Source organism: Mycolicibacterium rutilum (assembly GCF_900108565.1).
GTDB classification, from domain to species: domain Bacteria; phylum Actinomycetota; class Actinomycetes; order Mycobacteriales; family Mycobacteriaceae; genus Mycobacterium; species Mycobacterium rutilum.
The window spans coordinates 401,435-454,631 of the sequence record NZ_LT629971.1; the positions used below are offsets into that span (position 1 = coordinate 401,435).

Genomic DNA, 53,197 nt, shown 5'->3' on the forward strand with positions numbered 1-53,197 from the left:
CCTGAAGGATGCGCCTGCTCAGTACGCGCGATCCTTCATTCTGACCGAACAAGACGAAGGTGATCTCACCTACTTCTTCCTCTATCACCTCGATGTGATCCGTCGAGCACTCGTCGCCCTCGACAAGTATTTGCACCGGAAGACGCTGGAACTGCAACGTGCGCGGTCGCTGCTCATCGGGGGCCCTTATGGGTTCAACCACCGTCAGGTTGCTCTGGTGCAGTCCGCGACCAGAGACCCGTCGAACTACTACACGGCCGAGTCGCACATGAATTATCACGCGGTTTCCAAGCAGACCGCCCGTAACGATCTGTACGACTTGGAGAGGCGGGGTCTGCTCGAGCGAACAAAGATCGGGAAGCAATTCGCCTGGATCCCCCGCCGCGACATGCTGGAAGCTCCTGAGGATGTCGCTTCTGGTTCGTGAGCCAAGTGCCGGGCGCAAGTGCGACATCGGTGACAATTGGGGTCCACCAACATCGTGTCGCACAGCCGATGTCTTGCGACATCGCAGCGTGGCAGGTGCAGGATTCGAACCTGCGTAGGCGTAAGCCGACGGATTTACAGTCCGCTCCCATTGGCCGCTCGGGCAACCTGCCTGGGTGCTGCCCCACCCGGTGACCCGGTGTGGTGCGACTAGCAGGGTACAACGAGGATGGGCTCAATACGAAAACGCACCCCGACCACCGAGGAGGAACGGATCCAATGGCGGATTCATCGTTCGACGTCGTCAGCAAGGTCGACCGCCAGGAAGTCGACAATGCGCTCAACCAGGCCGCCAAGGAGCTGAGCACCCGGTTCGACTTCCGCGGCACAGACACGTCCATCGAATGGCAGGGCGAGGAGACCGTCGTCATCACCTCCTCGACCGAGGAACGCGTCAAGGCCGCCGTCGACGTGTTCAAGGAGAAACTGGTTCGCCGTGACATCTCGATGAAGGCGTTCGACGCCGGCGACCCGCAGGCGTCGGGCAAGACCTACAAGGTCAGCGGCCAGATCAAGCAGGGCATCAGCAGCGAGCAGGCCAAGAAGATCACCAAGATCATCCGCGACGAGGGCCCCAAGGGCGTCAAGGCGCAGATCCAGGGCGACGAGATCCGGGTGTCGTCGAAGAAGCGCGACGACCTGCAGGCCGTCATCGCGCTGCTCAAAGGCGCCGACCTCGACGTCGCGCTGCAGTTCGTCAACTACCGCTGAGCGGGCACTCGAGTCGTTCCCATTCGTTCAAGACCGGCTCGGGAGCGGCTTGCGACGATCGGCGCATGATCAGCATCGAACCGTGCGACAAGCCCCAGAACCTGCTCGTCACCCCGCTTCACCTCGGGCCCGGCTCACAGGTCAGGACTGTTCGCGGCTTCGCCTGGCGCCCTGAAGCGCTCGCCGCCTACAGCACGGCCACGGCGGACGACGGAACCGACGGCCGCCTGATGGTGGTCATCGAGGACGAGGGCCGCGGCGACCACTGGGAACGCCACCGGGCCGACGAGGTGATCGTCTGCCTGACCGGGCAGGTGTCGGTGTTGCGCAGCCCCAACGGGAGCGACGACAACGCCGACGAAGTGCTCCTCGGCCCGGGCGACGCCGTCGTGAACCCCGCCGGCACCTGGCACGCCGTGGACATGCACGGCAGGGCCCGGGTGCTGACAATCACCCCCGGCCCTGGAAGCGAGCACCGGCCGAGGGCCTAGCCGTGCGACCGGCCGTCGACCAACACGTCGCCGGTGAACCAGGAGGTCGGCGTCCGCCCGGTGAAGCTGCGCCAGTCCCGCACCAGATGTGCCTGGTCGGCGTACCCGGCGGCCGTGGACAACTCCGCCCACGCCGGGGTGCCCCCGGCCGACACCAGCCGGACGGCGTGTTCGAAGCGCAGGATCCGCGCCAGGGTCTTCGGTGTCAGCCCGAACTCCTCGCGGAAGCGTGCGGAGAGGTGGCGGCGACTCCACCCCAGTTCGTTCGCGAGGTCGCTCACGCGCGCCTGCCCGTGCGCGGCGACGAGCCGGTTCCAGGTCTCGGCGACCTCCGGACGGACGTCGAGCGCCCGCGTGCGGGTGCGCACCGTGCCGGCGACGGCGCGCGCGAGGACGTCGTCGAGGATCTCGAATCGGCGCGGCCACGTCGTGGCCTCGCCGATCCGGGTCTCGAGTTCCGGCCACAGGTTCCCCAAGACGTCCGGCAACGGCACCACCGTGTCGACGAGCGCGCCCGCCGGGACTCCGTACACCACCCGCGCTCCGAGCGGCGTCAAGGACAGCTTGATACCGCGCTGACGACCGCCGTGCCGGATCGAAATCGCCCGTGTCATCAGACCGCTCGCCATCGACGGGTAACTGCCGCTCGGACCGTTCATCTCCGTCGGCACCTCGATCTCGAGCGGTTCGCCGAACGTCATCACCGCGGTCAACGTGTGCGCGGGCGTGCCGACATGCACACCAGGTTCGAAACCCCACAGGTCGAACCCCGTGTAGCCCGTGACGAACGGACGCAGCGGCGCCGCCGGCCGGCCGCCGAACTCGACCCTCACCCGCCCCAGCCTACGAGGAAAGGACCCATCCGATGAGCCTCCGCCTGTCCTGCATCGGCGACAGCATCACCCGCGCGCAGCTGAGCGTCGACTACGTCGCCCCGCTCATACGGCAGCACCCCGGGGCGCTCGCGGTCGAACGCTTCGGCGTCAACGGAGACTTCGCCTACAACCTGCTGCACCGGCTCGACCCGGTCGTCGCGACTCCCGCCGACGCGATCGCCGTGCTGATCGGCACCAACGACGCCCGCGCGAGCGTGCCCGGCTATCCCATCTCTAGATCCGTTGCGCGGAAAGGGCTTCCGCGTCCGCCGAGCAGGGACTGGTTCGCGGAGTGCCTCGCAGCGATCGTCGAGCGGTTGCACCGCGAGACCGACGCCCGGATCGCGTTGCTCTCGCTGCCCGCACTCGGCCAGATCCTGGACGCCGCCCCGATGCGCGCCGCGGCCGAATACAGCGGGACGATCGCCGACGTCGCCAAGGCGTCCGGTGTCACCTACCTTCCGCTGTACGAGCGGCAGGTCGCTGCGCTGCGATCCCGCCAGGTCGCTCCCGTGCCGTACCGCGAGCTGACGGCCGTCGGCTACCTCGCGACGCTGGCCCGCCAGCGTCTCGGGCGCGACCTCGACGCGATTTCCCGCCGACGCCGGCTGGAACTGACGACCGACCACATCCACCAGAACAGCCGCGGTGCAGCGTTGATCGCCGACGAGATCGACGACTGGCTCCGCGGCTCGACACTGCGCCCTCAAACCCGCCTCCGTCAGCGGCCGTCGGACCTAATCTGATCGCCATGGCACCTGCGCAACGCGAACCCAAAGTCGTCGTCCTCGGTGGAGGGTCCTGGGGCACCACCGTGGCGTCCATCTGCGCGCGGCGCGGGCCGACGCTGCAGTGGGTGCGCTCGGAGGAGACCGCCAAGGACATCAACGAGAACCACCGCAACTCGAAGTACCTCGGCGATGAGGTCGCGCTGCCCGACACCCTGAAGGCGACGACGGACTTCTCCGAGGCGGCCACGTGCGCCGACGTCATCGTCATGGGTGTGCCGTCGCACGGCTTCCGCGCGGTGCTGACCGAGCTGGCCCGCGAGCTGCGGCCGTGGGTGCCGGTGGTGTCGCTGGTGAAGGGTCTCGAGCAGGGCACCAACTACCGGATGAGCCAGATCGTCGACGAGGTGCTGCCCGGGCATCCGGCCGGCATCCTGGCCGGGCCGAACATCGCCCGCGAGGTCGCCGAGGGCTACGCCGCCGCGGCCGTCCTCGCGATGCCCGATCAGCACCTCGCGGCCAACCTCGCACAGTTGTTCCGCACCAAGCGATTTCGCACCTACACCACCGACGACGTGGTCGGTGTCGAGATGGCCGGCGCGTTGAAGAACGTCTACGCGATCGCCGTCGGGATGGGCTACTCGCTGGGCATCGGCGAGAACACCCGCGCGATGGTGATGGCCCGCGCGGTGCGCGAGATGTCCAAACTCGGCGAGGCCACCGGCGGGCACCGCGACACCTTCGCCGGCCTGGCCGGGATGGGCGACCTCATCGTCACCTGCACCTCACAGCGCAGCCGCAACCGTCACGTGGGCGAGCAGCTGGGCGCCGGTAAGCCGCTCGACGAGATCATTGCGTCGATGAACCAGGTCGCGGAGGGTGTCAAGGCCGCCAGCGTCATCATGGAGTTCGCCGACCAGTACGGCATCTCGATGCCGATCGCCCGCGAGGTCGACGGCGTCGTCAACCTCGGCTCCAGTGTGGAGCAGGCCTACCGCGGGCTGATGGTGGAGAAGCCGGGCCACGAGGTGCACGGCGCCGGGTTCTAGCCTCTAGGGACGCCGAGCGCACGGTTAGTGACGCGACGTCTCGACGTTTACGTACACAACCGTGCGCTGGGCGTAGAGAGATCAGTTGAAGTACGGGTTGGTGCCCTCGGGGCGATCCAGCAGCGGGTCGCGGCCGCCGTTGATGATGTAGCTGCCGGCCGGACTCAACACGAAACCCGACTGGTTGCGGGCGTCCGAGCACGTCGTCACGCCGCCCTCGCTGCCGCAGCTGACCGTCTGGAAGCTGATCCGCGACCCCGCGGGCAGCACGACGGCGTCCCCGACGCTGGCGAACACGTCACCGGCCGTCGACGAGAACGCCGCGGGACCCGGCCCGCCGCTGACGAAGTTCGCACCCTCGGGCGCGGCCGGAAGCGCGCCGCTGCAGCCGTAGCCGCCGTTGCGCTGCAAGACGCACGTCAGCCCTTCGGGGGTCTTGAACGCGTACCAGTTGCCGTCCATCTTCGCGTACTCCGACAGCTTCACCGGCGCGAGCGCGTTGACGTTCGGTGGCGGCGGTGCCGGCGGCGGCGGTGGTGGCTGCGCCCCGGCGATTGCCGGCGCGCCGACGAGGATCCCCGCGGACCCGACGACACCGATCAAGACCCTGTTCAGCACGGTCCACACCCTAGATGGTGCGGAAGCGACTCGCAGCATACTGCTGACATCGACGCTGGTCGGGCGGGCGTTACTCAGTAGTGGCCGGGGCCGCGACCGGCCATCGCCTCCAGGCGCGCGATGCGGTCGCCGATCGGCGGGTGCGTCGAGAACAGCTTGCCGATCTTCTCCCCCGAGCGGAACGGGTTGGCGATCATCAGGTGCGCCTGGTCGGCCAGCTTGGGATCCGGCGGCAGCGGCGCCTGCTCGACGCCCATGCTGATCTTGCGCAGCGCGCTGGCCAGCGCCAGCGGATCGCCGGTCAGCTCGGCGCCGGACTGGTCGGCCTGATACTCCCGCGACCGCGACACCGCCAGCCGGATCACCGTGGCCGCGATCGGGCCCAGCAGCGAAACCAGCAGGATCGCAAACGGATTCGTGCCGCCTTCGCGGTTACCGCCGAACATGCTCGCGAAGAACGCGAGGTTGGCCAGCGCGGTGATCACCGACGCCATCGCGCCGGCGACGCACGAGATGAGGATGTCGCGGTTGTAGACGTGCGACAGTTCGTGGCCGAGCACGGCGCGCAGTTCGCGCTCGTTGAGGATCTGCAGGATGCCCGTCGTGCAGCACACCGCCGCGTTGCGCGGGTTGCGACCGGTCGCGAACGCGTTCGGCGCCGCGGTGTCGCTGATGTACAGGCGCGGCATCGGCTGGCGCGCGGTCGTCGCCAGCTCCCGCACGATGCGGTACATCACCGGCGCCTGCATCTCGTTGACCGGCTGCGCGTGCATCGCCCGCAACGCGAGCTTGTCGCTGTTGAAGTAGACGTAGACGTTCATGCCGACCGCGAACAGCACCGCCAGGAACATGATGTTGCGGCCGAACATCGCGCCGACCGCGACGATGAGCCCGGAGAACAACACCAGCAACAGGAACGTCTTGGCGGTGTTCGCGTGCGGATTCCAACGCATCGGGGCTGCCTCCTACCAGAAGTCTCGCAGGGTCAACGCTTAGCCGGGCTCCGCAAGTTCCGCCGGCGTCAACCGTGTCGGTTGACCGTGTAGTCCACCAGCGTGGCCATCGCCTGGCGGCCCGGCCCGTCGGGCAGCCCAGCCAACTCCTCGCGGGCCAGCGCCGCGTACTGCGCGACGGTCTCCTTGGCCTTGACCATGCCCGTCGACGCGCGCAACAGCCGCAGCGCCTCGGCCACGTCGTCGTCGTTTTCGACCGGCCCGGCTAGCAGCTCGCGCAGCCGGTCGGCGTCGGGCCCGGTGTCGCGCAGCGCGTAGAGCACCGGCAGCGTGTGCACGCCCTCACGCAGGTCGGTGCCCGGCACCTTGCCGGATTCCTCGGGGTCGGAGTCGATGTCGATGATGTCGTCGGAGATCTGGAACGCGGTGCCGACGATGCCGCCCAGCCGCGAGAGTCGCTCGATCTGGTCCTCGTCGGCGCCGGAGAACGTCGCGCCGAAGCGGCCCGACGCCGCGATCAGGCATGCGGTCTTCTCGTAGACGACCTTGAGGTAGTGCTCGACGGAGTCGACGTGGTCGGCGGCGCCGCGGGTCTCGCGCATCTGACCGGTCACCAGCTGAGCGAACGTGTCGGCGATGATGCGCACCGCCTCCGGGCCCAGCCTGCTGACAAGCCGCGACGCGGTCGCGAACAGATAGTCGCCTGCGAGGATCGCGATGTTGTTGCCCCAGCGCGCGTTGGCGCTGTCGGCGCCGCGGCGGACCTGCGCCTCGTCCATCACGTCGTCGTGGTACAGCGTGGCCAGGTGCACCAGCTCGATGACCGCGCCCGCGACCGTGACCTGCCACGCGTCGGGCTCGGGGCCCAGCCGCGCGGACAGCACGGTGAACAGCGGGCGGAACCGCTTGCCGCCGGCCTGGAACAGGTGCTGCACCGCCTCGGCCATCAGCTCGTCGGCTTTGCCCAGCTCAGTGGCCATCAAATCTTCGATGCGGGCCACGCCGTCGCGCACATCCTGCGCGAATCCCGGGTCTCCGAAATCGACTCCGGCCACCACGGTCGCTGGCGTCCTCACACTGCCAACATACTGTGAACCATGAAGACGCGAGCCGACGTGGTCGTCGTGGGAGCCGGGCCGGCAGGTTCGGCCGCCGCCGCGTGGGCCGCCCGCGCCGGGCGCGACGTGCTCGTCATCGACTCCGCGCAGTTCCCCCGCGACAAGGCCTGCGGCGACGGGCTGACCCCGCGCGCCGTGCTGGAGATGCAGCGGCTGGGCCTGGGTCCGTGGCTGGCCGGGCGGGTGCAGCACCGCGGATTGCGGATGTCCGGGTTCGGCGCCGACGTCGAGGTCGCGTGGCCGGGCCCGTCGTTCCCGGCGACGTCGAGCGCGGTCCCACGCACCGAACTCGACGACCGGATCCGCATGGTGGCCGCCGACGACGGCGCCAAGATGATGCTCGGCGTCAAAGCCGTTGACGTACAGCACGACTCGAGCGGACGAGTCTCGGCGGTGGTGCTGGACTCCGGCGTCGAGGTCGGCTGCACCGAACTGATCGTCGCCGACGGCGCCCGCTCGACGCTGGGCCGGGTGCTGGGCCGGCAGTGGCATCAGGAGACGGTCTACGGGGTGGCGGTCCGCGGCTACATCGCCACCCCGCGCGCGAGCGAGCCGTGGATCACGTCGCACCTGGAGCTGCGCTCCCCCGAGGGCAAGGTGCTGCCCGGCTACGGGTGGATCTTCCCGCTGGGCAACGGCGAGGTGAACATCGGCGTCGGGGCGCTGGCCACCGCCAAACGGCCGGCCGACGCCGCGCTGCGGCCGCTGATGTCGTACTACACCGGGCTGCGCCGCGAGGAGTGGGGCTTCGACGGCGAACCACGCGCCGGGCTGTCGGCACTGCTGCCGATGGGCGGCGCGGTCTCCGGGGTGGCCGGTCCGAACTGGATGCTGATCGGCGACGCCGCTGCCTGCGTCAACCCGCTCAACGGCGAAGGCATCGACTACGGGCTCGAGACCGGCCGGCTGGCCGCGGAACTGCTGGGCACCGGCGACCTGACCGATGCGTGGCCCGCGGTGCTGTCGGCGCACTACGCGCGCGGGTTCTCCGTCGCCCGGCGGTTGGCGCTGCTGCTGACGTTCTCGCGGTTCCTGCCCGCGACGGGGCCGGTGGCGATGCGGTCGGCGGTGCTGATGAACATCGCGGTCCGGGTGATGGGCAACTTCGTCACCGACGACGACGAGGATCGGATCGCCCGCGTGTGGCGCGGCGCGGGCCGGCTGTCGCGCCGCATCGATGAGCGCCCGCCGTTTCGCTAGTCGTCCTTCTTCGGCGTACCGGATGCGGTGAGCGCCAACGCGATCAGCACGTCGGCGGTGGTGATGAACAACCCGATCCAGTACGCCCACCGCACGGTCGGGTCCGGCTGGGTGACGAAGTACATGACCAGAAAGATCGGACCCACGATGCCGAAGACGAACATCATGCCCTGAAACATCAGGTAGCGCTTGAACGTCTCCATGGTGGGGGCAGAATAGCGCGGATGGCCGAGGTGTACCGCGCTCCGATGCGGTCGCGGCGCGACGACATCGACCCGCAGGGCGCCATCGACCGCGCGCTGGAACATGGGCTGGTCGGTTTCGGTGACGCGGAGACCGGTGAGCGGTTGGCGCGGCGCATCTCGCGGTTCGCCGCGGCGCCGGACGGGTCGTTCGTGTGGACCCGCGACGCCGACGGACTGTACTGGCTGGGTCGCATCGACGGGCCGTATTTGCGTGACGATGATCCCGCCGCGGTCGCCGTCGACCTGGTGCATGTCCGGCCGTGCCGGTGGCTCGCGTCACCGATGGTCGAATCCGTCACGCCTGCAGCGGTTCTCGCGACGTTCGGCCGCGGTGGGCGCAACTTCCAGCAGACGCACGACCCGGACGTCGGCCCGCAGACCGAGCGGCTATGGGCCGACCGCACAACGCAATTGCCGAGCTGACCTAAATGTAAGCCCTGCTAGACGAGCTGTTTTGTGCCGCCCATCGGGATTAGCCTGGTGCGCAGAGGCGTTCAACTCTGCAGCAGCGGAAGGAACGACGATGCTTGGTCACACGGTACGAGCGATACTCGCGGCGGCGGTCATCACGGTGGCGGCCTCCGGGACGGCGACCGCGGCCGCCGCGCCGAAGGGGCCGTGCGAGAACGTGCCGTATGTCGGGGTGTGCGAGCCGCTGCGCGGGACGCCCCACACGCCGTCGAGGCAGAGCATGGGCGAGGTCGTCCTGCCCGGCACCAACCCGCAGACTGTCGGCTAACTCAGCGACTTCGCGAACCCGCTGACGTCGCGGATGCTCGCCGCGTACACCTCGGGCAGGTGTGCGCCCAGCAGAAGGTCGCCGCCGTGGCAGGTGCCCGCGACCACCCGCCCGACCGCGGGGACACCGGCGCGCAGCAGGCGGCGATAGTAGGTCAGCCCCTCGTCGCGCAGCGGGTCGAGTTCGTTGACCGAGATCACATGCGGCGGAAGCCCTTCGAGGTCCTGGTCGGTGGCGACGGCCGCCCAGCAGGTGGGGTTGTCGGCGTGCGAGCCGTCGGGGTTGTAGATCGACCCGAGCAGCGCGAGCTGGTGACGGCTGATGAAGTACTCGTCGTTCTCCTCGAGCGAGGGAAGGTCGTCGCACTGGTCGAGCCATCGGTTCGAGATGTACGGACACTGTGCGTAGAACCCGGCGATCTCGGACAGCCAGCCCTCGCGTTTGGCCTTGTGCGCGACCGTGAGCGTGAGGTTGCCGCCGCCGGACTCGCCGGACACGATCAGGTGCGACACCCCGAGCTCGTCGCGGTTGGCGGCGACCCAGCGCACCGCGGCGGCACAGTCGTTGAGGCCGGCGGGAAACGGGTGCGGCCCGAGCTTGCCCCCGGAGTTGCGGAATTCCACGCCGATCACGACCAGTCCGGTGGCGGCGAGGCTCTCGCGGATCCGGATGTAGCCGATGTCGGCGGCGCTGCCGATCGCCATCCCGCCGCCGTGCAGGTGGACGACCGCGGGCAGCGGGCCGTCGGCGTCGTCGGGCGTGCTGACGAACAGCGGGATGTCGTTGCCGTCGGGGCCGGGAATCGTCGTCTCGGTCGTGGTGACGCCCTCGACGGCGGGAAGGTCACCCCCGAGCGCGGCGAGGATCGCGCCCATCGCCTTCTCGCTCATGGTGGCGAACGCGATGCGTTCCTCGAGCGGGGCGTCGACGCTCAGTGGGATGGCGGGTAGCCGGCCGTCGAGCCCGAAAGGCGCGAACGCCTTGACCATTCGCGGGTCGGACCGGGGATCGAGGCCCAGTGTGCAATCGGGATCGAGGAGGCGTCCGTGCATGCTGCGACCGTACAACGCGTGGCTGTGTGCGGCGCCGCATTTCGGTCAGCGGCTGGGATACCCGGGACGTCGGGTCAGTGACGCGGTTTGGTGGCGGCGTGCAGTGCGACGATCCCGCCGGTGAGGTTGCGCCAGCGCACCGCCGACCAGCCGGCGTCGGTGATCTGGCGGGCCAGTTGCGCCTGGTCGGGCCAGGCGCGGATGGATTCGGCGAGGTAGATGTAGGCGTCCGGGTTCGACGACACCGCGCTGGCCATCCGCGGCAGCGCCTTCATCAGGTACTCCTTGTACGCAGTGGCGAACAGTCCGTTCGTCGGGGTGGAGAACTCGCAGACCACGAGCCGGCCGCCGGGGCGGGTGACGCGCGCCATCTCGCGCAGCCCCGCGGTGTGGTCGACGACATTGCGGAGGCCGAAGCTGATGGTGACCGCGTCGAACACGCCGTCGTCGAACGGCAGTCGCGTCGCGTCGCCGGCGACCTTGGGCACGGAGCGCTGCGCGCCTGCGGCGAGCATGCCGACCGAGAAGTCGGCGGCCACGCACCAGGCGCCCGAGGTCGCCAGTTCGACGGTCGACACCGCGGTGCCCGCCGCCAGGTCGAGCACCTTGTCGCCGGGGCCGATCCGCAGCGCCGAGCGGGTCGCCCGTCGCCAGAACCGGTCCTGGCCGAGCGAGAGCACGGTGTTGGTCAGGTCGTAGCGCCGCGCCACCGCGTCGAACATGGACGCGACCTCGTGGGGGTCCTTCTCCAGCGATGCGCGGCTCATGCGCCTACCGTAGCTGTGAACCTGCTTAGGGCGGGAATGCGGAGCGGCGGTGGACGACTATAGGAACCATGAGCGAAAAATTTTGGTTCATCACCGGGACATCGCGAGGCTTCGGACGCGAGTGGACGATCGCGGCACTGGAACGCGGCGACAAAGTGGCGGCAACGGCGCGCGACGTGTCGACCCTCGACGACCTGGCCGCCAAGTACGGCTCGGCGCTGCTGCCGATCGCGCTGGACGTGACCGACCGCGACGCGGACTTCGCCGCGGTCAAGCAGGCGCACGACCATTTCGGGCGGCTCGACATCGTCGTCAACAACGCGGGCTACGGACACTTCGGGTTCATCGAGGAGCTCACCGAGCAGGAGGCGCGCGCCCAGATCGAGACGAACGTGTTCGGCGCGCTGTGGGTGACGCAGGCGGCGCTGCCGTATCTGCGGGCGCAGCGCAGCGGGCACATCATCCAGGTGTCGTCGATCGGCGGCATCTCCGCGTTTCAGAACGTCGGCATCTATAACGCGTCGAAGTGGGCGCTCGAAGGGTTCTCGCAGGCGCTGGCGCAGGAGATCGCGCCGTTCGGTGTGCATGTGACGCTGATCGAGCCGGGCGGGTTCGCCACCGACTGGGCGGGACCGTCGTCGCGTCGCTCGACGCCGCTGCCGGACTACCGCGAAGTGCACGAGGCGGCCGACCGCGCCCGCAGCCAGCGAGTGGCCAAGCCGGGTGATCCGCAGGCCTCGGCGCGGGCGATACTCAAGGTCGTCGACGCCGAAAATCCGCCGCTGCGAGTGTTTTTCGGCGAGTTGCCGCTGCAGATCGCCAAGGCGGACTATGAGAGCCGGCTCAAGACGTGGGAGGAATGGCAGCCGGTCGCGGTCGAGGCGCAGGGCTGAAAAGTGTTCGGCCGTCAGGCCGCGTTGTTGTTCGGCGGTGAGGGGCCGCCTGGTTCACCTGCCTTGTCGTCGGTGGGTTCGTCGATGGCGGCCGTGTCGTCGGTTGGCTCGGAGTCTTCGATCGGTTCGACGTCGGTTTGGGTGTCGTCGATTGTGATGTCGTCGAACTGCGCTCGGAATCCTGATTGCGCGTCACCGGCCTCGTTCTGGTGGTCAGTGGGTTCGACCTCGTCGTTGGGTTCGCTGTCGGGCGTGGCGCCGCCGTGTTCGATGGTGTGGGCGGGCTTAGGGCGCGGTTCCGGTTCGTCGGCTTCGGTGTCGTTGATCGCCACCGCGGCATTTGGCTTAGCGCCGCCACTTCCGCTGTCGCGCACCGGCTTTGTGTCGCCGGTTTCGGTGTCGTCGGGTTGGAGGAGCAGTTCGGGGTCGGGTGGCCCGGAGGGGTTGCACCTCCGGGCTCCCTCAGAACCGGGCGTGACAGTCTCCCGTCACCCGGCTCCCATCATCTTGATCTTCAGCGGGGCCGTGACCTGGCTCCAGTGGGCGAACAGCCGAGGATAGTGTGCAACAGCACGGGCCCAGGCTTTACTGGCCTTCCGGTAGCCGCGGTAACGTCGATATTTCTTGCGGATCCAGCGCAGCAGGTAGGCGTTGATGCGCCCAAGGAAGGGGTTTAGCGCTGTGGAGTAAAAGGCTCCGTAGTAGCGCATCCACCCCCGGACGACCGGATTGATCATCCGAGCCAACTCAACGAAGGACAGATCGGTGCGACGGTGCAACTTCCATCGGCGCAGCACCTGCCCCATCTTCTTCAAGGCGTCGGGGCTGACCGCAGGAAGAAACGAGGTGAATACCACTCCGTTTCGATTGCGTGCCCCGCGAGCGCGAAACATGTAACCCAGAAACGTAAACGACGTGTGCTCAGCAGAGCCGCGCCGGTTGGCGTCCTGGCAGTACACGATCCGGGTCTTGTCCGGATGCAGGCGCAGCCCGACAGATTCCAGCCTGGTTGCGATCGCCGCCTGCACCTGGTGAGCTTGCCGCTCACTGGTGCAGTGCACGACCGCGTCATCGGCATACCGCTCGAACGGGACCGACGGAAATTCCCGACGCATCCACATATCGAACGCGTAGTGCAGAAACAGGTTCGCCAACACCGGGGAAACCGCCGACCCTTGCGGGGTGCCACGATCTCGCTGGTGCAGGGTGCCATCGGGCTGCTGCAGTGGTGCGGCAAGCCACCGCTTCACATACAGCAGCACCCATGATTGGTCGGTGTGTGCGGCCACTGCTTTGATGACCAGATCCCAGGGCACACTGTCGAAGAACTTCGCCACGTCCAGATCGATGACCCAGTCGTAGCTCCAACAGCGTTGCCGACAGGCCCCAACCGCGTCGAGGGCCGACCGGTTCGGTCGATAGCCGTAGGAGTCTGGATGAAGGATCGGTTCGACCTGCTCTTCCAGCCGTATGGCCACCACCGTCTGGGCGATCCTGTCCGCGACCGTGGGCACTCCTAGCACCCTGGTCCCGCCGCCATGTGGCTTGGGGATCTCCACCGCCTTCACCGGTGGGGGAAAGTAGGACCCCGAGGCCATCCGATTCCAGATCTTGTAGAGGTTGCTCTTTAGATCAGCCTCGAATGCCTGCAGATCCACACCATCGACTCCCGGTGCACCCTTGTTCGCCTTGACCTTCTCGTAGGCCCTCCAGATTTCCCACTTCGAAACTTCGAACGGTTTCGCTGATGATTTCAGCGTGCTCATACAGCTCCTCCCCGAGACGATTCCCCGGGTTGACCGGACAAACAGCCACAGATGACCCGGCCCCTTCGCTCCACCCCCATTACAGGGGCTTCCTCACTACTACGAGCCGGTCCGCCAGCGCGCCGCGCAACGGTACTCACACCGGGCCATGGCCCGGCTACTCCCTCTCGCTGGGGAATCCGGTTACATCCCAACCGAACTCATTCAGCAGTGTCGTGACGCGCCTTCCCACGTTTCCTGCAAGAGCCGCAGACCAGGCTCATGCCGCCTCAATGCCGGACACCACCTGGCCAGAATCGGGACACCCGCCAAGCCTTGCTCCCGCCGCCCACCACACGGCCGCGGTTTCGATGTCACTCCAAACTATGACGACACATCAACAGCGGTTCGGGGTCACTCATCTTCCTGGTCCCCACCTGACACCTCCTGGGGGTGCCTTTTCCACATCGCTCACCACGACGGTCTTCAGCCAACGCAGCATGTGGTGGTTTGAAGTCTCCGCCCGACCGACGACTCCGAAGGGCCAACCTTCATCTCTTGCAGAACACCGAATCACACAGTCTCGCTACCTACATCGAGCCTCCGATCCTCGTTCGTGGCACACGCGGTGGTAGTAGTTGATGCGGTTTTGGCCGGTGTCGAGGCCGGGTGGGGGGTGCCATTCGACGTTGTGTGTGTGGGTCATGTGGGTGGTCCAGCCGCTGTCGTCGTCGACGCTGCAGTTGTGGGGTCTGCAGGCCAGGCCGAGTTCGTCGATGTTGGTGTTGCCGCCTTGGGCCCAGTCGGTGCTGACGTGGTGGACCTGGGATCCGTAGGCGCCGACGGGGCAGCTGGGTTTGGTGCAGCCGCCGTCGCGGCTGATGAGCATGATCCGCTGGGCTGGAGAAGCCACCCGTTTGGACCGGTACAGATCCAGCGCGGAGCCGGTGGCGCGGTCGAACACGGCCAGGTAGTGGTTGGCGTGGCCGGCCAGGCGGATGACGTCGGGCAGCGGCATGCGGGTGCCGCCGCCGGTGGTGGCGACCCCGGCGCGTGACTCCAACTCTTGCAAGGTGGTGCGGATGATGATCGACACCGGTAGCCCGTTGAGCTGACCGAGCTCGCCGCTCATCAAGGCGATGCGGGTCAGGGCGATCAGGGCGTCGTGTTGGCGTTGCGCCAGGCTGCGGTGGTCGTTGTCGATCTGGGCTTGGGTGGGGGTGCCCGAGGTGCACGGTTCGGGGTCATCGGGATTGCACATCCCGGGGGCGGCGTATTTGGCGAACAGCACCTCGAGCCCAGCCCACGCTTCGGGCGTCAGCCGCGCGCGCAGTTCGACCATCCCGTCGGCGCCTTGTTTGGACTTGGTGACGGCGCGTTTGCGGGCGCGGTCGGTGTCGGTGGGCTCAGGGCCGTCTTGGTCGATGAGGTAGAGCATCAGTTCAGCGGTGTCGGTGAGTTCTTTGGGTCCGGCTTTGACGGCCATGCCGACGAGGTCGACTTCGAATGTCTCGCGGGTGGCGGTGTCGACGAAGCTGGGTAGTTTGGCCACCGATTTGCGGATGATCTCGACATGCTCAGGGTTGATCAACCCGTGCGCCTGGGCCACCGCGGTGGCCGCCAACTGCGGCGCCAACGCCGGCCCCGTCACCGACTGGCGCGGGGCGAGCAGTTCGGCTTCGGTCAGGCGGCGGTGCGCTTCGGGCGGAACAGCCGCCACCGCACACGCAGCACCTCTTTCCAGTTGTGCGCACCCATCTGCTGCGGCGTGGTTTCGGCGCGCAGCCGCGCCAACAACCGATGCCCCACCGCGGGCAGCTGACACGACACCGTTTCGAAGTCATCGAGAGCAGCCACCAGCTCGGGCGCATTCAGCAGGTCCAGATCGCAGGCGGCCAGCGCGTCGACGGCCGCGCGCACCGCGGCCATCGCGTCCTGCACCTGGCTCTCTGCCATATTTCGAACATACATTCGACCACCGACAAAAAAGCGCGACGCCAGTGGAGCGGAAACTACGCACTTTCGGCGCGGCGCGAGCGTGCCCGCACACCCGACGCAAGGACCTCGTCGTAATGGCCGAGCAGTTCGTCGCAGATGGCCGGCCAGGTGCGGGTGAGCACGCTGCGGCGGGCGGCGACGGAGTACCGCTGGCGCTCGGCGATCAGATGGTCGACCGACTCGGGGAGCCGGGCTTCGAACGCATCGACCTCGAGCAGCAGTCCGGTGCGGTAGGGCGCGACGAGATCGCGCGGCCCGCCGGCGTTCGGCGCGATCACCGGCAGGCCCGACGCCATCGCCTCCTGCACCGCCTGGCAGAACGTCTCGTGCTCGCCGGGATGGACGAACACGTCCATGCTGGCGTACGCGGCGGCGAGGTCGTCGCCGTACAGAGCTCCGGTGAAAACCGCTGACGGCAAGACACTTTCGAGCTTCGCGCGATCGACACCGTCGCCGACGACAACGAGCTGCAGGTCGTCACGATGTGCCAACGCCGCCAGCCGCTCGACATGCTTCTCGGGGGCCAGCCGGCCGACGAAGCCCACGACCGGCTTGCCGTCCGGGGACCACCGCCCGCGCAGGTCGTCGTTTCGCGCCGACGGGGCGAAGCCGGTGACGTCGACGCCGCGCGCCCACTTGTACACTCGCGGAATACGGTGCGCTTCAAGGTTTTCGATGGCCGCCGTCGACGGTGCCAGCGTGCGGTCGGCGCGGCTGTGCAGGTGCCGCGTCCACGCCCAGGCGGCGCGGGCGGTGCACCCGACCCCGTAACTCTCGGCGAAACCAGCGACGTCCGTTTGAAATACCGCGACCGTCGGCACACCGAGATGCCGCGCGGCGTGCAAGCCGCCGTAGCCCAGCAGCGCCGGCGACGCCAGATGCACCACGTCCGGATCGAATCCGCGCAGCACGCCCAACATCCGGGGCCTCGGCACGCCGAGCGGCAACGAGGTGACCTTCGGGAACATCCGCGACGGCACCCGGTGCACCCGCACACCGTCGTGCAGGCGGTCGGCGGCAGGTTCCCCTCGCGGAGTGTCCGGGGCGATGACGAGGGCTTCGTGTCCGGTGCGGCGCAGATGCTCGATCACCCGCAGCACCGAGTTGGTGACGCCGTTGACATTCGGGAGGAACGATTCTGCGACGATTGCAACGCGCACGCCCGAAGCGTGGCAGCGCCGGCTGTCGTGAAGGTTGCGGCCAGGAATATGGCACACGAAAACCTCGTGCCACCCGCACGGGTATTCTGCGGACCAGAGAAGGGCGGGTGACATGCGCAAATCCGTCGCCGTGCTGGCGTTGGCGCTGACGGTGCTGCTCGTCGCGGTGGGGTGCACCCGACAGGTCGGCGGTGCCGCGCAGCGCGACCCGGCGCACCCGCCGGTGACGGTCAGCGAGGACGGCTACGGCGTGGTCGCCGGATTCGACGACGCACCGGTCAGTATCGAGATCTTCACCGAACCGCAGTGCACCCACTGCGCCGATCTGCAGGCCGACTTCGGCGACCAACTCGCCTACTACATCGGCGTCGGACAGTTGAGCGTCACGTACCGTCCGCTGATCTTTCTCGACGAGGAGCGCGACGGGCATTCGGCGCGGGTGAGCAACGCGCTGTTCCTGGCCGCCGACGGTGAGACGACGGGCACTCAGTTCCAGCGGTTCGTCGAAGAGCTCTGGGCCAACCAGGATCCCGGCGGTCGTGGACCCAGCGACGACGAGATGGCCGACATGGCCCGCTCCGCCGGTATGCCCGAGTCGGCCGTCCGCCGGATCGCCGTCGGCGGGTCAGCGGTGAACATCGCCGACATGGACGCCATCAACTTCGAGTACCTCTACGAGATCGACAACCTCAACACCGGCACGCCAACGGTTTACAACCTGACGGCCGACAAGCGGCTCGACATCTACGACGACGACTGGCTGCTCAAGCTGGTCCAGTCGTAGCCATTTCCTGCTCACGCGCGACGATCTCACCCCGCACGACGCGGCGCTCGATCGCGGTCACGCCGAACAGCGCGGCGATCGCGACCAGCCAGCCGACCACCGCGGTCGAGCCGGCCGGGATGATCGCCAGCGACGCGTTACGGTGTTGCACGCGAACGAGATCCGGGTTGTTGACGTCGTACTCGACGTAGATGTTCATGCCCGTCTCGAGCTCTGACGGGTAGAGCACGCCCAGCTCCGGCCGGTAGGTCACGCGGTCGGGGGTGACGAACTCGATCGTCGAGCGCCGGGGACCGGCCGACAGCACCTCGGCGGCGGCCACCCCCATGTGCCGCTCGATCTGGCGGTCGTTGCGCCACGCCCCGAGAATCATCAGCACCGACTGCAGCGTCACCAGACATGCCACGACCACGATGCCGACGCGGATCCGCCGGAAGATGCGTTGGCGGCGAGTCTCGTTCGGATCCGCCGACAGGCGCGGCAGGAACCGTCGCACCCACTTCACCGGCTTCGCCCAGCGACCCCTCACAGGGCCGCCTTGATCGATGCGTGCAACGCCCGCAGCGACGACCGGTCGGCCTTCACCTCCAGCACCCGCATCCCGTCATAGGGCTCGTCGAGCGCCTCGACCAGATCATCGACCTCGAGCTGGCGGCTCTCGACGTGGTAGGCGCGGCACAGCGCGCCGACGTCGACGTCGTGCGGGGTGCCGAAGATCCGCGACGACACGTCGGAGAACCTCGGGTCGCCCTGTTCGAGCAGCTCGAAGATGCCGCCGCCGTTGTCGTTGGACACCACGATCGTCAGGTTGCGCGGCGTCGGCTCGGTCGGGCCGATCAGCAGCCCGGAGCTATCGTGCACGAACGTAAGGTCGCCAAGCAGCGCGATCGTGCGCGCCGGTGGGCCTTCCCAATCCACCCCGCCGGCCCGTTCGTGCGCCAGCGCCGCTCCGATCGCCGTCGACACCGTCCCGTCGATGCCGGCCACGCCGCGGTTCGAGCGCACCTTGAGTCCCCGGGTGCCCAGGCCGACCAGCGCCGCGTCACGCACCGGATTGGACGCGCCGAGCACCAGTTGATCGCCCGGCCGCACCGCGTCGGCGACCGCCGCGGCCACGTGCAGGCCCGTCTTGAGCGGATGCGCGGCGAGCTGACCGCGGACCGCGTCGACCGCATGTCGGTGCACCTCCGCGCAGCGCTGCAGCCACGCCGGGTCCGGCGCTCCGGAAGTCACCGCCCTGGTGCCGGTGGCCTGCGAGTTGCCGGACACATCGGGCCAGCGCGGACCCGTCGTCAGCGCATACACCGGCACCGACGGGTCGGCCAGCAGCGCCGACACCGGGCGATGCAGCGTGGGCCGGCCCAGCATGATGACCTGCTTCGGGCGCAACAGCGGCAGCGCGAACGGGTGCAGCGGGTTGGCCGCGGGCGGCGCGGTCGGCTCGGCGACGGTGGGCAGCGCCGCCAGGTTCGGATGCTCGCCGGCGCCGTGGCCAGCGATGACCACGGTGTCGGGGGTCAGGTCGATGTCGAGCGCCTGGTCGAAGGTCACCGGCGGCGTGATCGTCCAGGGCTGGCCGCCGGGGCGTCCGTCCGGCGCGTAGCCGGCGGTGTCCTCGCTGGCGCCGGGAACCAGCGGCTCGCGCAGCGGGATATCGAACTGCACCGGGCCCGCGTTGGCGGAGCGAGATCCGGTGGCCGCCACCAGAACCCGGCACACCGCCGAACGCCACTGCGCGTTGAGCGCGTCGAGGTGCTCGGGCGTTTCCTGCGCCAGCCCGAGGCTGATCGATGCGCGCACCTGGGTGCCGAAGTACCCCAGCTGCTCGAAGGTCTGGTTGGCGCCGGTACCCAGCAGCTCGTAGGGCCGGTTGGCGCTGAGCACCACCAGCGGCACACGGGCGTAGTTGGCCTCGACGACCGCGGGCCCGAGGTTGGCCACCGCGGTGCCCGACGTCATCGCGATGCACACCGGTGCGCGTTCGGCGACCGCCAGTCCGATGGCCAGATAGCCCGCGGTGCGTTCGTCGATACGGACGTGGAGCCGCAGCCGCCCGGCCCGGTCGGCGTCGTGCAGGGCGAACGCCAGCGGCGCGTTGCGCGATCCCGGGCACAGCACGACGTCACGCACGCCGCCGCGAATCAGTTCGTCGACGACCACGCGGGCCTGCGCGGTCGAGGGGTTCACCACTACAGCCTATCGGCGAAGAAATCGAGCACCGCTTTGTTCACCAGGTCGGGCCGCTCGATGAAGCCGAGGTGACCGGTGTCGGGAATCTCCAGGTAGCGGCCGCGCGGGATGGCGTCGGCGACCTCGCGGCCCAGGTGCGGCGGCAGCACGACGTCGTCGGAGAACCCGATCACCAACGTCGGCGCCGTAATACTTCGGTAAGCGGGCAGCCGGTTGCCCTGCGGGCCGATGCCGATCTGCGTGCGCATCCCCGGCGTCGGCTTGGACGGCCACATGGTGAACATGTCGATCCAGTCCCGCACCTTGGCGTCGTCGTTCAGCGTCTTGGGTGAAAAGCTCTCGAGCAGACGGATTTTCGCGTCGTAGTTCGGCGGCAGCTTGACCCCGGATTCGGCGAGCTCCCACTCGGCGTTGCGGAAGAACTCGCGGGTGCGGTCGGCGCGGCCGCGCGTCGCCATCAGCACCGCGCGTTCGACGAGTTCGGGCCGCGACACCATGAGCTCCTGGGCGATGAACGAGCCCATCGACACCCCGACGAGGTACACCGGCGCGGCGTCGAGCTTCTCGATCAGGGCGGCCGTGTCGGCCACCATCGTCTCGGCGGTGAAGCCGGTGGCCTTCTCGGTCGCGCCGACCCCGCGGTTGTCGAATGTGATGCAGCGGTACCCGGCGCGCTGGAACTCGGGCACCTGGTGCAGGTGCCAGGTCCGGCCCGCTCCCCCGCGACCGGCGATGAACAGGACTGATGGACCGCGACCGCGGTCGTCGTAGGCCAAATTCACCCCGCCGACGGTACTCACATCCCGGGTGTGACGGGCATCGCGGGTTTACAGATTCACTCGGTGCCGGCTTCGGTGAAGGCGATGACCGGGATGCGACGGCCGCCGCTGCGCTTCTCGTAGTCGGCGTAGTTCGGCATGAACTGCTTGGCCAACTCGAACAGCCGGTCGCGTTCGGCTCCGGTGATCTCCTCGCCGATGAAGGCGCCGCGGTAGCCGCGGGCCGCCAACGTGACGCGGGAATGGGCCTTGACGTTGTGGAACCAGCCCGGATGCCGCGTGTCGCCGTAATTCGAGGCGATCACGATCACCCGTCCGGCGTCGGTGAAGTAGGTCAGCGGGGTGCTGTACTGCTTGCCGGACTTGGCGCCGATGTGGGTCAGCAGCACCTCGGGACGGGTCGCCGACATCGACAGATGCCCGTCCGTCGCGGTGATCAGCGCGCGGTCGAGCCGCCAGCCGACGCGGCGCAGGAACCAGCGACCCGGCGCGATGCTGAAGAACCGGGCGCCGTAGCGGATCAGCGGCGACGGCGGGTCGGGTCGTACCTCGGGGATGCCCACAGAGGCGACGGTAGTGCAGCGACGGCTACCGGGCGGAGGCCGCCTTCTTACGGACCCGACCGATCGCGGCGTCCCACAGCAGCGCCACCGGCGCCGTCAGCTGCCCGTTCCTGGCGGTGTCGCGGCTGAGCAGCGCCGACGCGGTCGCCTTGGTCGCGGCCGACGCCTTCGACAGGTGCCCGGAGTCGTACGGCGGCTGCGGGTCGTACTCGATGACCAGCTGCACGGCCCTGGCCTTCGCGTCGCCGGCGATCTGCCCGAACAGCCACATGCCGAGGTCGATGCCCGCCGACACCCCCGCCGCGGTCAGCACCTTGTCGTCGTGCACGATGCGCTGGTCGCCGACGGTCTGGACGCCGAACGGCTTAAGCATCGGCAGCGCCATCCAGTGCGACGTCGCGCGGCGGCCCTTCAGCACGCCTGCCGCCGCGAGGATCACCGAACCCGAGCACACCGACGTCGTCCACGTCGACGTCGCGTGGGCGCGTCGCACCCAGTCGAGCACCTTCTCGTCGCGGGCGTGCTCGAAGCTCGTCAGCCCGCCAGGGATCAGCACGATGTCGGGCGACGGGGTCTCGTCGAACGAATGCGTCGCGCCGATCAGCAGCACACCGGAGTCCGCGGTGATCGGTCCCGGTTCGTGCCAGACGAACCGCACCTCGGCGCCGGGCAGGTTGCGCAGCACCTCGTAGGGCCCGATGAAGTCGAGCGCGGTGAAGCCGGGGTACACCATGATCGCGATCTGCATCGTCTTCTCCTTGTCACGCGAACGTTTTGCGGTACTGGTCCGGCGAGATGCCGAGCCGTCGAACGAAGTTGCGGCGCAACGTTTCCGCGCTACCGAAGCCGCAGCGGGCGGCGATCGCGGTGACCGTGTCGTCGGTCTCCTCGAGTTGGCGACGAGCGGCCTCGGTGCGGATCCGTTCGACGTAGGTCCCCGGCGCCTCGCCGACCTCGTCGGTGAACACCCTGGTGAAGTGCCGCGGGCTCATCGCCGCGCGGCGGGCCAGGTCGGCGATGCTGTGCGCGGCGGCGGGTTCGGCCTCGATGGCCTCCTGCACCTCGCGGATCGGGGCGCGTTTCGCGCGGGGCATCCACACCGGCGCGGCGAACTGGGTCTGCCCGCCGGGCCTGCGCAGATACATCACCAGCCAGCGCGCGACGGTCTGGGCGGTGTCGGTGCCGTGGTCGTCCTCGACCAACGACAGTGCCAGGTCGATGCCCGCGGTCACGCCCGCCGCGGTCCAGGTGCGCTCGTTGCTGCGCACGAAGATCGGATCCGGATCGACTGTCACGGAAGGGAATTCGCCGGCCAGCCGGTCGGCGAACGCCCAGTGCGTCGTCGCCCGACAGCCGTCGAGCAGACCGGCCTCGGCGGCCAGGAACGCTCCGGTGCACACGCTCACGACGCGCCGCGCGTGCTGGGCGACGGCCCGGACCCACGCGACCACGTCGGCGTCGCGGCGGGCGTCGTCCAATCCGAATCCGCCCGGCAGCACCACCGTGTCGATCACACCGCGCGGATCGGGCAGCGGTTCGGCCAGCAGCGCCAGGCCGGTGCCGGTGGTGACGGGTTCGCCCCCGGAGGAGACGATGCGGACCTGGTAGCCCTCTTTGCCCGCGTCCTGCAGCAGCATCGCGGCCGCGGTGAACACCTCGAACGGGCCGACCAGGTCGAGCGCCTGCACGCCCGGGTAACCGAGGATCACCACCGATCGCATGGATCCAGTGTTGGCCACCGTGGGCGTGGCGTCTATGCCATGCACCCCACAGATCAGGACACGCTCACCACACGAGGGGCGCCAGGTGTTTGACCGCGTACGCCCGCACGGCGGCGTCGTCGCGGACGTCGAGCACCGGGGTGCGTACCTGGGCCAGCGAGGTGGCCAGCCGGATGTGCAGTTCGCACACCGCCAGCAGGTCTTCGTCGGACATGGTCGCCCCGGCCGCGCGCAGCGCCTTGGCCATCCCCGCCGACGCGCTCTGCAAGAACTCCTCGGCTTCGTCGTACATGCCCGCCATCGCCGACAGGTCGCCGTCGAGCCGCAGGAACCGGCGCATGATCGGCTCGCCGGTCAGCAGCCGCAGACCCTCGCAGAACGCGGCGACCGCGGCCTCTTTCGCCCCCGACTCGATGCCCACCGTCTGCAGCCGGGCCATCGCGAAATCGAAGGTCTGCCTGCCGAGTTCGGTGATCAGCGCGTCGCGGCTGGGAAATCGGCGGTACAGCGTGCTGCGGCTGACGCCGGCCTGCCGCGCGATGACGTCCATGCTGGCGCGGCCGACGCCGACCAGCGACACTTCCTCGGCGGCGGCCTTGAGGATGGCCGCCTCCTGTTCGGTGCGGCTGTCGGTGTTGCGGAGCCGTCGCATCTGATCGAGCCTAGAGCGGGTCAGCGCGCCGGGCAGCCGGCGGGCGGGGCGAACGAGTCGAGTGCGACCGAGCGGTGAAAGCGGACCAGTTTCTCGTACTCGATCCGGTTGCGCGCCAACGGAATCAGCTTCAGCTTGTCGGGCAGCACCCGCCACGCCACCTGCAGCGCGCGGGTGTAGAGCTCGAACTCGCGTTCGTGGCGGGCGTCCCAGCCGAAGCCGGTGAGCTCGCGGACCCCGGGATGCAGGATGCCGAACGAGCAGATTTTCACCACCCGGCCGGCGACGGGCCGCACCAGCAGCCACGGCGGCGTCAGCGCCAGGCGCACCGCGGGCGGGAGCATCAGCGTCGGCAGTGGCAGCTTGGTCAGCCTGTCAGTGACCCGGCGCAGGAACGGGTTGCCCTGCAGACCGGTGGCAACCATGTCGTCGTAGTACCGCACGGCCTCGGCATAGCTAGCGGGCAGTTTGGCGTTCTTGCCGGGCAGTTCCAGCGACCGGAAGGCCTCGAGCAGTTGCAGGTACGCGGCGTCCTTCTCGGCCGGCGTCATGGTGATCCCGGTGCACGGGGTGAACGAGTTCAACACCACGAACAACCCGCTGACCGCGATCCAGTTCCACAGGTGCGGGTCGAGCGCGCTGTAGCGCACGTCGGCGAAGGCCCCGGCGCCGCGGCCGCGGACCTCGCGGTGCAGCCGTTTGAGCCGCTCCCCCTCGGCCGCGCGGTCGTGCGGGTCACCCCAGATCGCCAGGAACGCCGAGAACCCGCTTCGCACCCCTCGATCAGCGAAGTTGGCCTCGAATCGGCCGGTCTTGTCGACCGCCGCGGCGACCGGGACCAGCGCCACCTCGTCGAAGGCCGCCGCGCCGAAGAATCCGCCGAACGTGCTGCCGCTGTGTTTGCGGAACTCGGCCATGACCTTCGGCCGCACGATCCCGGTTGTCCGCTGAACAGGTGGTGCTTCGGCTGTCTCGGTCATGTCGCCTCCGCTCGTTGACACACAGACTATCGATCTGTGTCAACGTGTCAATGGATCAGCGGCAGGCAGGCGGCGACCCGGTCGATCCACCACTGCCGCCGCTGCGGCGTCGCGGCCAGTGCCTCGAGCCGCGCCGGCTCGGGGACGACGGACGCGACCGGTAGATACCCATCATCGGGCCGGCGCGGCGCTGCGACGTCGTCGACGAACAGGCCGCCGGTGCCCAGTCCGCACGCGTGCTGCAGCCGCGGAAGCGCCGCGGCGGCGAGCAGTCCCCGGCCGATGCCGACCGCGGAGTCGAGCGCGCTGGAGACCACGATCGGGATGTCGATCTGCGCGGCGATGCGCAGCATCGCGTCGACGCCGCCGAGCGGGGCGACCTTGAGGACCGCGACGTCGGCGGCGTTCTCGCGGACCACCCGCAGCGGGTCGTCGGCCTTGCGGATGCTCTCGTCGGCGGCGATCGGGACGTCCACCCGGCGCCGCAACTCGGCCAGTTCGGCGACCGTCGCGCAGGGCTGTTCCAGGTACTCGAGCGGGCCGTCGGCGGTCAAAGCCGTTGCGGCGGTTGCTGCTTCGTCGACGCTCCAGCCGCCGTTGGCGTCGACGCGCACGGTCGGCACGACGGCGCGGACCGCATCGACGCGGGCCACGTCGTCGACCAACGACTGCCCGGGCTCGGCGACCTTGACCTTGGCGGTGCGCGCGCCGGGGAACCGGGCCAGCACCTCGGGCACCCGGTCGGCGGTCACGGCGGGCACTGTCGCATTGATCGGGATCCGATCGCGCACGGTGGCGGGTGGCGGCTGGTAGGCCGCCTCCAACGCGGATGCCAGCCAGTGGGCGGCCTCGGGCGGCTCGTACTCGGCGAAGGCACCGAACTCTCCCCAGCCGGCCGGCCCGTCGATCAAGGCGACCTCGCGAACGGTGATGCCCCGGAACCGGACTCGCATCGGCAGCGCGACGACGTGCAGACGGTCGATGATCTCGTCGAGGTCCGGCATGGGGACCATCCTCCCCCGCGTCACAAATAAGTAAGAAAACCCAGGGTTTGGCAGATCCGAGACGGGGCACCTTTCAGTTACTTAACAATCCCTTCTCACGGCGAGGTGTGAAATGCAGGTGTCCGTTCGTTCGTATGTGATCGCGGGTGTGTCGGTGGTTGCCGCCGGGTTCGTCTCGGCCGGACCCGCCGCCCCGCCCGCCACGCCGCCCGCGTCGGGTGCGCCCGCGGTGCTGGCCGCGGCGGTCTCGCCCGTCGTGCCCGCGCCGGCGCCTGCGCCATCACCGGGACCGGGGCTGGCTACCGCGGCCGCCGCCGACACCGGCACGGTCACCGCGCTCGCACCGGCCGCCGCGGATCGGCCGGGCATCCAGCTCAGCTTCCTCACCGGCACACCGCCGAATCTGGGAGCGGGCAACATCGGCGGATTCAACGCCGGCATCAACAACACCGGTGTGGCCAACATCGGCAACAGCAACGAGGGCGACTTCAACATCGGCACCGACAACGTCGGTGACTTCAACATCGGCTCGGTCAACGACGGCGACTTCAACATCGGCTTCGGCAACCGCGGCGACTTCAACGTCGGGCTGAACAACGACGGGATCCGCAACTTCGGCGTCGGCAACCGCGGCTCGCTGAACCTCGGCGTCGGCAACGTCGGGACGCTCAACGCGGGCTTCTTCAACACCGGCACCGGCAACGTCGGGTTCTTCAACACCGGCGACTACACGATCGGGATCGCCAACATCGGGTTGCGCTACGCGCCGCCCCGGGCGACGACGCCGGCCGACGAGCCAGACGTGACCGACGAACCGGACGTGACCGAGAACGCGGTCAGCACCTCGCGCAAGTCGACCTCGGGTACGAACGCCGCGACAGCGGGTACCTCCACCTCGACGGCCGGCGCATCGACCGCGCGCGCCAAGGCGAACAACAACGCCACGAACGCGGACGACGACAAGCCCGCCGCCGCGAGCACCGACAAGCCGGACAACGACAGCAACGCTGACTGACCCGACGAAGGAGAGATTTTCCGTGCAATCGAAGACGCTGATCCCATCGGCGGCGGCCGTGCTGGCCACCGGGGTCGTCGGCGGGCTGGCCAGCAGGCCCGCACAGTCCGGGTGGTTCAAGCGGTTGCGCAAACCGCCGTATCAACCTCCGCGGCAAGTGTTTCCGATTGTGTGGAACGCGCTCTACGCCGACATCGCGACGGTGTCGGCATCGACGCTCGACGAGCTGGAACGCCAGGGACGCACCGAGGAGCGGCGGCGCTACATCGCCGCCCTCGGCGCGAACCTGGTGCTCAACGCCAGCTGGTCGTGGCTGTTCTTCAACCAGCGCCGACTGGGCACCGCCGCGGTGGCCGCCGGCGTGCTGGCCGCCAGCAGCGCCGATCTGACCCGCCGCGCCACCGCGGCGCGCGGTAAGGCCGCAGCACCGCTGGCGCTGTATCCGCTGTGGTGTGCGTTCGCGACCGTGCTGTCCTCGCACATCTGGTTACTGAACCGCCGATGAAGCTCTTCGAGATCCCCCGCCAGACCGTCGAGGGCGTGCTGTCGCTCGTCGGCATCCGCGTCGGCACCGAGGAACCGCACTACCTGTCGACGGAGCTGACCGGCCGCGTGCAGATCCGCCGATACGGCCCGCGGATCGCGGCCGAGACCACGGTCGAGGCCGACGAGGAACGCGCCCGCAACATCGGGTTCCGCCGCCTGGCCGGCTACATCTTCGGCGCCAACCACCGCAACGAGTCGATCGCGATGACCGCGCCGGTCACCCAGAGCGACACGATCGCGATGACGGCGCCGGTCACCCAGAGCCGCGACGGGCACCGCTCCACCATCCGGTTCTACATGCCGTCGAAGTGGACCATGGACACGCTGCCCGCCCCCGACGACGACGCCGTGCGGCTGGTCCCGGTCCCCGGCGAGACGGTGGCGGTGCTGCGCTTCAGCGGCGACCGCAGCCCGCGCACCGTCGAGTCACATACCGCCGAACTGCTCGAGGTGCTGCGCGCCAACGACATCGAGCCCACGGGTGCGCCCCAGGCCTGGTTCTATGACCCGCCGTGGACGCTGCCGTTCCGGCGCCGCAACGAGATCGCCGTCGCGGTGAGCGCCTAGCTACACCGTCGCGCGGTCGCGGCCGTCCCAATACGGTTTGCGCAGGTCCTTTTTCAGGATCTTGCCGGTCGGGTTGCGGGGCAGCTCGTCGGTGATGTCGACGCTCTTGGGGCACTTGTAGGACGCCAGCCGCTCGCGGCACCACGTGATGATCTCGTCCTCGGTGGCCTCGCCCTCCACGGAGACCACGGCCTTGACGACCTCGCCCCACTTGTCGTCGGGCACCCCGATCACCGCGACGTCGACCACGGCCGGATGCTCGGCGACGACCCGCTCGACCTCGATCGAGTAGATGTTCTCCCCGCCCGAGATGATCATGTCCTTGAGCCGGTCCTCGACGAAGATGTAACCCTCGGAGTCGATGCGGCCGATGTCACCGGTGCGAAACCAGCCGTCGGCGGTGATCGCCTCCGCGGTCGCCTCCGGCCTGTTGTGGTAGCCCTTCATCAACTGCGGTGTGCGGAACCACAATTCACCCTGCTGGCCGGTCGGCACGTCCTCGAGCGTGTCGGGATCGACCACCCGCACCTCGGCGTTCGGGATGACCCGCCCCGCGCTGACCAATCGTTCCTCGGTGCCCGAGCGGTGGTCCTCAGCCAGCAGCTGGCTGATCACCCCGCACACCTCGGTCAGACCGTAGACCTGGATGAAATCGGTGTTGGGCCAAGCCTTCAGCGCGGCGCGCAGCAGGGGCAGCGGCATCGGCGACGCCCCGTACACGAACGTCTTGAGCGCACCGAACAGCTTGACCGCGTCCTCGCCGGCCTCGAGCACCTTGGCCAGCACGGCGGGCACCAGGAAGGTGCGGTTGGCCCCCTTGAGGATCGCGCCGGCCAGCGACGCCCCGTCGACCTCGCGGGTCATCACCGACGGCATCCCGTCGTAGATGCCGAACTGCACATAGGACGATCCGCCGACGTGGAACAGCGGCATGGACACCATGTTCTTGTCGCCCTCGTCGAACGTCCACGCGTGGTGGGCGTTGATGGTGTGCGCGATGAGGTTGGCCTGGGTGATCTGCACGCCCTTGGGACGTCCCGTCGTGCCCGAGGAGTACATGATGATCGCGACGTCGTCGGGCGTGACGTCGTCGTCGCGTCCCACCGGTTCCGACGCGGCCAGCAGCGCCTCGTACTCGTCGCCGTCACCACCCTCGGGAGTGAGCAGGATGATCTCCTCGACGGCGGTCAGCCGGTCGCGGATCTTGTCGATCGTCGGCGCGAAATCACGTCCGACAATCATCAGCTTGGCGCCGGAATCGTTGATGACGTAGTCGAGTTCGTCGGCGGCCAACCGGAAGTTGAAGATCGCGTTCGCCGCACCCAGCGACGCCGCCGCGAGCGTCAGCTCGACGCATGCCGGGTGGTTCATGTCCAGAAAGGACACCACGTCGCCGCGCTTGATACCGCGCTGCTGCAGGGCACCCGCCAGCCGGCGCACCCGGTCGTTCCACTCGGCCCACGTCCAGGTGCGCTCGAAGTAGGTCATCGCTTCGCTGTCGGGCTTGGTTTCGGCCCAGTACGCGAGCCGTTCATCGAGGAACTGCGGCTCAGGCGGGTTCGACATGGGGCGAGCCTAGCGAGCGGCGTGCTGCCTGTCAGTAGCCTTGCGAGTACACCTTTCGCCCGGCCAGGAACGTGGACCGCACGTCGAGATCGGCGATGTCCTCCGGCGGCACGGTCCGCGGGTCGGCCGACAGCACCACCATGTCGGCGTACTTGCCCACCTCCAGCGAACCGATCACGTCGTCGGCGAACAACTGGTAGGCGGCATCGAGGGTCTGCGCCCGGATCGCCTGCTCGACCGAGATCCGCTGCTCCGGCCCGATCACCCGGCCGCTGGGCGCGGTGCGGGTGGCGGCGACGGCGATGTTGCGCAGCGGCTCCTCCGGAGTGACCGGCGGATCGTTGTGCAGCGAGATCCGCATACCGGTGGCGACCGCGGATCCACAAGGCATCCAACGGTTTCCGTGTTCGGCGCCGAACAAGCCGTCGACGATGATGTCGCCCCAGTAGTGGATCTGGTCGACGAACAGGCTGCAGGTGACCCCGAGATCGTGGGCGCGCCGCAGTTGGTCGTCGCGGATGGCGCCGACGTGTTCGAGCCGCAGCCGGTGATCCTCGCGCGGCCAGCGCCGCAACGCGTCCTCGTAGACGTCGAGGATGGTGTCCACCCCGGCGTCGCCCTGCACGTGGCAGGCCATCGGCCAGCCGTTCGGGAAGTAGGCGTGCACGATCTCGGTGAGCTGTTCGCGGGTGTAGTTGGCGTGGCCGCACGAGCCGGGTGCGACGCCGATGGTGCGGGTGGCGTCGGTGTCCAGGTACGGGAACGACAGGTCGATGTTGCCGATCCACGGTGAGCCGTCGACCCAGATCTTGATGCCGACCTGACGGAACAGGTCGTCACCGTTGTCCGGGGTCGCGTCGGTGTGCATCTGCGCGTTGGAGATCTCGTAGACCCGCAGCCGCACGGTCAGGTCGCCGCGCAGTTGGTCGACCACCGGGCGGAAGACCGGATCGAACGCCATCTCCGAGCACGTCGTCAACCCGACCTGGTTGAGTCGGCGCAGTTCGGCGTGCAGCATCGCCGGATAGTCGGCGGGGTTGATGACACCGGCCAGCAGGCTGAACACCGCGGCGGTCTCCTCGGCGGTGCCGTCGAGGTCGCCGTCGGCGTCGCGGCCGTAGCGCGCGCCCTTGGGATCGGGGGTGTCGCGGGTGAGGTTGAAGCGGCGCGCGGCGGCGCTGTTGAAGAACGCCTTGTGGCCGGAGTTGTGCACGATCACCAGCGGGCTGTCGGGCGCGATCCGGTCGAGCCAGTCCAGGGTCGGTTCGGGTAAACCGTTCTGCAGCAGCGGATCCCAGCCGTTGAGGTAGGCACCCTCGGCGCCGCGGATACCGACTTCGGCGGTGATGGCGGCGACGACGAGGTCGGCGTCGGGCAGCGTGACCGGCCGGATGTCGACCATCCGGTCGGACAGCACGATCGCCTCCATCAGCGGATGGCCGTGCGCCTCGACGAGTCCGGGCAGCACGCAGCCGTCGATGTCGTGGACCTCGGTGTCCGGGCCGATCCAGGTGTCGACGTCGCTGCGGGCGCCGACCGCGACGATGCGGCCGCCGGACACCGCGAGCGCCTCGGCGGTCGGCAGCTTCTCGTCGACGGTCAGGATGGTTCCGCGCAGGACCAGGTCAGCGGCAGGCACCCGGCCATCTTGGCAGCCGCCGCCGGTCGGTCTTGGGTTCTCCGATGAAAAAAGTCTGCGGCCCGTGTCGAATTCTGTGGGATCCCGTTCGACGTAGTGGTGAGGGCGCGAAAGATCGAGCCCCGACACCGTGAAAAAAGGAGACAGACCGATGGCGCGTTACATGCTGATCATGCGGGTGGCCCCCGAGGCTGCGGCCGAGTTCGCCGAGGCCGACATCGACTTCAACGAGGTCATCGAGCAGATGGGCCGGTTCAACGAGGAACTCGTCAAGGCCGGTGTGCTGCTGGCCGGTGAGGGCTTGACCGGGCCCGAGGAGGGTTTCGTCGTCGACTTCGACTCCGACCCGCCCGTCATCACCGACGGCCCGTACACCGAGGCCAAGGAGCTGTTCAACGGGTTCTGGATGATCGAGGTGTCCTCCAAGGAGGAGGCCAAGCAGTGGGCGCGCAAGATCCCGCTGGGCAAGGGCGTCAAGGTCGAGGTGCGACGGGTCTCGGAGACCAGCGATTTCCCGATGGACAATCCGTGGATCAAGAAGGAGATCCAGTGGAAGGCCGAGCTCGCCGAGAAGATCGCGGCGCAGGCCCGCGCCGAGGCCGACAAGCTGGCCTGAGCCGCCGCTACTTGGCGCGGATCCGGATGGGTCCGCGCCAAGTCGCGTCGGGGTCGAGCACCTCGCCTTTCTGGGAGATCTCGACGTCGCCGCGACGCGCGAGGTCGCGCGCGGTGGCGCGGGCGTCGTCCATCAGGTCACGCCAGTCCGCACCGCCGACCGCGCGGGCGGCGTCGGACGGGCAGATTGTCTTGTCCGGGCCGCGTTCGCGCGACAACTCCAGGATCGCTTCGCGCAGCCGCTGTTTCGTGCTCACCGGTCCAGCAGCCGCAACGGGTGCAGACCGTCGACGGCCCCGACGAACGGCGGATGGATGCTGTAGCCGATCATGCGCCGGATGTCGTCGGAGACCTCGCGCGCGGTGTCGCGGGATATCGACAGCGTGAACGCCTCCATCGGGCGCAGCCACGGCTGGCAGTACTGCGCGGTGACGGCGAGCCGGGCGCTGCCGCTGGTGTTCGCGCCGCCGCCGTGCCACAGCGTGCCGACGAAGAACACGCAGGACCCGGCGGGCATGACGACCGGCATCGCGGCATCGGCGGGTCCCGGCCGACGCCTGCCCCAGCGGTGGCTGCCCGGGTAGAGCACGGTGGCGCCGTTGTCGGCGGTGAAGTCGTCGATCGCCCAGATCGTCGCGGCGGCCAGCGGATCGCGTGGCCGCGGGATCGGGTAGAAGCCGTCGTCATGATGGGTCAGTTGCGCGGACTCGCCGGGTTGGATGTTGATGGCCTGCAACGCGGACAGCAGATAGTTGTCCATCAGCAGCCGGTCGAGCACCGCCAGCACCCGCGGATGATCGACCAGCCGGTCGCAGATCCGCGTCCGGCTCAGCAGGCTGTAGACGCGCTGGGTGTGCCTGCCCTCGAAGGCATTGCGCCCGGGATGCACCAGCCACGGCGCGACCGTCTCCTTGATCTGCCGGCACTCGTCGGCGTCGAGCAGGTTGTCGAAGACGAGGTAGCCGTCGCGGTCCAGGGCTGCCATGTCGGCCTCGACGATCGCGGGGTCCACCGAGGCGCCGCCGCTGGGCGCGAACTTGTGTCGGCGCGCCAGATCGCCCTTCAGGTCGTCCAGCGTGGTGACGGGCTCGTCGTCGACGCTCATCGGAAGCCCTCCCCGGACTCGTTCGGCCTACCCGAAACAGTGGACCTCGGGTGAGCACCGGTCAAGGGACAGCCGATCGAGATTCCGGGGACTTGGTGACTGGAACTGGAACACGTTCTAGTCTGGTGGCCATGAGTGATGCCCTGCTGCGCCATCCCATCCACTCCGGCCACCTCACGGTGGGAGCGCTGAAGCGCAACAAGGACAAGCCGGTGCTGTTCCTCGGCGACACCACGTTGACCGGCGGCGAGCTCGCCGACCGCATCAGCCAGTACGTTCAGGCGTTCGAGGCGCTCGGCGCGGGGTCCGGCACGGCGACCGGCCTGCTGTCGCTGAACCGGCCCGAGGTGTTGATGATCATCGGCGCCGGCCAGACCCAGGGCTACCGCCGCACCGCACTACACCCTCTCGGTTCTCTCGACGACCACGCGTACGTGCTCAACGACGCCGGGGTCACGTCGCTGATCATCGACCCCAACCCGATGTTCGTCGAACGGGCGCAGGGACTGCTGCAGAAGGTGCCCGCGCTCAAGCAGGTGCTGACCATCGGGCCGGTGCCGCCGGAGCTGGAGGGCGTCGGCGTCGACCTGACGGCCGAGGCCGCGAAGTATTCGCCGCAGCCCCTGGTGGCCGCCGACCTGCCGCCCGATCACGTCGGCGGAATGGCCTACACCGGCGGCACCACCGGCAAGCCGAAGGGCGTGATCGGCACCGTGCAGTCGATCACCACGATGACGACCATCCAGCTCGCCGAGTGGGAGTGGCCGCAACGGCCGAAGTTCCTGATGTGCACGCCGCTCTCGCACGCCGGCGCGGCGTTCTTCGTGCCGACGATCATCAAGGGCGGCGAGTTGGTGGTGCTCACCAAGTTCGACCCGGCCGAGGTGCTGCGGGTGATCGAAGAGCAGAAGATCACCGCGACGATGCTGGTGCCGTCGATGATCTACGCGCTGATGGATCACCCGGATTCGCGGACCCGCGATCTGTCGTCGCTGGAGACGGTCTACTACGGCGCCTCGGCGATGAACCCGGTGCGGCTGCGCGAGGCGATCGACCGGTTCGGCCCGATCTTCGCGCAGTACTACGGCCAGTCCGAGGCGCCGATGGTGATCACGTACCTGGCCAAGGGCGACCACGACGAGAAGCGGCTGACGTCGTGCGGGCGGCCGACCGTGTTCGCGCGGGTCGCGCTGCTGGACGCCGAGGGCAATCGGGTGCCGCAGGGTGAGGTCGGCGAGATCTGCGTGTCGGGGCCGCTGGTGTCCGGCGGGTACTGGAACAAGCCCGAGGCGACGGCCGAGACGTTCCGGGACGGTTGGATGCACACCGGCGACCTGGCCCGCGAGGATGAGGACGGCTTCTACTACATCGTCGACCGCACCAAGGACATGATCGTCACCGGCGGCTTCAACGTCTTCCCGCGTGAGGTGGAAGACGTTGTCGCCGAACACCCTTCGGTCGCGCAGGTGTGCGTGATCGGCACGCCCGACGAGAAGTGGGGCGAGGCGGTGACCGCGGTGGTGGTGCTGCGCCCCGACGCCTCCCGCTCCGAGGAGGCCGTCGCGCAGATGACGTCCGAGATCCAGGCCGCGGTCAAGGAGCGCAAGGGTTCCGTGCAGTCGCCCAAGCAGGTGATCGTCGTCGACTCGGTGCCGGTGACCGCGCTGGGCAAGCCCGACAAGAAGGCGGTGCGCGCGCAGTTCTGGGCCGGCTCGGACCGCGCCGTCGGCTGAGCGTGCTAGAGGCCGAGCACCCAGTCGGCGTTGCCCTTCAGTGCGGCAACGCGTTCGGCGTTCGGCTCGTCGACGGCGTCGACCCACGCCTCGGCCTGTTCGGGTGACTTGCCGAACTCGATGTGGCGGGCCACGAGGCGGCGACGGCGCTCGGCGGCGGCGAGGTCGACGAACCACACCTCGTCGAGCGAGGCGCGGACCGCGGGCCACGGATCGTCGTCGTCGAGCAGGTAATTGCCCTCGGTGACGACCAGGCGGACGTCGGGCGTGACGGCGATGGCGCCCGCGATCGGCTGTTCGATCACGCGGTCGAACGCCGGCGCGTAGACGGTTTCCGTCGTTTGCGTCCGAATGCGTTGCAGCACAGCGAGATAGCCGTATCCATCGAAGGTGTCTATGGCGCCCTTGCGGTCGAGACGCCCGAGCCGCCGCAGTTCGACGTCGGCGAGGTGGAAGCCGTCCATCGGCAGATGGACCGCACCGTCGACTCCGGCCGCGATCTGCTCGGCGAGCGTCGTCTTGCCCGCGCCCGGCGGGCCGGTGATGCCGAGGATCACCCGCCGACCGGTGCTGCGCAGCGCGTCGAGGCGGTCAGTCCAGGAGGGCATCGATCTCGGCGGCGAACCGATCGAGCCGCTCCTGTTCGCTGGGAATGCCGTGCAGCTCGTCGGCGGCGCGCTGCCAGCCCAGCCGCCACATCCGCGCCGCGACCCGGTCCCCCAGTCCCGCATACGGGTTGGCGAGCGTGTGCGGGAACGCCTTGCGGCCCTCCCGGTACGCGGTCACGAACCTGTGCGTCATAGCTGTCCACTCTGCTGCGCGAACAGACGCAAAGAGACCCGACACGCCGGGGAAGTTGAGCAATTTGCGCGTGCTCGGCAGCATGAGCGGGTGGCGGACATCCAGCAGACCGTCGACGCGGTGTGGCGCATGGAGGCCGCGAAGATCGTCGCGACGCTGACCCGCGTGGTCGGTGATGTCGGGCTGGCCGAGGATCTGGCGGCCGACGCGCTCGTCGACGCGCTCGAGCAGTGGCCGGCGTCGGGGGTGCCGCGCAACGCGGGCGCCTGGCTGACGACCGTCGCCAAGCGCAAGGCGATCGACCACTGGCGACGGCAGGAGAACCTCGACGCCAAGTACGCCGCGCTGGCCCGGGACCTCGAGACCCATGTCGACGAGTCGTGGGATCCCGACCGCATCGACGACGACGTGCTGCGGCTGATCTTCATCGCCGCGCACCCGGTGCTGTCGCGCGAAGCGCAGATCGCGCTGACGCTGCGAGTGGTCGGCGGGCTCACCACCGAGGAGATCGCCCGCGCGTTCCTGGCGTCGACCCCGACGATCGCGGCGCGGATCACCCGCGCGAAGAAGGCGCTGTCGGCGGCCGACGCCGCATTCGAGGTGCCCGACCCCGGCGAGTATTCGCAGCGGCTGTCGGCGGTGCTCAGCGTGATCTACCTGATCTACAGCGAGGGGTACTCGGCGTCGTCCGGGCAGCGCTGGATCCGCGACGAACTGTGCACGGAGGCACTGCGACTCGGCCGCGTGCTCGCGTCGCTGGTGCCCGACGAACCAGAGGTGCACGGGCTGGTCGCGCTGATGGAATTCCAGTCGTCGCGGTTCGCCGCGCGCACCGACGACGACGGCAGGCCGGTGCTGCTGGAGGACCAGAACCGCGCCCGCTGGGACCGCGCGCAGATCCAGCGCGGCGTCGCCGCCCTCGAACGCGCGGCAAACGCGGTGCGCCGCAAGGGCAGCGGCTGGGGTGCGTACGCGCTGCAGGCCGCGATCGCCGAGTGCCACGCCACCGCGCCGAGCGCCGCCGACACCGACTGGTCGCGGATAGTGACGCTCTACGACGGGCTGGTGCAGGTGTCGCCGTCGCCGGTGGTGCAGCTCAACCGCGCGGTGGCCGTGGCGATGGACGACGGCCCGGCAGCCGGGCTGTGCATAGTCGACGGGCTGACCGGTCTCGACGGGTCCTACCTGCTGCCCAGCGTGCGCGGCGAACTGCTCGCCCGGCTCGGCCGCGACGACGAGGCGGCCGACGAGTTCACCCGCGCCGCAGCCATGACCGACAACGAGCGCGAACGAGAAGTGCTGCTGGACAAGGTCGCCCGCGTCCGCAGCTAGGGTGGGCGCCATGGGTGCAATCGACGCGGTGCTGTTCGACTTCTCCGGCACATTGTTCCGTCTCGAGGAGGACGAGAGCTGGTTTCACGGTATGCACGTCGACGACCGCGAGGTCGACGGGCATGTGCAGGCCGAGCTGATGCGGCGGATGACCGCGCCGACGGGCCAGCAGGTCGCCATGGGTCCCGAGGCCCACCACGCCTGGGTCAACCGCGACCTGGCGCCGCACCTGCACCGCGAGGCCTACCTGCACGTGCTGCGCGAGTCCGGACTCGCCGACGAGCACGCCGAGTCGCTGTACGGCCTGATGGTCGACCCGCTGAACTGGACGCCGTACCCCGACACCGCCGACGTGCTGCGCGGTCTGCGGGCCCACGGCGTCAAGACCGCGGTGGTGAGCAACATCGCGTTCGACGTGCGGCCCGCGTTCGCCTCCGTCGGGGTGGCCGAGTGCGTCGACGAGTTCGTGCTGTCGTTCGAGGTCGGTGCGGTCAAACCGCACGCGGCGATCTTCACGACCGCGCTGACGCGGCTGGGTGTGCCTGCCGAACGCGCGCTGATGGTCGGCGACAGCGACGAGGCCGACGGCGGCGCCCGCGCGGTGGGCTGCGCATTCGCGCTCGTCGACCCGACGCCGACCACCGAGCGACCCGATGGGCTGCGCGCTGCGCTGGCACTGCACGGTGTGGCGGTGTGAGCGCGCGCGTCGAGTAGTTTCGAGGCCATGTCCGACATTCGCTTGCCCTGGTGGCTGAAGTACGTCAACAAGGTGATGATCGGCCTGCAGAAGGTCGGTGTCCTCGGCGAGAAGGGGCCCGTCGTGCTCGAGGTCCGCGGCCGCAAGAGCGGCAAACCGCGCAAGACCCCGGTCACGCCGATGGTCGTCGAAGGGCAGCGCTACGTCGTCGGCGGGGTGCCCGGATCGGACTGGGCCGCCAACGTCCGCGCCGCCGGCGAGGCGACGCTGCACATCGGCCGTCGCAGCGAGCGAGTGCGGATGGTCGAGCTGCCGCCCGACGAGGCGCGCCCCCTGCTGCGCCAGTTCCCGGAGAAGGTGCCCACCGGCGTGGACTTCATCAAGAACGCGGGACTGGTCACCGGCCCCAACCCCGATGAGTTCGAGGCACTCGCCGGACGCTGCCCCGTCTTCCGTATTGATGAGGTTTCCCCATGAGCGACAACCCTTTTGACCCGTCGGTGTGGCAGCCCGTCGAGGGCTTTGAGCTGACCGACATCACCTACCACCGCCACGTCGTCGACGGCGTCGCGCAGCCCACGGTGCGGGTGGCGTTCGACCGGCCCGAGGTGCGCAACGCGTTCCGCCCGCACACCGTCGACGAGTTGTACCGGGTGCTCGACCACGCGCGGATGTCCTCGGGCGTCGGCGTGGTGCTGCTGACCGGCAACGGGCCGTCCCCCAAGGACGGCGGCTGGGCGTTCTGCTCCGGCGGGGACCAGCGGATCCGCGGCCGCAGCGGGTACCAGTACGCGTCGGGTGAGACCGCCGAGACCGTCGATCCGGCGCGTGCCGGGCGGCTGCACATCCTCGAGGTGCAGCGGCTGATCCGGTTCATGCCCAAACCGGTGATCTGTCTGGTCAACGGGTGGGCGGCCGGCGGCGGGCACAGCCTGCACGCGGTGTGCGACCTGACGCTGGCCAGCCGCGAGCACGCGCGGTTCAAGCAGACCGACGCCGACGTCGGCAGCTTCGACGGCGGATACGGCAGCGCGTATCTGGCCAAGCAGGTCGGCCAGAAGTTCGCCCGCGAGATCTTCTTCCTCGGCCGCGCGTACACCGCCGAGCAGATGCATGCGATGGGCGCGGTCAACGCCGTCGTCGACCACGCCGAGCTGGAAACCGTTGCGCTGCAGTGGGCCGCGGAGATCAACGGCAAGTCGCCGCAGGCGATTCGGATGCTCAAGTACGCGTTCAACCTGACCGACGACGGGTTGGTGGGCCAGCAGTTGTTCGCCGGGGAGGCAACGCGGCTGGCGTACATGACCGACGAGGCGGTCGAGGGCCGCGACGCGTTCCTCGAGAAACGCGACCCCGACTGGAGCTCGTTCCCGCGTTACTTCTGAAGCGAGGCACGGTAGCGCAGCGGCGACATTCCGACCTCCCGTTTGAAGGCGTTGCTGAAGGCGCTCTCCGACGTGTACCCCAGCTCGATCGCCAGCGGACCGATGCGCGTGTCACCGCGTCGCAGCGCGTGTCGCGCCAGCTGCATCCGCCAGCCGTTGACGTAGGCCAGCGGCGGCACACCGGCGACCGCACGGAACCGCTCGGCGAACGACGTCCGCGACATCGCCGATGCGCGCGCCAGATCCTGCAGCTGCCACGGCTTTCCCGGTTCGGCGTGGATCGACTCGACCGCCGGCCGCAGCCGCTCGTCGGTCAGCAGCCGTAGCCAGCCCGGCGGCAGCTCGTCGGTCTGCGCGAGGAACGCCCGCAGCAGCTCCAGCAACAGCAGCTGACCGTACTGGCGGGCGGCGAAGGTGGCGCCGACGCGGTCGGCGGTGACCTCGTCGACCAGCCGGCGCATGATCGCGTGCAGGGCGGGCGCCTCGGTCGCCGACGCGCGCACATGGCCGATCTTGGGCAGCGCGCTGCGCAGCAGCGCCTCACCCGCCGGATTGACCTCGACGTGCCCGCCGAGCATCACGTCGCCGTCGACGAGGTCCGCACCGTCGATGTGCACCAGCTCCTCGGCGTCGTTGGTGGTGAACTCCGTCGGCTGCGCGGTGCCGGGCCCGCCCTGGGCCACCAGCCGCTTGCAGCCGTTGAGGATCACGACGTCGCCGGTCTCGAGGGTGATCGGTTCGCGCATGTCGTCGGCCCACAGCCGGGCGCGGCCCGCGACCATGCCTGCGAACTTGAGCGGAACGTGGAGATCGAACCGGGTGATCCAGTCGCCTCGCACGACGAACCCGCCCGACACCAGGCCCCGGACCTCGATGAGATCGAAGACGCTCGACAGCGGATCACTGACCATGTCCGTACTATCGCGCAGAAAATGCGGACTCACAACCATAAGTCGTCCGGCCTCCCCGCGTTGTAAACGGCATGACCAACAAACAGCACCCTCTCGGAACCGGATTCACCGCAGCCTCGACGACGACCGACGTCCTCGCCGGCGTCGACCTGTCGGGCCGCAACGTCATCGTCACGGCGGGCCATGTCGGCCTCGGCCTGGAGACCACCCGCGCGCTGGCCGGCGCCGGCGCTTCGGTGCTGGTCGCCAGCCGCAACCCGGACACCGCCAAGGCGGCGCTGTCGGGCATCGCCGGCGTCGAGGTCGACCAGCTCGACCTCGTCGATCCCAAGTCGATCGACGCCTTCGCGACCCGCTATCGCGACTCCGGGCGCGCGCTGCACATCCTGGTCAACAACGCCGGGATCATGGGCGGCGACCTGGTCCGCGACGCGCGCGGCTACGAGTCCCAGTTCGCGACCAACCACCTCGGCCACTTCCAGCTGACCAACGCCCTGCTGCCCGCCCTGCGCGCGGCGAACGGCGCACGCGTCGTCTCACTCTCGTCGTTCGGCCATCACATGTCCGACATCCGCTGGGATGACCCGCATTTCGAGCGTGACTACCACGGCCTGGCGGCATACGGGCAGTCCAAGACCGCCAACGTGCTGTTCGCCGTCGAACTCGATCGCCGCTGGGCGGGCGACGGTATCCGCGGGTACGCGCTGCACCCCGGCGGCATCGCCACCACCAACCTCGCCCCGTCGTACGACCTCGAACACCGCAGGGCGATGGGCATGATCGACGCCGACGGCGTGCCGATCATCGACCCGGACAACGACCTCAAGACACCCGAACAGGGCGCGTCGACAACGGTTTTCGCCGCCACCAGCCCGCTGCTCGCTGACGTCGGCGGGGTCTACCTGCAGAACAACGACATTGCCCCACTCGAGGAGGACGCCGAGCCGATCAACCTCGAGTTCGGCCCCGGGTTCCACACCTGGGTCGGTGTCGCGTCCTACGCCGTGGACCCGGACGCGGCCCGGCGGCTGTGGGAGCTCAGCGAGCGCCTCGTCGCCTAGCGTGCGGGCGATTTGTGAGTGATTTCGATCGGTGAGCGAACGTTTTCACTCACAAATCGCTCACCTAGACTCACCGCTCGTGAGCAAAAGCCCGTTGCGGCGGTTGGCCGACCAGCTGGTACTGACCACCATGCGTCCGCCGGTGGTGCCCGAGCTGCTGCAGTACCAGCCCGGCCGCGACGTCGTCGACCTGCGGGGCAAGCGCATCCTGCTGACCGGGGCGTCGTCGGGCATCGGCGAGGCGGCCGCGGCGAAGTTCGCCCGCCGCGGCGCGACGGTCGTGGTCGTCGCACGGCGCCAGGAGCTGCTCGACGCGCTGGTCGACCGCATAACCTCCGACGGCGGGAACGCGCGGGCGCACGCCTGCGACCTGTCCGACCTCGATGCGGTCGACGAACTCGCCGCCCGGGTCACCGACGAGCTCGGCGGTGTGGACATCCTGATCAACAACGCGGGCCGCTCGATCCGCAGACCGCTGGCCGACTCGCTGGAGCGCTGGCACGACGTCGAGCGGACCATGACGCTGAACTACTACTCGCCGCTGCGGCTGATCCGCGCACTCGCGCCGGGCATGCGCGAGCGGCACGACGGCCACATCATCAACGTGTCGACCTGGGGTGTGCTCAGCGAGTCGTCCCCGCTGTTCGCGGTCTACAACGCGTCGAAGGCGGCGCTGACCGCGGTGAGCCGCGTCATCGAAACCGAGTGGAGCGCCGGCGGCGTCCACTCGACGACACTGTTCTATCCGCTGGTGCGCACGCCGATGATCGCGCCGACCCGCGCCTACGACAACGTGCCGGGGCTGGACGCCGCCGAGGCCGCCGACTGGATGGTCACCGCGGCGCGGACCCGGCCGGTGCGGATCGCGCCGCGGGTCGCGGTCAGCGCCCAGGTGCTCAACAGCTTCGCGCCCGCGGTCGTCGACGCTGTCATGAAACGTCAACGTGTGCAGCCGAACTCCTGATATGCCGCATCCCGACATCGCCACGATCGCCGACATCGCGCGCGTCTTCGGCGCCGAGCGGCCCGAGGCCACCGCCCTGATCGCCGGTGAGCGCACCGTGACGTTCGCCGATCTCGACGCCCGTTCCAGCCGCGCCGCGCAGGCGTTCCGCGCCGCGGGTGTCGGGTTCGGCGACCGGGTCGCGTTCATCGAGAAGAACGGCGTCGAGTTCTTCGAGATCGTCTGCGCCCTGTCCAAACTCGGCGCGATCGTGGTGCCCGTCAACTGGCGGCTCGCACCGGCCGAGATGCTGCACATCCTGCGTGACTCCGACGCCCGGGTGGTGGTCGTCGGCACCGAGTTCTCCGGCCACGTCGAGGCGATCGAGGACGAGCTGACCTGCGCCGTCGTCGCCGTCGGCGACCATCCGCGCTGGCCGGGTTACGACGACTGGATCGCCGGCCATCCAGCCGACGACCCCTGTGTCACAACGCAACCCGATGACGTCGCGTTCCTGATGTACACCTCGGGCACCACCGGCGCCCCCAAGGGCGTCATGCTCACCAACGACAACTACTTCTGTAAGGCCACCGGCATCGCCGAGCGGTGGCGGTTCGACGCCGACAGCGTCAGCCTGGCTGTGATGCCGATGTTCCACATGGCCGGCTCCGGCTGGGCGCTGGTCGGGCTGTGCGAGGGCGCGCGCACCGTCGTGCTGCGGGACGTCGATCCGGCGGCGATCCTGCAAGCCGTTGCGCGGCACGGCATCACGAACATGCTGCTGGTGCCCGTCGTGATCCAGCGGCTGCTCGACACCCCCGGCGTCGAGTCCACGGACTTCTCCGCCCTGCGCGCGATCGTCTACGGGGCCTCCCCCATCACCGACGACGTGCTGGTGCGCGCGCTGGCGCGGTTCAACTGCGATCTGCTGCAGGTGTACGGGCAGACCGAGACCACCGGCTCGATCACCCAGCTCGACGAGCATCGCCCGGAACTGTTGCGGTCGTGCGGAAAACCGTTCCCGTGGGTCGAGATTCGGATCGTCGACGACGCGGGACGCGACCTGCCGCCCGGCACCGTCGGGGAGCTCTGGACCCGCTCCCGGCAGAACATGCGCGGCTACTGGAACAACCCCGACGCGACGACGGCCACCCTCACCGCCGACGGCTGGCTCAGGACCGGCGACGCCGGTTACGTCGACGACGCGGGTCATGTGTTCCTGCAGGACCGCGTCAAGGACATGATCGTCTCCGGCGGCGAGAACGTGTACCCGACCGAGGTCGAGAACGCGCTGATGACCCATCCCGACGTGGGCGACGTCGCGGTGATCGGCGTGCCCGACGCCACCTGGGGCGAGGCGGTGACGGCGATCGTCGTCCCCGCCACCGGCACGTCCCCGGCCGCGGCCGAGCTCATCGCCTACGCCCGCGAGCGGCTCGCCGGCTACAAACTACCGAAGTCGGTGGTGTTCACCGACACCCTGCCGCGCACGCCGAGCGGCAAGGTGCTCAAGCGCGCGCTGCGCGAGCCGTACTGGGAAGGTGTCGGGCGCCGGATCGGCTGAGCCGGCGTGATAGACACGAGGTCATGGAGATACTGGCCAGCCGGATGCTGATCCGGCCGGCGGATTACCAGCGCTCGTTGACGTTCTACCGCGACGAGCTCGGCCTGGCGATCGCGCGCGACTACGGTGCGGGCACCGTCTTCTACGCCGGCCAGTCCCTCATCGAGCTCGCCGGCCACGGGGGCCCGCGGGCCGGCGGCACGATGTGGCTGCAGGTCCGCGACGTCTACGCCACCGAGAACGAACTCGCCGGCCGCGGTGTGCCGATCGCGCGCGAGGCGCGGGAGGAGCCGTGGGGGCTGCACGAGATGCACGTGACCGATCCCGACGGCGTGCAGCTGATCTTCGTGCAGGTGCCCGAGGACCATCCGCTGCGGCGCGACACCCGGCGCTGACGACTCAGCGCGCGGGGGCCGCCAGCGGCCAGCCGACCGACGCCAGGCGCGACGCGACCTGATGCATCTCCTCGGGATTGGGTTCCTGCGCGGTGACCTGATGGATCGCGGCGCGGATCTCGTCCTCGGTGACGGTGTCGGCCGTCGCGCCCTTGAGCACAGTCTGCGCGGCCTTGACGACGTCATCCTCGGTCAGCGAGCGCTTCAACAGCGCCAGCAGCGGGAAGTAGTCCTTGGGCGGCACCCCTTCGGGATAGCCGCGCCGCAGCCAGGACAGGATGTTGTCGAAGACGCTGAAGTTCTCGGTCATGGTGTCGCCGTGCTCATTTCGCGGGCATGAAGGGGAACAGGTCGATCCCGGTGTGGTGGATGATCGTCGCCCTGGTGATCCACAGCACCGCGGTGAGGATCACCCAGCCGACGAACACGAACAGCGCCACCCCGACGTAGCGGCTGACCGGGCGGGCGGTCGCGGTGCCGTCGGCGGACTCGCCGTTGGAGAACGCCAGCAGCCCCGTCGCGAACAGCGCGGGCAGCCCGGCGCCCAGCACCAGTCCGATGACCAGAACCTTGAGGATGCTTTCCAGATACGTCATCGATCGTCCTTTAAACCGTCGCCGGCGTCCTGGCCGGCTCGTGCAGATCGGCGGGCAGCACGGAGTTGGTGTCGTCGTCCCAGTCGGCGTTGACGTTGCGGTGGTCGACCTTCTGCTGCTGGGCGCGCCACCACATGTACGCCGACAACGCGACCAGCACGAGGAAGATCAGGCCGTCTCCGGCGAGCGCGGAGCCGGTGACCGTCTCGACCCCATGCGCCAGCCAGTAGGACAGGGCGCCGACCAGGCCGGCGGCGGGCAGTGTGATCAACCACGCGACGGCCATCCGGCCCGCGACCGCCCAGCGCACCTCGGCGCCGGGCTTGCCGACACCGCTGCCCAGGATCGATCCGGTCGCCACATGCGTGGTGGACAGCGCCATACCCGCGGCGCTGGAGCTGAGAATGATTGCCGCCGAGGACGCTTCGGCCGCGAAGCCCTGCGGCGACTCGATCTCGACGAGACCCTTGCCCAGGGTGCGGATGACCCGCCAGCCGCCGAGGTAGGTGCCCAGACCGATGGCGACCGCGCAGCTGAAGATGATCCAGAACGGCAGCCCGGCCTCTTTGACGTCACCGCTGAGGTGGCCGGTGGTGATGAGTGCGAGCGCGATCACGCCCATCGTCTTCTGCGCGTCGTTGGTGCCGTGCGAGAGCGCGACGAGCGAGGCCGTCGCGATCTGACCCCAGCGGAACCCCTGCTTGCGGCGGTGTTCGACGACGTTGCGGGTGATCCGGTAGACCATCCAGGTGCCGCAGCCGGCCACCAGCCCGGCGATCACCGGCGCGGCGACCGCGGGGATGAGCACCTTCTGGGTGATGCCGCTCCAGTTGACGCCCGCGGTGCCCAGCGCGGCCAGGCCGGCGCCGATCAGGCCGCCGAACAGGGCGTGCGAAGAGCTCGACGGGATGCCGAACAGCCAGGTCAGCAGGTTCCACAGGATGCCGCCGATGAGGCCGGCGAAGATGATGGTCAGTCCGGTCGAGGCGTCGATCGTCGGCAGCAGTGCGCCGGTCTTGCCGTCCTGGACCTTGAGCACCGATGTGGTGACCGTCACGGCGACCTCGACCGAGAGGAACGCACCGACGAGGTTGAGGACGCCGGCGAGCAGCACGGCGGTCTTGGGCTTGAGCGCCCCGGTGGCGATGGACGTGGCCATGGCGTTGCCGGTGTCGTGAAAGCCGTTGGTGAAGTCGAAAGCCAGTGCGGTTGCGATCAACAGCACGAGGATGATCAACTCTGCGGTCACGGCGCTAATTCTGCTGCCATACCGGGCGTTCCACCTAATCCATGGCCACGTTCGGACTGCGTGTCGAGCAGGCATTTTGCCTGTTCGGGCAATGTGTTCATCAACTGTTCATCCAGCGTCGGCGCGACGTTCGCCTGTCGCGCTGACTTCGCCTCACCGGGAGGCGCATTAGCATCATGCAATCGGGGGCATACGGACCCGGTGCGACACGCGGAGAGGGCACGGTGACGAAATTTCTCGCGAAGATCGTCGCGTGGATCACCGCCGGTTATCCCGAAGGGGTCCCGGGACCGGATCGGGTGCCGCTGTTCTCGCTGTTGCGCCGGCGGCTCACCGACGATGAGGTGCGCACCGTCGCGCTGGAGTTGAACCGTGGCGGCGAGTTCGACGACGCCGACATCGGGGTGCTGATCACAGCGCTCACCGACGCGCTGCCGACCCCGGCCGATGTGGAGCGGGTGCGGGCGCGGCTGGCCGTGCGGGGCTGGCCGCTCGACGACCCGCGCGACCCCGAGGAGAACCCATAGCCGTCCTGCGCCCTGTCGCGGTCGGGTCCGGCGCCGCCGCGCTGGAGGTCCTGCCGGTCGTGCGGCAGATGCTCGCCGGCCGGGCGGCGGTGCTCCCGGTACCCGCCGACGACGAATCCAGCACGCTTACAACGGCGTTGCGGGTCGGTGAGCCGATCGACGACGACGTCGCGGTGGTCGTGTCGACGTCGGGCACCACCGGCACCCCGAAGGGTGCGATGCTGACCGCGGCGGCGCTGACCGCCAGCGCCGAGGCGACCCACCGCCGGCTCGGCGGGCCCGGCCGGTGGCTGCTGGCGTTGGCGGGCTATCACGTCGCGGGCCTGCAGGTGCTGGTGCGCAGCGTCGTCGCCGATAGCACTCCGGTGGCGATTGTGCCGAATTTCTCGGCGGCCGAACTGGTTTCGGCTGTGCGATCGATGGGGCCGGGACGCCGCTATGCCTCGCTGGTGGCCGTGCAGCTCGAGAAGGCACTGCGCGACGCGGAGGCGACGGCGGCGCTGGCGGAGCTGGACGCGGTGCTGATCGGCGGCGGGCCGCTTCCTGCCGGGATCGCTGAAAGAGCTTCAGCTGCGCGGATTCCCGTCGTACGTACCTACGGTATGAGCGAGACCGCCGGCGGATGTGTGTACGACGGGATGCCGCTCGACGGGGTGCGGGTGCGCATCGTCGACCAGCGGATCGTGCTGGGTGGGCCCACCGTCGCGAAGGGTTACCGCAATCCGGTGCGGCCGGACCCGTTCGCCGAGCCGGGCTGGTTCCGCACCGACGACGTCGGCTCCGTCGACGCGGACGGCCGGTTGACGGTGCTGGGCCGCGCCGACGACGCGATCAGCACCGGCGGGCTGACCGTCATGCCGCACCTGGTCGAGTCCGCGTTGGATTCGCATCCGGCGGTCGCGGCGTGCGCGGTGTTCGGCGTGCAGGACGACCGGCTGGGTCAGCGGGTGGTCGCGGCGCTGGTGCTGGCGCCGGGATGCGCGGCGCCGACGGTCGCCGAGCTGCGCGAGCACGTCGGCGCCCGGCTGGACGCGACGGCGGCGCCGCGCGAGATCCACGTCGTCGAGGACCTGCCGCGGCGTGGCATCGGCAAGCTCGACCGTCGGGCGCTGGCCGCGCGGTTCGCTACGGGGCCGGCTTGAGCGGATCGTGGCCGATGGTCATGAGCCGGTGGCGCCAGTTCTCCTGGCCCGCGGTGGGCTCGAGGTCGTCGCGACGCTCGGCGTGGATGCGGTCGACGACCTTGCGCATCACGCGTTCGTCCTCGTCGGTCAGGTCGACGCGGCGCTTCTGCAGGATGTCGAGCACCGCGCGCCCGGTCTGGGTGCCCGCCTGGTCGGGCATCTCCTCGGTGTCTTCGGCCGCCGACCGGGTGCGCAGCCAGTCCATCAGCTCACGCGAGGTCATGTTGACGACCCGGTGGAATTCCTCCCACAGCCCGGGGTCCACTTCGACATGGTGTACCATTGCACTCACCTCCGCCGATCGGCTACCCGGCCCCCGAGGGACCTAACCCACACCGCTGAGCTGTCGGCCATGATGGAGCGATGCGCCGTGAAGTCAGCACCGTCGACGAGTTGCGCGCCATCGTCGGACAGCCCGACGAGTACGTGGCGAACAAGGTCAAGGACCGGCTTTCGCCGGTGCAGCGCGACTGGCTCGCGCACTCGCCGCTGGGTTTCGTCGCCACCACAGACGCCGACGGCCGCGTCGACGTATCCCCGAAGGGTGATCCGCCCGGTTTCGTGCACGTTATCGACGACACCACGATCGCGATCCCCGAGCGGCCCGGCAACAAACGCGTCGACGGGTACCTCAACGTGTTGCAGAACCCACGCGTCGGCACACTGTTCCTGATTCCGGGCCGCGGCGACACGCTGCGGATCAACGGCACGGCGCGAATCCTTGCCGACGCCGACTATTTCGACGCACTGGCCGTCAAGGGCAAGCGGCCGCTGCTCGCGCTCGAGGTCGCGATCGAAGAGGTGTTCTTCCACTGCGCCAAGGCTTTTCTGCGATCAGATGCCTGGGACCCGTCGACGTGGAATCCGTCGGCGCTGCCGAGCGTCGCGCAGCTGCTCAAGGCGCTTCGCAACGACTGGAGCCAAGCCGAGCTCGAGGACTACTACAGCGAGGCCAAGACCCGCGAGCGGCTGTACTGACTCGGCCGGTCAGATCTGGTTGACGCCGCCGTCGACCGGAATGTCGGCGCCGGTGGTGTAGGTACTCAGGTCCGACGCCACGAACACCACCGCGTTGGCGACCTCCTCGGGTGTGCCGCGGCGACCCATCGGGATCACGCCGCGCTGCTGGTTCTCGAACTCTTCGGCGGCGTTCGGCCCGGTGATGAACTGGCTTGCGAGATTGTTCAGTCCCGGGGTGTCGGTGGCTCCGGGGCTGACCACGTTGACACGAATCCCCCTGTCGCGCAGTTCACTTGCCCAGGTGCGGGCCAGCGACCGCACCGCCGCCTTGATCGCCGCGTAGATGCCGATACCCTCGGAGCCCCTGGCGTTGGTGTTCGACGAGTTCAGGATGATCGAGGCGCCGTCGGTGAGCAGCGGCAGCGCCTTCTGCACGGTGAACACGACGCCCTTGAAATCGACGTCGAGTTGGTAATCGAGGTGCTGTTCGGTGATCTCGCCGATGCGCGCGACGTCGATCACCGCGGCGTTGGCGAACAGTACGTCGATGCGCCTGCCTGTGTCGGCGACCGCGGCGTACAGCCGGTCCAGATCCTCGGCGCTGGCGACGTCGCCTTGAACGCCGGTCACGTTGTCGCCGAGTGCCTCGACGGCCGCGTCCAGTTCAGCCTGTCGCCTGCCGGTGATGAAGACGTGGGCGCCCTCCTCGACGAACCGCTTCGCGGTGGCGAGCCCGATTCCCGTGGTACCGCCGGTGATCACCGCGGTCTTGTCCTTCAGCAGCGCCATGTCCGTACCTTCCGCTGTAGTTATGGACTATTCAGTCAAGAACTACCGACGCGGGGGCCGGGATGTTTATTCCGCAGTGTGCGTGCCGCGATCAGAGAAGAGCGAGCAGTTCGTCGACGGCGGGCTTCAGCTGAGCGGGTCTGACGCCACCTTGGTGCAGCGCGTCCTGCCCGCGCAGGAAGGCCAGCAGTACTGTCGCCAGCGCTCGGGCGTCGCGGCGGGTGTCGATGGCGCTGTCGCGCTGCGCCTCCTCGATGCACTCGGTCAGCAGGGCACGCCACTGGCGGTAGGCCCGCCCGACGACGCGCTCGACGGCCACATCGCTGCCGCTGAGTTCGGCGGCGCTGTTGGCCATCATGCAGCCGCGCAACATCTTGTCGGCAGCGGTGGCCGTCACCTGCGCGCGCAGATGACGCACCAGCCGGTCGCGGGCTTGACGTCGCGGGTCGCCCAGTTCGTCGCGGATCTGCGCCATCCGGGTACCGATGTAATCGTCGAGCGCGCGCAGGAACAGACCGTGTTTGTCGCCGAACGCCCCGTACAGGCTGCCCTTGCCCAAACCCGTGGCCGCGATCAGGTCGTCGACCGAGGTGCACGCATAGCCGCGCGTCCAGAACTCCTCGCGCGCGGCCGCGATCACCTCGGCTTCGTCGAACTGGCGGGGGCGGGGCACAACACCACCGTACGCCGTTATGGACCGGTCGGTCCGGATCTCACCTCACCAGCACGGCGCGGGTGTAGAGCAGGTGAAAACCGCTGCGCTGCACGTTCTGCTGCGATCGTGAACCCGGTTGCGTCGTCACCACCGCGATGTCGCAGCCCGCGTCGGCAGCGTCGATGAGGCGCGTCGCCAGCAGCGCGCTCTGCACCCCGCGCCTGCGGTAGGCGGGTACCGTTGCGGCGCCGACGAGTTGGGCCACCCCCTGCGACATCCGCATACCGGCGCCGCCGGCGATCGCGCCGTCGCAGTAGGCCAGATAGCTTTCGGCGCCTGCCGCCAGCATGTCGCGTTCGGCGTTCTCGACGATCTCGCGGGGGAACTCCTCGTGGGAGGGCACCCCTTCGACATCGGGATGGGCGAAGCCCTCGACCACCACGTCCAGCCAGGCGGCGAGGTCATCGGTGCGGCGCACCTCCACGCCGTCGGGCCGCAGGGCGCGCGGTTGCTCGAGCAGCGACCGCCCGAGCACGTTCTCGAACGACACCAGCCGGTACCCGCGACCGGTCAGGGCGTCGGCGATCTGCGGGTCGCCGAGGCTGGACAGCTCGACCTGCACCGGCGCGTCGCGCTCGGCGAACGCCTGCTCGATCGCGTCCAGCTCCGGCGCGCCGGGGACTCCGCCGAAACCCAGACCCACCACCTTGTTCATCGGCGACCCGGCGTCGGCCAGGCACGCCGCGCCGCCGGCCACCGGGAGCACGAGCGTGGAGTCGCCGGTGCGCCGGCCGGCCGCCTCGGTGGCCGCGCTGATGAGCTGCGCCTCGACGTGTTCGATGCGCTCGGCCAGCGCGGTGCTGGCGAAGAGGGGGTGATCGGAAGCACTCATCTCCAGGACACCCTACGTTCGGAGCCGCGCATAGGGTGGCCGCATGCGGACGAGTCGCAGAGAGTTGGTGGCGGTCGCCGTCGGCCTGGTGTTGGTGGTCGCGGCGTTCGTCGTCCCGCATCTGCACCTCGGCATCGTCACACCGCTGATCAACGCCACGCCCGAGCGCATCCGGTCGTTCGCCGACACCGCACCGATCTTCGGGTGGTGGAACGCGCACGTCGGCTGGGGCACGATCCCGGCCGTCGTCATCGGCGCCGCGGTGGTGCTGTGGGGGCCGGCGGTCGCGCAGCGGTTGCCGTGGCGGGCGGTGCCGTGGGTCACCTGGGCCACCGCGTGCGCATGGGCGTTCTCACTGGCGATGATCGACGGCTGGCAGCGCGGCTTCGCCGGCAGGCTGACCGCGCGCCACGAGTACCTGCGCCAGGTGCCGACCGTCACCGACATCCCGCACGCGCTGCGCACGTTCTCCGACAGGATCCTTGACTACCAACCGGATTCGTGGATCACCCACGTGTCCGGTCACCCGCCGGGCGCGCTGTTGACGTTCGTGTGGCTGGACCGCATCGGTCTGGGTGGCGGCGCGTGGGCGGGGCTGCTGTGCCTGCTCGTCGGCTCCAGCGCGGCGGCCGCGATCGTGGTGGCGGTGCGCGCGCTGACCGAGGAGTCGACCGCGCGCAGGGCGGCGCCGTTCGTCGCGGCCGCGCCGACGGCGATCTGGATCGCGGTGTCGGCCGACGGCTACTTCGCCGGCGTGGCGGCGTGGGGCATCGCGTTGCTGGCCATGGCCGTCGGCCGCACGACGCGTTGGCCGGCACTGCCCGCGGTGGCGGCGGGACTGCTGCTGGGTTGGGGCATCTTCCTCAACTACGGCCTCGGGCTGATGGTGTTGCCGGCGCTGGCCGTGCTGATGTGCGCATCGGACTGGCGGGCAGCGCTCCGCACCGCGGCCCCGGCGATCGTCGCCGCACTGGTGGTGGTGGCGGTCTTCGCCGTGCTGGGATTCTGGTGGTTCGACGGTTATCACCTGGTGCAGGAACGCTATTGGCAGGGCATCGCCAACGACCGGCCGTTCCAGTACTGGGGCTGGGCGAACTTCGCGTCGGTCGTGTGCGCGATCGGGTTGGGCAGCGTGGCCGGCCTCGGCCGCGCGTTCGACGGCGCGGCGATCAGGCGCCGACCCGGATTGCACATGCTGCTGCTGGGCGCCCTGCTCGCGGTGGTGTTCGCCGACCTGTCGATGCTGAGCAAGGCCGAGACCGAACGCATCTGGCTGCCGTTCACGATCTGGCTGACCGCCGCGGGTGCGTTGCTGCCGCCGCGCTCGCAGCGCTGGTGGCTGGGGGTCAACGTGGCCGGCGCGCTGCTGCTCAATCACCTCATTCTGACGAATTGGTAACGGCTGCGGGTCAACCGCACCCCTGAGCCCCGCAATGTGGACTCTGGAGACATGAGCCCCACCCCTCGGCGGCTGCTGCGCTGGCGATCCCCGCTGCGCGGCGCGTGGCTGACGTCGGTGCTGGGCGCGGTGCTGCTGGTCGGGATGCCAGTGGTGATCCTCACCGGCCTGCTGTCCTACATCGCCTACGGGCCACAGTTCGGCCAGGCCATCCCCGCCGACGTCGGCTGGCTCAAGCTGCCCACGTTCGACTGGCCGGCCGACCCGGCGTGGCTGTACCGGTTGACCCAGGGCCTGCACGTCGGGCTGGGCCTGGTGCTCGTTCCCGTGGTGCTCGCCAAGCTGTGGTCGGTGATCCCGCGGTTGTTCCAGGTGCCGCCCGCGCGGTCGATCGCCCAACTGGTCGAACGGGTTTCGCTGCTGATGCTGGTCGGCGGGGTGCTGTTCGAGATCGTCACCGGCGTGCTCAACATCCAGTACGACTACATCTTCGGGTTCAGCTTCTACACCGCGCACTACTTCGGGGCGTGGGTCTTCATCGCCGGTTTCGTCATGCATATCGCGGTGAAGATCCCGCGCATGCGGGCGGGCCTGCGGTCGCGGTCGATGCGCGAGGTGTTGCGGACCCGCACAGCCGACACCGTCGCCGAACCCTTCGAGCCCGACGGGTTGGCCGCCGCGGACCCGGATCCCGCGACGATCAGCAGGCGCGGCGCGCTGGCCCTGGTCGGCGGCGGCGCGGCCCTGGTCGCCGTGCTGACCGCGGGCCAGACCCTCGGCGGTTGGACCCGGCACGCGGCGCTGCTGCTGCCGCGCGGGCGGACCCTCGGCGACGGGCCCAACGACTTCCAGGTCAACAGGACCGCCGCCGCGGCGCGGATCACCCCCGACCTGACCGGTGACCGGTGGCGCCTCACGCTGACCGGCGGGTCCTCGCCGGTGGTGCTGGACCGTGCGGCGCTGACCGCGATGCCCCAGCACACCGCGCACCTGCCGATCGCCTGTGTCGAGGGATGGTCCACGACCGAGACGTGGACCGGAGTGCCGCTGCGCGACCTGGCCCGGCTGGCCGGGGTGCCGGATCCGGCGTCGGCGTTCGTGCAGTCGGTGGAGCGCCGCGGCGCGTTCAATCGTGCGACGCTGCAACGCAATCAGGTGCTGCACCCGGATGCGCTGCTGGCGTTGCGCGTCAACGGCGCCGACCTCTCCCCCGATCACGGCTTCCCCGCGCGCATCATCGTGCCGGCGCTGCCCGGCGTGCACAACACGAAATGGGTGGGCCGCATCGACTTTCGGGCGGGCGGCTGACATGTTGGGACGTTTCCGCGCGGCCTACGGATCGGAGCCGCTGCATCTGCTGACGCTGCTGGCCGGGTTCGCGTTGTTCGGCTACGTGGTCGTGACGATCACACCGGCCGCGCTGTGGAACCACCGCGTCTGGTGGCAGTCGATCATCGTGTGGTTCGCCGCGGCCGTCATCGCCCACGACCTGATCCTGTTCCCGCTCTATGCGTTGGCCGATCGGATCCTGTCGCGCGGCAGTCGGATTCCCCGGCTGCGGGTGCCGCTG

At 69.2% G+C, this 53,197-nt stretch carries 64 protein-coding genes and 1 tRNA gene (2 of these 65 cut by a window edge); 29 read left to right on the forward strand and 36 right to left on the reverse strand.

Going from position 1 to position 53,197, the window contains the following annotated elements:
• Positions 1–427, forward strand: the end of a protein-coding gene (locus tag BLW81_RS01855; protein ID WP_157897543.1) for a Fic family protein. The gene continues 929 nt to the left of window position 1, outside the view; only the last 427 of its 1,356 coding nucleotides appear in the window; its start codon lies off the left edge, out of view; it ends in the stop codon at positions 425–427.
• An 89-nt stretch (positions 428–516) separates the two neighbouring features.
• Here BLW81_RS01855 and BLW81_RS01860 read toward each other — a convergent pair.
• Positions 517–599, reverse strand: a tRNA-Tyr gene (locus tag BLW81_RS01860).
• Positions 600–705: 106 nt separating this feature from the next.
• On the opposite strand from BLW81_RS01860, the gene BLW81_RS01865 reads away from it, so the two are divergent.
• Positions 706–1,197: a YajQ family cyclic di-GMP-binding protein gene (locus tag BLW81_RS01865; RefSeq protein ID WP_083405717.1), complete on the forward strand. Its 492-nt coding sequence runs from the start codon at positions 706–708 to the stop codon at positions 1,195–1,197.
• A gap of 65 nt (positions 1,198–1,262) precedes the next feature.
• On the forward strand, positions 1,263–1,688 hold the full coding sequence (locus tag BLW81_RS01870) for a cupin domain-containing protein (RefSeq protein WP_083405718.1): 426 nt from the start codon (positions 1,263–1,265) through the stop codon (positions 1,686–1,688).
• On the opposite strand, the gene BLW81_RS01875 is transcribed toward BLW81_RS01870, so the two are convergent.
• Positions 1,685–2,521, reverse strand: a complete 837-nt coding sequence (locus tag BLW81_RS01875; RefSeq protein WP_083405719.1) for a helix-turn-helix domain-containing protein — start codon at positions 2,519–2,521, stop codon at positions 1,685–1,687. The genes BLW81_RS01870 and BLW81_RS01875 overlap by 4 nt on opposite strands.
• A gap of 32 nt (positions 2,522–2,553) precedes the next feature.
• On the opposite strand from BLW81_RS01875, the gene BLW81_RS01880 reads away from it, so the two are divergent.
• Both BLW81_RS01880 and BLW81_RS01885 read left to right on the forward strand, forming a co-directional pair.
• Positions 2,554–3,309 carry an SGNH/GDSL hydrolase family protein gene (locus BLW81_RS01880; RefSeq protein ID WP_083405720.1) on the forward strand — a complete coding sequence of 252 codons (756 nt, stop codon included), beginning with the start codon at positions 2,554–2,556 and terminating at the stop codon, positions 3,307–3,309.
• A gap of 5 nt (positions 3,310–3,314) precedes the next feature.
• Complete coding sequence (locus tag BLW81_RS01885) at positions 3,315–4,340, forward strand: NAD(P)H-dependent glycerol-3-phosphate dehydrogenase (protein ID WP_083405721.1); 1,026 nt, start codon at positions 3,315–3,317, stop codon at positions 4,338–4,340.
• Positions 4,341–4,421: 81 nt separating this feature from the next.
• Here the strand turns inward: BLW81_RS01885 and BLW81_RS01890 are convergent, their stop codons facing one another.
• The 3 genes from BLW81_RS01890 to grcC1 all read right to left on the reverse strand — a co-directional run bounded on the left by BLW81_RS01890 (position 4,422) and on the right by grcC1 (position 6,987).
• Positions 4,422–4,997: a hypothetical protein gene (locus BLW81_RS01890; protein WP_083405722.1), complete on the reverse strand. Its 576-nt coding sequence runs from the start codon at positions 4,995–4,997 to the stop codon at positions 4,422–4,424.
• Between the two features lie 35 nt (positions 4,998–5,032).
• Positions 5,033–5,911, reverse strand: a complete 879-nt coding sequence (htpX, locus tag BLW81_RS01895; RefSeq protein WP_083405723.1) for a zinc metalloprotease HtpX — start codon at positions 5,909–5,911, stop codon at positions 5,033–5,035.
• A 68-nt stretch (positions 5,912–5,979) separates the two neighbouring features.
• Positions 5,980–6,987, reverse strand: coding sequence for a nonaprenyl/(2E,6E)-farnesyl/geranylgeranyl diphosphat synthase (gene grcC1 / locus BLW81_RS01900; RefSeq protein ID WP_173839566.1), 1,008 nt, complete (start codon positions 6,985–6,987; stop codon positions 5,980–5,982).
• A 21-nt stretch (positions 6,988–7,008) separates the two neighbouring features.
• Here grcC1 and menJ point away from each other — a divergent pair, with 21 nt between their 5' ends.
• On the forward strand, positions 7,009–8,229 hold the full coding sequence (menJ, locus tag BLW81_RS01905; RefSeq protein ID WP_083405725.1) for a menaquinone reductase MenJ: 1,221 nt from the start codon (positions 7,009–7,011) through the stop codon (positions 8,227–8,229).
• Here the strand turns inward: menJ and BLW81_RS01910 are convergent.
• A complete protein-coding gene (locus BLW81_RS01910; RefSeq protein WP_083405726.1) occupies positions 8,226–8,432 on the reverse strand; it encodes a hypothetical protein in 207 nt (68 codons plus the stop codon). The genes menJ and BLW81_RS01910 overlap by 4 nt on opposite strands.
• Positions 8,433–8,453: 21 nt before the next feature.
• Between BLW81_RS01910 and BLW81_RS01915 the strand changes: the two genes are divergently transcribed.
• On the forward strand, positions 8,454–8,897 hold the full coding sequence (locus tag BLW81_RS01915; RefSeq protein WP_083405727.1) for a GAF domain-containing protein: 444 nt from the start codon (positions 8,454–8,456) through the stop codon (positions 8,895–8,897).
• Positions 8,898–8,997: 100 nt separating this feature from the next.
• Entirely contained in the window at positions 8,998–9,213 is a 216-nt protein-coding gene (locus tag BLW81_RS01920; RefSeq protein ID WP_083405728.1) for a hypothetical protein, read from the forward strand.
• Here BLW81_RS01920 and BLW81_RS01925 read toward each other — a convergent pair.
• Positions 9,210–10,265, reverse strand: a complete 1,056-nt coding sequence (locus BLW81_RS01925) for an alpha/beta hydrolase (protein WP_083405729.1) — start codon at positions 10,263–10,265, stop codon at positions 9,210–9,212. The genes BLW81_RS01920 and BLW81_RS01925 overlap by 4 nt on opposite strands.
• A gap of 74 nt (positions 10,266–10,339) precedes the next feature.
• A complete protein-coding gene (locus BLW81_RS01930) occupies positions 10,340–11,032 on the reverse strand; it encodes a demethylmenaquinone methyltransferase (RefSeq protein WP_083405730.1) in 693 nt (230 codons plus the stop codon).
• Between the two features lie 68 nt (positions 11,033–11,100).
• On the opposite strand from BLW81_RS01930, the gene BLW81_RS01935 reads away from it, so the two are divergent.
• The gene (locus tag BLW81_RS01935; RefSeq protein WP_083405731.1) at positions 11,101–11,925 is read left to right on the forward strand and encodes an SDR family oxidoreductase; all 825 of its coding nucleotides are present in this window, start codon (positions 11,101–11,103) and stop codon (positions 11,923–11,925) included.
• A gap of 14 nt (positions 11,926–11,939) precedes the next feature.
• Here BLW81_RS01935 and BLW81_RS01940 read toward each other — a convergent pair whose 3' ends face one another.
• The 5 genes from BLW81_RS01940 to BLW81_RS01955 all read right to left on the reverse strand — a co-directional run bounded on the left by BLW81_RS01940 (position 11,940) and on the right by BLW81_RS01955 (position 16,828).
• Positions 11,940–12,257, reverse strand: a complete 318-nt coding sequence (locus BLW81_RS01940) for a hypothetical protein (RefSeq protein WP_083405732.1) — start codon at positions 12,255–12,257, stop codon at positions 11,940–11,942.
• A gap of 156 nt (positions 12,258–12,413) precedes the next feature.
• Entirely contained in the window at positions 12,414–13,691 is a 1,278-nt protein-coding gene (gene ltrA, locus BLW81_RS01945; RefSeq protein WP_083405733.1) for a group II intron reverse transcriptase/maturase, read from the reverse strand.
• A 565-nt stretch (positions 13,692–14,256) separates the two neighbouring features.
• On the reverse strand, positions 14,257–15,414 hold the full coding sequence (locus tag BLW81_RS01950; RefSeq protein ID WP_235632375.1) for an HNH endonuclease signature motif containing protein: 1,158 nt from the start codon (positions 15,412–15,414) through the stop codon (positions 14,257–14,259).
• Positions 15,354–15,626: a hypothetical protein gene (locus tag BLW81_RS29815; protein ID WP_235632150.1), complete on the reverse strand. Its 273-nt coding sequence runs from the start codon at positions 15,624–15,626 to the stop codon at positions 15,354–15,356. Before BLW81_RS29815 ends, BLW81_RS01950 begins: the two co-directional genes overlap by 61 nt.
• A gap of 56 nt (positions 15,627–15,682) precedes the next feature.
• Positions 15,683–16,828 (reverse strand): glycosyltransferase family 4 protein, encoded by a 1,146-nt coding sequence (locus tag BLW81_RS01955; protein WP_083405735.1) that lies wholly within the window; start codon positions 16,826–16,828, stop codon positions 15,683–15,685.
• A gap of 112 nt (positions 16,829–16,940) precedes the next feature.
• Here BLW81_RS01955 and BLW81_RS01960 point away from each other — a divergent pair, with 112 nt between their 5' ends.
• Positions 16,941–17,612 (forward strand): DsbA family protein, encoded by a 672-nt coding sequence (locus tag BLW81_RS01960; RefSeq protein ID WP_083405736.1) that lies wholly within the window; start codon positions 16,941–16,943, stop codon positions 17,610–17,612.
• On the opposite strand, the gene BLW81_RS01965 is transcribed toward BLW81_RS01960, so the two are convergent.
• The 9 genes from BLW81_RS01965 to BLW81_RS02005 form a co-directional block, all read right to left on the reverse strand.
• Positions 17,593–18,141: a DUF3592 domain-containing protein gene (locus BLW81_RS01965; RefSeq protein ID WP_407662309.1), complete on the reverse strand. Its 549-nt coding sequence runs from the start codon at positions 18,139–18,141 to the stop codon at positions 17,593–17,595. The two genes, BLW81_RS01960 and BLW81_RS01965, sit on opposite strands and share 20 nt — an antisense overlap.
• Complete coding sequence (gene menD / locus BLW81_RS01970) at positions 18,138–19,799, reverse strand: 2-succinyl-5-enolpyruvyl-6-hydroxy-3-cyclohexene-1-carboxylic-acid synthase (RefSeq protein WP_083410265.1); 1,662 nt, start codon at positions 19,797–19,799, stop codon at positions 18,138–18,140. Before menD ends, BLW81_RS01965 begins: the two co-directional genes overlap by 4 nt.
• Positions 19,800–19,801: 2 nt before the next feature.
• Positions 19,802–20,584, reverse strand: coding sequence for an alpha/beta fold hydrolase (locus tag BLW81_RS01975; RefSeq protein WP_083405737.1), 783 nt, complete (start codon positions 20,582–20,584; stop codon positions 19,802–19,804).
• A 53-nt stretch (positions 20,585–20,637) separates the two neighbouring features.
• The gene (locus tag BLW81_RS01980; RefSeq protein ID WP_083405738.1) at positions 20,638–21,144 is read right to left on the reverse strand and encodes a nitroreductase family deazaflavin-dependent oxidoreductase; all 507 of its coding nucleotides are present in this window, start codon (positions 21,142–21,144) and stop codon (positions 20,638–20,640) included.
• 25 nt (positions 21,145–21,169) lie between these two features.
• Positions 21,170–21,892: a DJ-1/PfpI family protein gene (locus tag BLW81_RS01985; RefSeq protein WP_083405739.1), complete on the reverse strand. Its 723-nt coding sequence runs from the start codon at positions 21,890–21,892 to the stop codon at positions 21,170–21,172.
• A 13-nt stretch (positions 21,893–21,905) separates the two neighbouring features.
• Positions 21,906–22,865, reverse strand: a complete 960-nt coding sequence (locus tag BLW81_RS01990; RefSeq protein ID WP_157897544.1) for a GlxA family transcriptional regulator — start codon at positions 22,863–22,865, stop codon at positions 21,906–21,908.
• Positions 22,866–22,929: 64 nt separating this feature from the next.
• The gene (locus BLW81_RS01995; protein ID WP_083405741.1) at positions 22,930–23,517 is read right to left on the reverse strand and encodes a TetR/AcrR family transcriptional regulator; all 588 of its coding nucleotides are present in this window, start codon (positions 23,515–23,517) and stop codon (positions 22,930–22,932) included.
• A 20-nt stretch (positions 23,518–23,537) separates the two neighbouring features.
• Entirely contained in the window at positions 23,538–24,497 is a 960-nt protein-coding gene (locus tag BLW81_RS02000) for an oxygenase MpaB family protein (protein WP_083405742.1), read from the reverse strand.
• Positions 24,498–24,544: 47 nt separating this feature from the next.
• Entirely contained in the window at positions 24,545–25,501 is a 957-nt protein-coding gene (locus BLW81_RS02005) for an o-succinylbenzoate synthase (RefSeq protein ID WP_083405743.1), read from the reverse strand.
• Between the two features lie 118 nt (positions 25,502–25,619).
• On the opposite strand from BLW81_RS02005, the gene BLW81_RS02010 reads away from it, so the two are divergent.
• From BLW81_RS02010 to BLW81_RS02020, 3 genes are read left to right on the forward strand one after another with little or no spacing between them, the layout of a single operon-like run.
• On the forward strand, positions 25,620–26,516 hold the full coding sequence (locus BLW81_RS02010; RefSeq protein WP_456093740.1) for a pentapeptide repeat-containing protein: 897 nt from the start codon (positions 25,620–25,622) through the stop codon (positions 26,514–26,516).
• A gap of 22 nt (positions 26,517–26,538) precedes the next feature.
• The gene (locus BLW81_RS02015; protein WP_083405745.1) at positions 26,539–27,021 is read left to right on the forward strand and encodes a TspO/MBR family protein; all 483 of its coding nucleotides are present in this window, start codon (positions 26,539–26,541) and stop codon (positions 27,019–27,021) included.
• Positions 27,018–27,629 (forward strand): SOUL family heme-binding protein, encoded by a 612-nt coding sequence (locus BLW81_RS02020; RefSeq protein ID WP_083405746.1) that lies wholly within the window; start codon positions 27,018–27,020, stop codon positions 27,627–27,629. The genes BLW81_RS02015 and BLW81_RS02020 overlap by 4 nt, the downstream gene beginning before the upstream one ends.
• Here BLW81_RS02020 and BLW81_RS02025 read toward each other — a convergent pair whose 3' ends face one another.
• Together BLW81_RS02025 and BLW81_RS02030 are read right to left on the reverse strand one after the other, a co-directional pair.
• A complete protein-coding gene (locus BLW81_RS02025) occupies positions 27,630–29,195 on the reverse strand; it encodes a long-chain-fatty-acid--CoA ligase (protein WP_083405747.1) in 1,566 nt (521 codons plus the stop codon). It lies immediately after the preceding gene.
• Positions 29,196–29,226: 31 nt separating this feature from the next.
• Entirely contained in the window at positions 29,227–30,834 is a 1,608-nt protein-coding gene (locus tag BLW81_RS02030) for an amidohydrolase (RefSeq protein WP_083405748.1), read from the reverse strand.
• Positions 30,835–30,985: 151 nt separating this feature from the next.
• Here BLW81_RS02030 and BLW81_RS02035 point away from each other — a divergent pair, with 151 nt between their 5' ends.
• Complete coding sequence (locus BLW81_RS02035; protein ID WP_083405749.1) at positions 30,986–31,450, forward strand: YciI family protein; 465 nt, start codon at positions 30,986–30,988, stop codon at positions 31,448–31,450.
• A 7-nt stretch (positions 31,451–31,457) separates the two neighbouring features.
• Here BLW81_RS02035 and BLW81_RS02040 read toward each other — a convergent pair whose 3' ends face one another.
• Positions 31,458–31,706 carry a DUF3253 domain-containing protein gene (locus tag BLW81_RS02040; protein ID WP_083405750.1) on the reverse strand — a complete coding sequence of 83 codons (249 nt, stop codon included), beginning with the start codon at positions 31,704–31,706 and terminating at the stop codon, positions 31,458–31,460.
• Positions 31,703–32,554 carry a phytanoyl-CoA dioxygenase family protein gene (locus BLW81_RS02045; protein ID WP_083405751.1) on the reverse strand — a complete coding sequence of 284 codons (852 nt, stop codon included), beginning with the start codon at positions 32,552–32,554 and terminating at the stop codon, positions 31,703–31,705. Before BLW81_RS02045 ends, BLW81_RS02040 begins: the two co-directional genes overlap by 4 nt.
• 131 nt (positions 32,555–32,685) lie before the next feature.
• Here BLW81_RS02045 and fadD8 point away from each other — a divergent pair, with 131 nt between their 5' ends.
• Positions 32,686–34,287 carry a fatty-acid--CoA ligase FadD8 gene (fadD8, locus tag BLW81_RS02050; protein ID WP_083405752.1) on the forward strand — a complete coding sequence of 534 codons (1,602 nt, stop codon included), beginning with the start codon at positions 32,686–32,688 and terminating at the stop codon, positions 34,285–34,287.
• Between the two features lie 5 nt (positions 34,288–34,292).
• Here fadD8 and BLW81_RS02055 read toward each other — a convergent pair whose 3' ends face one another.
• The gene (locus tag BLW81_RS02055; protein WP_083405753.1) at positions 34,293–34,895 is read right to left on the reverse strand and encodes a nucleoside/nucleotide kinase family protein; all 603 of its coding nucleotides are present in this window, start codon (positions 34,893–34,895) and stop codon (positions 34,293–34,295) included.
• On the reverse strand, positions 34,879–35,088 hold the full coding sequence (locus BLW81_RS02060) for a ribosome modulation factor (RefSeq protein ID WP_083405754.1): 210 nt from the start codon (positions 35,086–35,088) through the stop codon (positions 34,879–34,881). Before BLW81_RS02060 ends, BLW81_RS02055 begins: the two co-directional genes overlap by 17 nt.
• Positions 35,089–35,217: 129 nt before the next feature.
• Between BLW81_RS02060 and BLW81_RS02065 the strand changes: the two genes are divergently transcribed.
• Genes BLW81_RS02065 through BLW81_RS02080 form a run of 4 tightly spaced genes read left to right on the forward strand, consistent with a single transcriptional unit; the run spans position 35,218 to position 38,502 of the window.
• A complete protein-coding gene (locus tag BLW81_RS02065) occupies positions 35,218–36,420 on the forward strand; it encodes an RNA polymerase sigma factor (protein WP_083410266.1) in 1,203 nt (400 codons plus the stop codon).
• Positions 36,421–36,430: 10 nt separating this feature from the next.
• A complete protein-coding gene (locus BLW81_RS02070; RefSeq protein ID WP_083410267.1) occupies positions 36,431–37,117 on the forward strand; it encodes an HAD family hydrolase in 687 nt (228 codons plus the stop codon).
• Between the two features lie 27 nt (positions 37,118–37,144).
• Positions 37,145–37,594 carry a nitroreductase family deazaflavin-dependent oxidoreductase gene (locus tag BLW81_RS02075; protein ID WP_083405755.1) on the forward strand — a complete coding sequence of 150 codons (450 nt, stop codon included), beginning with the start codon at positions 37,145–37,147 and terminating at the stop codon, positions 37,592–37,594.
• Positions 37,591–38,502: a 1,4-dihydroxy-2-naphthoyl-CoA synthase gene (locus BLW81_RS02080; RefSeq protein ID WP_083405756.1), complete on the forward strand. Its 912-nt coding sequence runs from the start codon at positions 37,591–37,593 to the stop codon at positions 38,500–38,502. Before BLW81_RS02075 ends, BLW81_RS02080 begins: the two co-directional genes overlap by 4 nt.
• On the opposite strand, the gene BLW81_RS02085 is transcribed toward BLW81_RS02080, so the two are convergent.
• On the reverse strand, positions 38,493–39,413 hold the full coding sequence (locus BLW81_RS02085; protein WP_083405757.1) for an AraC family transcriptional regulator: 921 nt from the start codon (positions 39,411–39,413) through the stop codon (positions 38,493–38,495). The genes BLW81_RS02080 and BLW81_RS02085 overlap by 10 nt on opposite strands.
• A gap of 71 nt (positions 39,414–39,484) precedes the next feature.
• On the opposite strand from BLW81_RS02085, the gene BLW81_RS02090 reads away from it, so the two are divergent.
• The 4 genes from BLW81_RS02090 (at position 39,485) to BLW81_RS02105 (ending at position 43,376) form a co-directional block, all read left to right on the forward strand.
• A complete protein-coding gene (locus BLW81_RS02090) occupies positions 39,485–40,474 on the forward strand; it encodes an SDR family NAD(P)-dependent oxidoreductase (RefSeq protein ID WP_083405758.1) in 990 nt (329 codons plus the stop codon).
• A gap of 79 nt (positions 40,475–40,553) precedes the next feature.
• Positions 40,554–41,438, forward strand: a complete 885-nt coding sequence (locus tag BLW81_RS02095) for an SDR family oxidoreductase (protein WP_083405759.1) — start codon at positions 40,554–40,556, stop codon at positions 41,436–41,438.
• A gap of 1 nt (position 41,439) precedes the next feature.
• Positions 41,440–42,981, forward strand: a complete 1,542-nt coding sequence (locus BLW81_RS02100; protein WP_083405760.1) for a long-chain-fatty-acid--CoA ligase — start codon at positions 41,440–41,442, stop codon at positions 42,979–42,981.
• Between the two features lie 23 nt (positions 42,982–43,004).
• Positions 43,005–43,376 carry a VOC family protein gene (locus BLW81_RS02105; protein ID WP_083405761.1) on the forward strand — a complete coding sequence of 124 codons (372 nt, stop codon included), beginning with the start codon at positions 43,005–43,007 and terminating at the stop codon, positions 43,374–43,376.
• Between the two features lie 4 nt (positions 43,377–43,380).
• Here BLW81_RS02105 and BLW81_RS02110 read toward each other — a convergent pair whose 3' ends face one another.
• The 3 genes from BLW81_RS02110 to BLW81_RS02120 are packed head-to-tail and all read right to left on the reverse strand — an operon-like array spanning position 43,381 to position 45,221.
• Positions 43,381–43,686, reverse strand: a complete 306-nt coding sequence (locus tag BLW81_RS02110; protein WP_083405762.1) for a DUF3349 domain-containing protein — start codon at positions 43,684–43,686, stop codon at positions 43,381–43,383.
• A gap of 13 nt (positions 43,687–43,699) precedes the next feature.
• Complete coding sequence (locus tag BLW81_RS02115) at positions 43,700–43,972, reverse strand: hypothetical protein (RefSeq protein WP_083405763.1); 273 nt, start codon at positions 43,970–43,972, stop codon at positions 43,700–43,702.
• A 10-nt stretch (positions 43,973–43,982) separates the two neighbouring features.
• The gene (locus tag BLW81_RS02120) at positions 43,983–45,221 is read right to left on the reverse strand and encodes an inorganic phosphate transporter (RefSeq protein WP_083405764.1); all 1,239 of its coding nucleotides are present in this window, start codon (positions 45,219–45,221) and stop codon (positions 43,983–43,985) included.
• 224 nt (positions 45,222–45,445) lie between these two features.
• Between BLW81_RS02120 and BLW81_RS02125 the strand changes: the two genes are divergently transcribed.
• Positions 45,446–45,748: a DUF3349 domain-containing protein gene (locus BLW81_RS02125; protein ID WP_083405765.1), complete on the forward strand. Its 303-nt coding sequence runs from the start codon at positions 45,446–45,448 to the stop codon at positions 45,746–45,748.
• A gap of 50 nt (positions 45,749–45,798) precedes the next feature.
• On the forward strand, positions 45,799–46,890 hold the full coding sequence (gene menE / locus BLW81_RS02130; RefSeq protein WP_268875605.1) for an o-succinylbenzoate--CoA ligase: 1,092 nt from the start codon (positions 45,799–45,801) through the stop codon (positions 46,888–46,890).
• On the opposite strand, the gene BLW81_RS02135 is transcribed toward menE, so the two are convergent.
• Positions 46,874–47,215, reverse strand: coding sequence for a DUF3140 domain-containing protein (locus BLW81_RS02135; protein ID WP_083405767.1), 342 nt, complete (start codon positions 47,213–47,215; stop codon positions 46,874–46,876). The genes menE and BLW81_RS02135 overlap by 17 nt on opposite strands.
• 80 nt (positions 47,216–47,295) lie before the next feature.
• Between BLW81_RS02135 and BLW81_RS02140 the strand changes: the two genes are divergently transcribed.
• A complete protein-coding gene (locus tag BLW81_RS02140) occupies positions 47,296–47,910 on the forward strand; it encodes a pyridoxamine 5'-phosphate oxidase family protein (protein WP_083405768.1) in 615 nt (204 codons plus the stop codon).
• 9 nt (positions 47,911–47,919) lie between these two features.
• Here BLW81_RS02140 and BLW81_RS02145 read toward each other — a convergent pair whose 3' ends face one another.
• From BLW81_RS02145 to BLW81_RS02155, 3 genes are all read right to left on the reverse strand, one after another.
• The gene (locus BLW81_RS02145; protein WP_083405769.1) at positions 47,920–48,681 is read right to left on the reverse strand and encodes an SDR family NAD(P)-dependent oxidoreductase; all 762 of its coding nucleotides are present in this window, start codon (positions 48,679–48,681) and stop codon (positions 47,920–47,922) included.
• A gap of 91 nt (positions 48,682–48,772) precedes the next feature.
• Positions 48,773–49,354, reverse strand: coding sequence for a TetR/AcrR family transcriptional regulator (locus BLW81_RS02150; protein ID WP_083405770.1), 582 nt, complete (start codon positions 49,352–49,354; stop codon positions 48,773–48,775).
• Positions 49,355–49,394: 40 nt separating this feature from the next.
• Positions 49,395–50,228, reverse strand: coding sequence for a GNAT family N-acetyltransferase (locus BLW81_RS02155; protein ID WP_083405771.1), 834 nt, complete (start codon positions 50,226–50,228; stop codon positions 49,395–49,397).
• 43 nt (positions 50,229–50,271) lie between these two features.
• Here BLW81_RS02155 and BLW81_RS02160 point away from each other — a divergent pair, with 43 nt between their 5' ends.
• The 3 genes in view from BLW81_RS02160 to BLW81_RS02170 are tightly spaced (at most 51 nt apart) and all read left to right on the forward strand, a layout consistent with a single transcriptional unit that may run on beyond the window.
• Entirely contained in the window at positions 50,272–51,627 is a 1,356-nt protein-coding gene (locus BLW81_RS02160; RefSeq protein ID WP_083405772.1) for a hypothetical protein, read from the forward strand.
• A 51-nt stretch (positions 51,628–51,678) separates the two neighbouring features.
• Entirely contained in the window at positions 51,679–52,935 is a 1,257-nt protein-coding gene (locus BLW81_RS02165; protein ID WP_083405773.1) for a molybdopterin-dependent oxidoreductase, read from the forward strand.
• Between the two features lies 1 nt (position 52,936).
• Positions 52,937–53,197: the 5' portion of a hypothetical protein gene (locus BLW81_RS02170; protein ID WP_083405774.1), read on the forward strand. Its footprint extends 219 nt past the window's final position; only the first 261 of its 480 coding nucleotides appear in the window; its start codon is at positions 52,937–52,939; its stop codon lies beyond the right edge, outside the window.

Excerpts from the sequence above, each read along its gene's own strand:
- BLW81_RS02025 (WP_083405747.1), bottom strand. The coding sequence starts at position 29,195 with ATGTCGAACCCGCCTGAGCCGCAGTTCCTCGATGAACGGCTCGCGTAC.
- BLW81_RS01935 (WP_083405731.1), top strand. The coding sequence starts at position 11,101 with ATGAGCGAAAAATTTTGGTTCATCACCGGGACATCGCGAGGCTTCGGA.
- BLW81_RS02065 (WP_083410266.1), top strand. The coding sequence starts at position 35,218 with ATGGAGGCCGCGAAGATCGTCGCGACGCTGACCCGCGTGGTCGGTGAT.
- BLW81_RS02160 (WP_083405772.1), top strand. The coding sequence starts at position 50,272 with ATGCGGACGAGTCGCAGAGAGTTGGTGGCGGTCGCCGTCGGCCTGGTG.
- BLW81_RS01870 (WP_083405718.1), top strand. The coding sequence starts at position 1,263 with ATGATCAGCATCGAACCGTGCGACAAGCCCCAGAACCTGCTCGTCACC.
- BLW81_RS01990 (WP_157897544.1), bottom strand. The coding sequence starts at position 22,865 with ATGCGATCGGTGGTGATCCTCGGTTACCCGGGCGTGCAGGCGCTCGAC.
- BLW81_RS02045 (WP_083405751.1), bottom strand. The coding sequence starts at position 32,554 with ATGAGCGTCGACGACGAGCCCGTCACCACGCTGGACGACCTGAAGGGC.
- BLW81_RS01920 (WP_083405728.1), top strand. The coding sequence starts at position 8,998 with ATGCTTGGTCACACGGTACGAGCGATACTCGCGGCGGCGGTCATCACG.
- BLW81_RS02085 (WP_083405757.1), bottom strand. The coding sequence starts at position 39,413 with ATGGTCAGTGATCCGCTGTCGAGCGTCTTCGATCTCATCGAGGTCCGG.
- BLW81_RS29815 (WP_235632150.1), bottom strand. The coding sequence starts at position 15,626 with ATGGCAGAGAGCCAGGTGCAGGACGCGATGGCCGCGGTGCGCGCGGCC.
- menJ (WP_083405725.1), top strand. The coding sequence starts at position 7,009 with ATGAAGACGCGAGCCGACGTGGTCGTCGTGGGAGCCGGGCCGGCAGGT.
- BLW81_RS02020 (WP_083405746.1), top strand. The coding sequence starts at position 27,018 with ATGAAGCTCTTCGAGATCCCCCGCCAGACCGTCGAGGGCGTGCTGTCG.
- BLW81_RS01985 (WP_083405739.1), bottom strand. The coding sequence starts at position 21,892 with ATGCAGATCGCGATCATGGTGTACCCCGGCTTCACCGCGCTCGACTTC.
- BLW81_RS02080 (WP_083405756.1), top strand. The coding sequence starts at position 37,591 with ATGAGCGACAACCCTTTTGACCCGTCGGTGTGGCAGCCCGTCGAGGGC.
- BLW81_RS02105 (WP_083405761.1), top strand. The coding sequence starts at position 43,005 with ATGGAGATACTGGCCAGCCGGATGCTGATCCGGCCGGCGGATTACCAG.
- BLW81_RS01960 (WP_083405736.1), top strand. The coding sequence starts at position 16,941 with ATGCGCAAATCCGTCGCCGTGCTGGCGTTGGCGCTGACGGTGCTGCTC.
- fadD8 (WP_083405752.1), top strand. The coding sequence starts at position 32,686 with ATGAGTGATGCCCTGCTGCGCCATCCCATCCACTCCGGCCACCTCACG.
- BLW81_RS02110 (WP_083405762.1), bottom strand. The coding sequence starts at position 43,686 with ATGACCGAGAACTTCAGCGTCTTCGACAACATCCTGTCCTGGCTGCGG.
- BLW81_RS02035 (WP_083405749.1), top strand. The coding sequence starts at position 30,986 with ATGGCGCGTTACATGCTGATCATGCGGGTGGCCCCCGAGGCTGCGGCC.
- BLW81_RS01915 (WP_083405727.1), top strand. The coding sequence starts at position 8,454 with ATGGCCGAGGTGTACCGCGCTCCGATGCGGTCGCGGCGCGACGACATC.
- BLW81_RS01910 (WP_083405726.1), bottom strand. The coding sequence starts at position 8,432 with ATGGAGACGTTCAAGCGCTACCTGATGTTTCAGGGCATGATGTTCGTC.
- BLW81_RS02000 (WP_083405742.1), bottom strand. The coding sequence starts at position 24,497 with ATGACCGAGACAGCCGAAGCACCACCTGTTCAGCGGACAACCGGGATC.
- BLW81_RS02100 (WP_083405760.1), top strand. The coding sequence starts at position 41,440 with ATGCCGCATCCCGACATCGCCACGATCGCCGACATCGCGCGCGTCTTC.
- BLW81_RS02070 (WP_083410267.1), top strand. The coding sequence starts at position 36,431 with ATGGGTGCAATCGACGCGGTGCTGTTCGACTTCTCCGGCACATTGTTC.
- BLW81_RS02090 (WP_083405758.1), top strand. The coding sequence starts at position 39,485 with ATGACCAACAAACAGCACCCTCTCGGAACCGGATTCACCGCAGCCTCG.
- BLW81_RS02005 (WP_083405743.1), bottom strand. The coding sequence starts at position 25,501 with ATGCCGGACCTCGACGAGATCATCGACCGTCTGCACGTCGTCGCGCTG.
- BLW81_RS02060 (WP_083405754.1), bottom strand. The coding sequence starts at position 35,088 with ATGACGCACAGGTTCGTGACCGCGTACCGGGAGGGCCGCAAGGCGTTC.
- BLW81_RS01885 (WP_083405721.1), top strand. The coding sequence starts at position 3,315 with ATGGCACCTGCGCAACGCGAACCCAAAGTCGTCGTCCTCGGTGGAGGG.
- BLW81_RS01995 (WP_083405741.1), bottom strand. The coding sequence starts at position 23,517 with ATGCGACGGCTCCGCAACACCGACAGCCGCACCGAACAGGAGGCGGCC.
- BLW81_RS01890 (WP_083405722.1), bottom strand. The coding sequence starts at position 4,997 with ATGCTGCGAGTCGCTTCCGCACCATCTAGGGTGTGGACCGTGCTGAAC.
- BLW81_RS01865 (WP_083405717.1), top strand. The coding sequence starts at position 706 with ATGGCGGATTCATCGTTCGACGTCGTCAGCAAGGTCGACCGCCAGGAA.
- BLW81_RS02115 (WP_083405763.1), bottom strand. The coding sequence starts at position 43,972 with ATGACGTATCTGGAAAGCATCCTCAAGGTTCTGGTCATCGGACTGGTG.
- BLW81_RS02055 (WP_083405753.1), bottom strand. The coding sequence starts at position 34,895 with ATGCCCTCCTGGACTGACCGCCTCGACGCGCTGCGCAGCACCGGTCGG.
- BLW81_RS02155 (WP_083405771.1), bottom strand. The coding sequence starts at position 50,228 with ATGAGTGCTTCCGATCACCCCCTCTTCGCCAGCACCGCGCTGGCCGAG.
- BLW81_RS01880 (WP_083405720.1), top strand. The coding sequence starts at position 2,554 with ATGAGCCTCCGCCTGTCCTGCATCGGCGACAGCATCACCCGCGCGCAG.
- ltrA (WP_083405733.1), bottom strand. The coding sequence starts at position 13,691 with ATGAGCACGCTGAAATCATCAGCGAAACCGTTCGAAGTTTCGAAGTGG.
- BLW81_RS01930 (WP_083405730.1), bottom strand. The coding sequence starts at position 11,032 with ATGAGCCGCGCATCGCTGGAGAAGGACCCCCACGAGGTCGCGTCCATG.
- BLW81_RS02135 (WP_083405767.1), bottom strand. The coding sequence starts at position 47,215 with ATGGTACACCATGTCGAAGTGGACCCCGGGCTGTGGGAGGAATTCCAC.
- BLW81_RS02140 (WP_083405768.1), top strand. The coding sequence starts at position 47,296 with ATGCGCCGTGAAGTCAGCACCGTCGACGAGTTGCGCGCCATCGTCGGA.
- BLW81_RS02165 (WP_083405773.1), top strand. The coding sequence starts at position 51,679 with ATGAGCCCCACCCCTCGGCGGCTGCTGCGCTGGCGATCCCCGCTGCGC.
- BLW81_RS01925 (WP_083405729.1), bottom strand. The coding sequence starts at position 10,265 with ATGCACGGACGCCTCCTCGATCCCGATTGCACACTGGGCCTCGATCCC.
- BLW81_RS02075 (WP_083405755.1), top strand. The coding sequence starts at position 37,145 with ATGTCCGACATTCGCTTGCCCTGGTGGCTGAAGTACGTCAACAAGGTG.
- htpX (WP_083405723.1), bottom strand. The coding sequence starts at position 5,911 with ATGCGTTGGAATCCGCACGCGAACACCGCCAAGACGTTCCTGTTGCTG.
- BLW81_RS02145 (WP_083405769.1), bottom strand. The coding sequence starts at position 48,681 with ATGGCGCTGCTGAAGGACAAGACCGCGGTGATCACCGGCGGTACCACG.